At 46.9% G+C, this 57671-nt stretch carries 48 protein-coding genes, 5 tRNA genes and 4 pseudogenes (2 of these 57 cut by a window edge); 24 read left to right on the top strand and 33 right to left on the bottom strand.

Translation table 11 applies throughout. From position 1 onward, the window contains the following. From F905_RS10755 to F905_RS10715, 9 genes and pseudogenes are all read right to left on the bottom strand, one after another. Positions 1-918 carry the 5' portion of an MFS transporter gene (locus F905_RS10755; RefSeq protein ID WP_004683789.1) on the bottom strand. It extends 318 nt beyond the left edge of the window, so 918 of the gene's 1236 nt are visible here — the first part of the coding sequence; its start codon is at positions 916-918; its stop codon lies beyond the left edge, outside the window. Further along, entirely contained in the window at positions 915-1286 is a 372-nt protein-coding gene (gene actB / locus F905_RS10750) for a protein ActB (protein WP_004281762.1), read from the bottom strand. The genes F905_RS10755 and actB overlap by 4 nt, the downstream gene beginning before the upstream one ends. Further along, positions 1283-1921: an acinetoferrin biosynthesis acetyltransferase AcbD gene (gene acbD, locus F905_RS10745; RefSeq protein WP_004639035.1), complete on the bottom strand. Its 639-nt coding sequence runs from the start codon at positions 1919-1921 to the stop codon at positions 1283-1285. The genes actB and acbD overlap by 4 nt, the downstream gene beginning before the upstream one ends. 27 nt (positions 1922-1948) lie before the next feature. Then, positions 1949-3766, bottom strand: coding sequence for an acinetoferrin biosynthesis protein AcbC (gene acbC, locus F905_RS10740; RefSeq protein WP_004781127.1), 1818 nt, complete (start codon positions 3764-3766; stop codon positions 1949-1951). Then, positions 3763-5244, bottom strand: a complete 1482-nt coding sequence (gene acbB, locus F905_RS10735) for an acinetoferrin biosynthesis monooxygenase AcbB (protein ID WP_004781126.1) — start codon at positions 5242-5244, stop codon at positions 3763-3765. Before acbB ends, acbC begins: the two co-directional genes overlap by 4 nt. Further along, positions 5237-7021, bottom strand: a complete 1785-nt coding sequence (acbA, locus tag F905_RS10730; RefSeq protein ID WP_004781124.1) for an acinetoferrin biosynthesis protein AcbA — start codon at positions 7019-7021, stop codon at positions 5237-5239. The genes acbB and acbA overlap by 8 nt, the downstream gene beginning before the upstream one ends. A 404-nt stretch (positions 7022-7425) precedes the next feature. Further along, positions 7426-8716: pseudogene (locus tag F905_RS10725) on the bottom strand (ISL3-like element ISPpu12 family transposase). 21 nt (positions 8717-8737) lie between these two features. Further along, positions 8738-9250 carry a signal peptidase II gene (lspA, locus tag F905_RS10720; RefSeq protein WP_000905420.1) on the bottom strand — a complete coding sequence of 171 codons (513 nt, stop codon included), beginning with the start codon at positions 9248-9250 and terminating at the stop codon, positions 8738-8740. Positions 9251-9253: 3 nt separating this feature from the next. Then, positions 9254-10150 carry a cation efflux transmembrane domain-containing protein gene (locus tag F905_RS10715; RefSeq protein WP_004964805.1) on the bottom strand — a complete coding sequence of 299 codons (897 nt, stop codon included), beginning with the start codon at positions 10148-10150 and terminating at the stop codon, positions 9254-9256. 95 nt (positions 10151-10245) lie between these two features. Here F905_RS10715 and cadR point away from each other — a divergent pair, with 95 nt between their 5' ends. After that, a complete protein-coding gene (gene cadR / locus F905_RS10710; RefSeq protein WP_001219642.1) occupies positions 10246-10653 on the top strand; it encodes a Cd(II)/Pb(II)-responsive transcriptional regulator in 408 nt (135 codons plus the stop codon). A 181-nt stretch (positions 10654-10834) separates the two neighbouring features. Here the strand turns inward: cadR and F905_RS10705 are convergent, their stop codons facing one another. Both F905_RS10705 and F905_RS10700 read right to left on the bottom strand, forming a co-directional pair. Next, positions 10835-12031, bottom strand: coding sequence for a tyrosine-type recombinase/integrase (locus tag F905_RS10705; protein WP_004964802.1), 1197 nt, complete (start codon positions 12029-12031; stop codon positions 10835-10837). Positions 12032-12213: 182 nt separating this feature from the next. Continuing rightward, a tRNA-Ser gene (locus F905_RS10700) sits at positions 12214-12303 on the bottom strand. A 121-nt stretch (positions 12304-12424) separates the two neighbouring features. On the opposite strand from F905_RS10700, the gene F905_RS10695 reads away from it, so the two are divergent. Then, the gene (locus F905_RS10695; RefSeq protein ID WP_005180617.1) at positions 12425-14305 is read left to right on the top strand and encodes a potassium transporter Kup; all 1881 of its coding nucleotides are present in this window, start codon (positions 12425-12427) and stop codon (positions 14303-14305) included. Between the two features lie 88 nt (positions 14306-14393). Here the strand turns inward: F905_RS10695 and F905_RS10690 are convergent, their stop codons facing one another. Then, positions 14394-15041, bottom strand: a complete 648-nt coding sequence (locus F905_RS10690; RefSeq protein ID WP_005180615.1) for a hypothetical protein — start codon at positions 15039-15041, stop codon at positions 14394-14396. A 264-nt stretch (positions 15042-15305) separates the two neighbouring features. Between F905_RS10690 and F905_RS10685 the strand changes: the two genes are divergently transcribed. Together F905_RS10685 and F905_RS10680 are read left to right on the top strand one after the other, a co-directional pair. Further along, positions 15306-16388, top strand: coding sequence for a DNA/RNA non-specific endonuclease (locus F905_RS10685; protein WP_005180613.1), 1083 nt, complete (start codon positions 15306-15308; stop codon positions 16386-16388). A 70-nt stretch (positions 16389-16458) separates the two neighbouring features. Further along, positions 16459-16704 carry a hypothetical protein gene (locus F905_RS10680; protein ID WP_005180612.1) on the top strand — a complete coding sequence of 82 codons (246 nt, stop codon included), beginning with the start codon at positions 16459-16461 and terminating at the stop codon, positions 16702-16704. A 107-nt stretch (positions 16705-16811) separates the two neighbouring features. On the opposite strand, the pseudogene aqpZ reads toward F905_RS10680, so the two are convergent. Together aqpZ and F905_RS10670 are read right to left on the bottom strand one after the other, a co-directional pair. After that, positions 16812-17499: pseudogene (aqpZ, locus tag F905_RS10675) on the bottom strand (aquaporin Z). A gap of 103 nt (positions 17500-17602) precedes the next feature. Beyond that, a complete protein-coding gene (locus tag F905_RS10670) occupies positions 17603-18619 on the bottom strand; it encodes an AraC family transcriptional regulator (protein WP_005180609.1) in 1017 nt (338 codons plus the stop codon). Between the two features lie 110 nt (positions 18620-18729). Between F905_RS10670 and F905_RS10665 the strand changes: the two genes are divergently transcribed. Continuing rightward, positions 18730-19362 (top strand): sterol desaturase family protein, encoded by a 633-nt coding sequence (locus F905_RS10665; RefSeq protein ID WP_005180607.1) that lies wholly within the window; start codon positions 18730-18732, stop codon positions 19360-19362. Between the two features lie 424 nt (positions 19363-19786). Here the strand turns inward: F905_RS10665 and hisF are convergent, their stop codons facing one another. Then, a complete protein-coding gene (gene hisF / locus F905_RS10660) occupies positions 19787-20548 on the bottom strand; it encodes an imidazole glycerol phosphate synthase subunit HisF (RefSeq protein WP_303113667.1) in 762 nt (253 codons plus the stop codon). A 110-nt stretch (positions 20549-20658) separates the two neighbouring features. Here hisF and F905_RS10655 point away from each other — a divergent pair, with 110 nt between their 5' ends. From F905_RS10655 to F905_RS10645, 3 genes are read left to right on the top strand one after another with little or no spacing between them, the layout of a single operon-like run. Beyond that, positions 20659-21609, top strand: a complete 951-nt coding sequence (locus F905_RS10655; RefSeq protein ID WP_005180603.1) for a homoserine kinase — start codon at positions 20659-20661, stop codon at positions 21607-21609. Positions 21610-21626: 17 nt separating this feature from the next. Next, positions 21627-22253 (top strand): DUF1294 domain-containing protein, encoded by a 627-nt coding sequence (locus F905_RS10650; protein WP_005180601.1) that lies wholly within the window; start codon positions 21627-21629, stop codon positions 22251-22253. A 32-nt stretch (positions 22254-22285) separates the two neighbouring features. Then, positions 22286-22678 (top strand): DUF4870 family protein, encoded by a 393-nt coding sequence (locus F905_RS10645; protein ID WP_005180599.1) that lies wholly within the window; start codon positions 22286-22288, stop codon positions 22676-22678. Positions 22679-22711: 33 nt separating this feature from the next. On the opposite strand, the gene F905_RS10640 is transcribed toward F905_RS10645, so the two are convergent. From F905_RS10640 to hisB, 6 genes are all read right to left on the bottom strand, one after another. Continuing rightward, a complete protein-coding gene (locus F905_RS10640; RefSeq protein WP_005180595.1) occupies positions 22712-23647 on the bottom strand; it encodes a DMT family transporter in 936 nt (311 codons plus the stop codon). 87 nt (positions 23648-23734) lie between these two features. Next, on the bottom strand, positions 23735-24466 hold the full coding sequence (gene hisA / locus F905_RS10635; RefSeq protein ID WP_005180591.1) for a 1-(5-phosphoribosyl)-5-[(5-phosphoribosylamino)methylideneamino]imidazole-4-carboxamide isomerase: 732 nt from the start codon (positions 24464-24466) through the stop codon (positions 23735-23737). A 175-nt stretch (positions 24467-24641) separates the two neighbouring features. Then, positions 24642-25310 carry a 3'-5' exonuclease gene (locus F905_RS10630; protein ID WP_005180588.1) on the bottom strand — a complete coding sequence of 223 codons (669 nt, stop codon included), beginning with the start codon at positions 25308-25310 and terminating at the stop codon, positions 24642-24644. A 74-nt stretch (positions 25311-25384) separates the two neighbouring features. Further along, positions 25385-25873 carry a DUF805 domain-containing protein gene (locus F905_RS10625; protein WP_005180586.1) on the bottom strand — a complete coding sequence of 163 codons (489 nt, stop codon included), beginning with the start codon at positions 25871-25873 and terminating at the stop codon, positions 25385-25387. Between the two features lie 151 nt (positions 25874-26024). Beyond that, positions 26025-26642: an imidazole glycerol phosphate synthase subunit HisH gene (gene hisH, locus F905_RS10620; RefSeq protein ID WP_005180583.1), complete on the bottom strand. Its 618-nt coding sequence runs from the start codon at positions 26640-26642 to the stop codon at positions 26025-26027. After that, positions 26642-27235: an imidazoleglycerol-phosphate dehydratase HisB gene (hisB, locus tag F905_RS10615; protein ID WP_005180581.1), complete on the bottom strand. Its 594-nt coding sequence runs from the start codon at positions 27233-27235 to the stop codon at positions 26642-26644. The genes hisH and hisB overlap by 1 nt, the downstream gene beginning before the upstream one ends. Positions 27236-27331: 96 nt before the next feature. Between hisB and F905_RS10610 the strand changes: the two genes are divergently transcribed. The 5 genes from F905_RS10610 (at position 27332) to F905_RS10590 (ending at position 30250) form a co-directional block, all read left to right on the top strand. Beyond that, on the top strand, positions 27332-27709 hold the full coding sequence (locus F905_RS10610; protein ID WP_005180578.1) for a GNAT family N-acetyltransferase: 378 nt from the start codon (positions 27332-27334) through the stop codon (positions 27707-27709). A 133-nt stretch (positions 27710-27842) separates the two neighbouring features. Further along, entirely contained in the window at positions 27843-28994 is a 1152-nt protein-coding gene (locus tag F905_RS10605) for an IS4-like element ISAbe18 family transposase (protein WP_005180575.1), read from the top strand. 192 nt (positions 28995-29186) lie between these two features. Further along, positions 29187-29262 (top strand) — tRNA-Phe (locus F905_RS10600). A gap of 133 nt (positions 29263-29395) precedes the next feature. Next, positions 29396-29471 (top strand) — tRNA-Phe (locus F905_RS10595). Between the two features lie 269 nt (positions 29472-29740). Next, the gene (locus F905_RS10590; protein WP_005180572.1) at positions 29741-30250 is read left to right on the top strand and encodes a hypothetical protein; all 510 of its coding nucleotides are present in this window, start codon (positions 29741-29743) and stop codon (positions 30248-30250) included. Positions 30251-30332: 82 nt separating this feature from the next. Here the strand turns inward: F905_RS10590 and F905_RS10585 are convergent, their stop codons facing one another. The 3 genes from F905_RS10585 to ompR all read right to left on the bottom strand — a co-directional run bounded on the left by F905_RS10585 (position 30333) and on the right by ompR (position 34543). Continuing rightward, complete coding sequence (locus F905_RS10585; RefSeq protein ID WP_005180567.1) at positions 30333-31850, bottom strand: acetyl-CoA hydrolase/transferase family protein; 1518 nt, start codon at positions 31848-31850, stop codon at positions 30333-30335. A gap of 207 nt (positions 31851-32057) precedes the next feature. Continuing rightward, positions 32058-33518 (bottom strand): ATP-binding protein, encoded by a 1461-nt coding sequence (locus F905_RS10580; RefSeq protein ID WP_005180564.1) that lies wholly within the window; start codon positions 33516-33518, stop codon positions 32058-32060. A 260-nt stretch (positions 33519-33778) separates the two neighbouring features. Continuing rightward, a complete protein-coding gene (ompR, locus tag F905_RS10575) occupies positions 33779-34543 on the bottom strand; it encodes an osmolarity response regulator transcription factor OmpR (protein ID WP_005180561.1) in 765 nt (254 codons plus the stop codon). A 335-nt stretch (positions 34544-34878) separates the two neighbouring features. Between ompR and F905_RS10570 the strand changes: the two genes are divergently transcribed. Beyond that, positions 34879-37230 carry a Tex family protein gene (locus F905_RS10570; protein ID WP_005180559.1) on the top strand — a complete coding sequence of 784 codons (2352 nt, stop codon included), beginning with the start codon at positions 34879-34881 and terminating at the stop codon, positions 37228-37230. Positions 37231-37282: 52 nt separating this feature from the next. Here the strand turns inward: F905_RS10570 and F905_RS10565 are convergent, their stop codons facing one another. The 3 genes from F905_RS10565 to F905_RS10555 all read right to left on the bottom strand — a co-directional run bounded on the left by F905_RS10565 (position 37283) and on the right by F905_RS10555 (position 40151). After that, the gene (locus F905_RS10565; RefSeq protein WP_005180556.1) at positions 37283-37597 is read right to left on the bottom strand and encodes a hypothetical protein; all 315 of its coding nucleotides are present in this window, start codon (positions 37595-37597) and stop codon (positions 37283-37285) included. Positions 37598-37678: 81 nt separating this feature from the next. Then, the gene (locus tag F905_RS10560; protein WP_005180554.1) at positions 37679-38566 is read right to left on the bottom strand and encodes an SDR family NAD(P)-dependent oxidoreductase; all 888 of its coding nucleotides are present in this window, start codon (positions 38564-38566) and stop codon (positions 37679-37681) included. 307 nt (positions 38567-38873) lie between these two features. Beyond that, the gene (locus tag F905_RS10555) at positions 38874-40151 is read right to left on the bottom strand and encodes an O-acetylhomoserine aminocarboxypropyltransferase/cysteine synthase family protein (RefSeq protein ID WP_005180552.1); all 1278 of its coding nucleotides are present in this window, start codon (positions 40149-40151) and stop codon (positions 38874-38876) included. Positions 40152-40467: 316 nt separating this feature from the next. Between F905_RS10555 and ettA the strand changes: the two genes are divergently transcribed. Next, on the top strand, positions 40468-42129 hold the full coding sequence (gene ettA / locus F905_RS10550) for an energy-dependent translational throttle protein EttA (RefSeq protein ID WP_005180550.1): 1662 nt from the start codon (positions 40468-40470) through the stop codon (positions 42127-42129). Positions 42130-42381: 252 nt separating this feature from the next. On the opposite strand, the gene F905_RS10545 is transcribed toward ettA, so the two are convergent. From F905_RS10545 to F905_RS10525, 5 genes are all read right to left on the bottom strand, one after another. Beyond that, a complete protein-coding gene (locus tag F905_RS10545; RefSeq protein ID WP_005180548.1) occupies positions 42382-42723 on the bottom strand; it encodes a hypothetical protein in 342 nt (113 codons plus the stop codon). Positions 42724-42873: 150 nt separating this feature from the next. Then, positions 42874-42949: transfer RNA gene (locus tag F905_RS10540), tRNA-Glu, on the bottom strand. A 28-nt stretch (positions 42950-42977) separates the two neighbouring features. Continuing rightward, a tRNA-Ala gene (locus F905_RS10535) sits at positions 42978-43053 on the bottom strand. A 57-nt stretch (positions 43054-43110) separates the two neighbouring features. Next, positions 43111-44619: a glutamate--tRNA ligase gene (gene gltX / locus F905_RS10530; RefSeq protein WP_005180546.1), complete on the bottom strand. Its 1509-nt coding sequence runs from the start codon at positions 44617-44619 to the stop codon at positions 43111-43113. Between the two features lie 151 nt (positions 44620-44770). Continuing rightward, a complete protein-coding gene (locus F905_RS10525; RefSeq protein ID WP_005180544.1) occupies positions 44771-45082 on the bottom strand; it encodes a hypothetical protein in 312 nt (103 codons plus the stop codon). 570 nt (positions 45083-45652) lie between these two features. Here F905_RS10525 and F905_RS10520 point away from each other — a divergent pair. From F905_RS10520 to F905_RS10485, 8 genes and pseudogenes are all read left to right on the top strand, one after another. Then, on the top strand, positions 45653-46672 hold the full coding sequence (locus F905_RS10520) for a sulfate ABC transporter substrate-binding protein (protein ID WP_005180543.1): 1020 nt from the start codon (positions 45653-45655) through the stop codon (positions 46670-46672). 186 nt (positions 46673-46858) lie between these two features. Next, positions 46859-47770: a 16S rRNA (cytosine(1402)-N(4))-methyltransferase RsmH gene (gene rsmH, locus F905_RS10515; protein WP_005180541.1), complete on the top strand. Its 912-nt coding sequence runs from the start codon at positions 46859-46861 to the stop codon at positions 47768-47770. An 11-nt stretch (positions 47771-47781) separates the two neighbouring features. Continuing rightward, the gene (ftsL, locus tag F905_RS10510) at positions 47782-48114 is read left to right on the top strand and encodes a cell division protein FtsL (protein WP_005180539.1); all 333 of its coding nucleotides are present in this window, start codon (positions 47782-47784) and stop codon (positions 48112-48114) included. A 12-nt stretch (positions 48115-48126) separates the two neighbouring features. After that, a pseudogene (gene ftsI / locus F905_RS10505) lies at positions 48127-49958 on the top strand (penicillin-binding protein PBP3). Between the two features lie 3 nt (positions 49959-49961). Continuing rightward, positions 49962-51455 carry a UDP-N-acetylmuramoyl-L-alanyl-D-glutamate--2,6-diaminopimelate ligase gene (locus tag F905_RS10500; protein WP_005180534.1) on the top strand — a complete coding sequence of 498 codons (1494 nt, stop codon included), beginning with the start codon at positions 49962-49964 and terminating at the stop codon, positions 51453-51455. Between the two features lie 12 nt (positions 51456-51467). After that, complete coding sequence (locus tag F905_RS10495; RefSeq protein ID WP_005180532.1) at positions 51468-52877, top strand: UDP-N-acetylmuramoyl-tripeptide--D-alanyl-D-alanine ligase; 1410 nt, start codon at positions 51468-51470, stop codon at positions 52875-52877. Continuing rightward, on the top strand, positions 52878-53996 hold the full coding sequence (gene mraY / locus F905_RS10490) for a phospho-N-acetylmuramoyl-pentapeptide-transferase (RefSeq protein ID WP_005180530.1): 1119 nt from the start codon (positions 52878-52880) through the stop codon (positions 53994-53996). Positions 53997-54061: 65 nt separating this feature from the next. Further along, entirely contained in the window at positions 54062-54865 is an 804-nt protein-coding gene (locus tag F905_RS10485; protein WP_005180527.1) for a putative RNA methyltransferase, read from the top strand. Positions 54866-55227: 362 nt separating this feature from the next. On the opposite strand, the pseudogene ponA reads toward F905_RS10485, so the two are convergent. Beyond that, positions 55228-57492, bottom strand: a pseudogene (gene ponA, locus F905_RS10480) (penicillin-binding protein PBP1a); the annotation flags it as partial. Between the two features lie 171 nt (positions 57493-57663). On the opposite strand from ponA, the gene F905_RS10475 reads away from it, so the two are divergent. Further along, positions 57664-57671: the beginning of a pilus assembly protein PilM gene (locus F905_RS10475; protein WP_005180518.1), read on the top strand. It continues 1051 nt past the right edge of the window; only the first 8 of its 1059 coding nucleotides appear in the window; its start codon is at positions 57664-57666; the stop codon falls past the right edge of the window.

Below are 57671 nucleotides of genomic sequence, written 5' to 3'. Positions count from 1 at the left end.
TAAAACTGCAACACCCAACAAGGCGTAAACCAAACTGCGTGCCCAACCAGCCCAGATCAGCAATTGTGTTGCGGCTATTTTTTTTAATAAAAATGCAGCTGAAACAGCGGCTAATAATCCAATCCCTGCACCTATTACAGACATCAGCACGCCGATTTGTGACAACGACCATTTCTGATCAATCAGCATCGGATTCAGCATCGCCATAGCCGGTGCTTCGACAATTCGATAACATACGATCAAGGCTAATGCCCATAACATTTCTGGACGTTTAAATGCACGGATCAGACTTGGCGGCTGTTTTGAGATTTTCTCTACATTTGATTTTTCTTTAATCTGGAAAATAGCCAACATCGTCAATGCTGTCATAGCGGCTAAGGAAATCAGTGCAGTTTGCCAACCATAAAGCTCATACAGCCATAAAGTTGCTGCTCCACCAACCATACTGCCAAGCGCAACACCTATACTTTGCGCCATACTGCCTAGTCGATACTCAGATTCTGAAAAGGTTTCGACCGTATAGCCATCAATTGCGATATCTTGAGTTGCAGCAAAAGTTGAAATCCATAAACCGACAATAACAAATACACCAAGACCGTAATCGAATTGGGTAAGTGCCAAAGCAACGACCCCCAACACCAAAGCTATTTGCGTAAACAAAAGCCAAGTTTTACGTTTACCGAGTTTTTTGAAATAAAAACGATCAATTAGTGGTGCCCAAAAAAACTTGAATGCCCAAGGAATATAGAGCAGCGACAACATGCCAATCCAACGTAAATCTACGCCTTGATGACGCAGAATCGCAGGTAAGGCCACATTATAAAAATACAGTGGTAAGGCATGCGCGAGATATAAAACCACCACGACACTCAGGCTCAAGGCTGAGACTTTCTGAATATTTAATGAATTTTGATTCATAAATACCTCTGCAAAGCCCATTGTGTGGCTTCAGCTTTATCTACGCTCACAAAATATGGAACATGCCAAGCTTTGTGCAGAGCTGGTGTATCCAATCGAATACGATCTTCTTCATCTTGAGCAATACGAGCAAAACCCAAACAATATTGGTAAAAATCTTGTTTATATTGCTTATACCATTTGCCTTGGATTGCTCTATATTCCTCCGGAAATTCTGTATTTGCATCGGTTTGCATGATCAACACAAAATTTCGCTGATGTTCGAAATAGTGCTGAATCCGTGCTAACCATTGTTCAAATTCTGCAACAGAGACATTCGCCGCAAAGCGCATGTCTAAGATATGCATTTCATTGATATATAAGCTCATGTAACACTCAGGAATTTGGCTGGCTGATCTGCTAGCTGTTGTTGTGATGTTTGGTAATATTCCCCAAACTTGTGATAAAAAGTTTCTCGGAAGCAGTAGTACAACATCGCTGTTTTTTCAGGCATCGGTATTAACCGTTGGCTTTCATAACAAAGTTCTGCCACCACTGCTGCATAAGGTTTAACGGTATGATCTGGCTCACCCACAATTTTTTTAGCTTTCGAATGTTCAAAAATGTAAAAACTGAGTAACCGAATGGTTGGTCGCAAGAAGCCTTTGCCAAACACAGATTTGTCACCAAACAGGAGATGCCAACCGAGATCATTGTCATCACCATCGTAATAACGGCCTAAACGATCTCGTTTACCTTCATAAATTTCGGTATAGCCCACATCTTTGCCATCAATTCCGACGATTAATAAGCGGTGATGGTCATCTGCTAACATTTTGTCGAAGTAAACTTGTAACTCTAGTTCCGATTTATTTAACTGCCACTGAGGAATTACATGTGGCTCATGCATCCATTGATGTAATAAAGGAATATCCTGAGGATATTGCACTTGGCGTAAGTAGTACTGTGTACCATCTTCAAAGTATTCAAAATAATCTGGTAATTGCTGAGAGATTGTTTTCATATCGAACCTATAAAATGACGAATAAAATTAGCCCGCTTTTGCTTGGCGAGGTTGTTCTGCCCATGTTTTCAATGTTTCTGGGCTAACTGGATTTGCAATAGGATCAAGGAAGACAGGAACAGGACGTTCTGCTTCATCGTTATAACTTGTGGTAAATAGACGTACACGGTTTAAACAAATTTTGGTGTAACTTGGACGCAGCATGGCGAATTTATCAGCACGTTCAGCCAGTTCTGGGTGTTTTTGGTTAAATTCAACAATCGTGTTGGAAATGGTCTGCCAGAAATCAAGCTCAGAATATTCAGGATAGTCTTGCAAGAACACATTACAGATATAGCGGTAATGCACCATGAACAGACCTGTGAAAATAAAATGGCTTAGATCAGTCGCTTCATGACGGAGTAATAAATCTGCTTCAGATGGTAACTGAGCTAACTCAGGAAAATCCTCATCCACTAAATTGATGTCATCAATGAAATCTTTTAATACCATGGCTTTCGGCACACCATTTTCATGTACCAACATTGTGTTCTCACCGTGTGGTGAAAATGCTAAACCATAACGATATAAGCAAAGTAATAATGGACTCATGCTTACTTGAGCAAATTGTGCTAACCAATCCAAAGGACTTAAACCTGATGCTTGGATCAACACGCTCAGGATCGATTGACCTGAAATATCACGGTGTAACAATGCTGCTTGAGATAACACTTGATGAGATGGATCAACATAACGATCAACACTTTCACGCCATAAACAACCGAACAGCTCTTTAAATTGATACGGTGCACCGTCAATGCGGTCAAAACACGGCTGATGGATAGTTAAAGTCGCAACTTCACCTAAGAAAATCACACCTGTATTTTGTAAGTCTTGATCTTGTTGATGAATTCTTTTTAACCATGCGGTCACTGCTGGAGCTGCTAGATTACGCTTTGAGGGTAATCCACGATAAACAGCGGTATTAAAAATACTGACAGGCAACTTAATGTAATGGCGTTGTAGGTTTGACGTATTGCATAATGTGCGGATTGATTGCATCGGCACATAGCTATCTTGGCTGATATTTAACTCAATAATTTTCTGATCCACAATCTCATTGGCATAAGTCGGAACAAGCCATTGATGCCATTGCCAAGCATGTACGGGAATCAAAAAGTAATTTTGTGGATCTAGGTTTTTTTCTTGGAGAATATTGATGAACTGCTGTAGTTCATTGGCATCAAATTCATGTTGATATAAACCGCAGGCACTCCAATCTTCAGTACTTCGATACTCTGCTAAATCACGATGTACGGCTAACCACAACACTTTAACTTCAGGTGAAAGCTCTGGTGCAGCGCTTAAATAATCATCATAACCAAAACCCATACGCCCTTTACTCATGATGAGCCAAGGATGACCACGTAGCATGCCTTCAACTTTGTAATGTGGCTCTGTCAAAACCGCTATACTTGGCAAACGTGTTTCATTGAACAAATGTGCTTCTGCCAGCCAAGTATTATTCATTTCTTTGATCAAATACGCTTTGGTAAATGGCTTAACATTAGAACTGTCAGACATTGCGACAATAAACTCATGTAAGTTCCAAGCAGGTTGATCATTTTCCTGACTATGAGTCACATCACGTACCGAAGCTTCCTGAATATTCCAGTGTCCGAGTAGATATTGATTTCCTTGAAACTCATACTGACGATTGCCTAAATCTAAACGATAACGCCCTGCTGACAATGCTTTAACTTCAATAATTTCTTCGTATAGAAACTCTGCAATCGCCATTTCAATAAGACGTTGTCCTGCGGCACGCCATTGCTGCTGATTAATTTTTAAAGTTGCAAAGTTCATATCAGTTTCTCATATGTTGAATGTACAGAAGCAGTTTGTGTATGTGTGTTTGCACCACGACGATTAGGATGCGCCGTCATCACGTTCTGTTCTGTTTTCTTGAAAATTGAATGGTTTTTATTGGGAGAATTTTCGCAAAGGCACTCGTTTGATTGTGCTTTGTCATCTGCCATACAAATTTTTGGATTTTGAGAGAGATTAAAGTGTTGGAATGTCTGCGCTTGATTGCCTAATTCATAAAGAGGCTCAGCAAGCAATTGATTAATGATCTTTGCTGCACGATAAGCACCAAGACCTAAATCAGGTGTGCCGACACCATGACTATGCATTTCCTGATTTTGAACAAAAATATGACCATTCAGCCGATGTACAACACGATAGTCGTCTGTAATCTGCCAACGCTGTTTATGATCAAACTCGATGTATGGCTTGAGCAACTGCATAAAACCAAAATCAGGTGTGAAATAACCCGTCGCGGCTACAAGAAAATCACAGTCGAGATGAAAAGACTGAGCTGTAGCACGATGCTGGAAATGCAGTCGGATTTTTTGTGTATCCAATGCTTCTGCATCTTTCAAATCACATTGACTATGTAAATGTGTCTGTAAGCTTTGACCTGCAATACTGCGGTGATAAAGTCTTTGATAAATTTCCCGAATGGTTTTTGCACTAATTCCCTTGTATAACAAGGCTTGTTGCTTTAACTGCTGTTCCTTTTGCTGCGCAGTCAAATCATAAAAATGCTGTGCATAATCTGGACTAAAATGTTCCAAACCTAATGGCGCATACTCCATCGGGAAGAAACCTTGAGAACGAGTAAACCAATGCAAATCAAACTGATGATTAACAGTATCTTGCTGTTCATCAAATAAGTCGATAAACACTTCAGCTGCAGATTGTCCAGAACCAAGTACGACCACATCGCCATGTAAATCTGTATCGGCATGCGTCATATACTGTGCTGAATGCAGACATTGTTGTGGACGGACTTTCTGAATCTTTGCCAAACATTCAGGCAAATATGGCACATTACCACTTCCAATCACTAAATGACGGCATAAATAACTTTGCTGAACACCGTTTGATTCAACGACTACTTTAAAACCTATCGTTTGAGGTTCAATCTTTAGAACCTGCGACTGGTATTCGATACAATCAAGTTGTTCTGCAACCCATTGGCAATAGTGGTTGTATTCACAACGTGGAATATGTGGCTGCTCTAAAAAGTAAAACTTATACAAACGTTGCTGATGACGCAGATAATTCAAAAAACTAAATGGACTGGTTGGATCAACCATCGAGACTAAATCTGCCATAAATGGCACTTGTAATACCGTATTAGGTAGTTGCATACCTGCATGCCAATCAAATTGCGCCTTTTGCTCAAAAAATACGTAATCGAGTGAGCTTTTGTTTTGTAGCAAACTAGCAAGACTTAAATTAAAAGGTCCTAGACCAATTCCAATAAAATCAAGCATAACTGACATCCTTCTGTGAAATACGCAGTGGATTTGGCAGTTGCACGTAAACAGATTGATTTTCTACAGGTGCGATCAACTCGTCTAATTCATGCAAACGTGTCAGCAAGTTGCCTTTATAAGGCAGCGTTGAATTGAACAGTAGTCCTTGTATTAAGGTACTCTCAGGATATTGCTGTAATTGCTCTTCTAAAAATCCAGTTAGATGCGCTAACAATTCATCTTCAGTGATATAGCCTGTTGCACCGATGGCATTAATAATCCCGAACAAAGTATTGCCAAAGAAATAATAACTAAAACGTTCATCAACAAAAGCTTTCGGACCTACCGCAAAGGCTTTTTCTTTCAGTTCAGGAAGTGCTTGCAGAATTTCAGTGGCAAATTCTTCAATATAATAAAAACCTTGGTTATCACGTAACCATAAAGTTTTAGGAAAATGGTTTTCGAGTTCTAATAATACATTTTGTTGATGTGACTCAAATGCCATACCATAACGATGGTATAGATACATCAAAGGCTGCAAACTGACTTCGAGGAACCGATTAAACCAATCTGAAGCAATCTCTGAAACTTCAGCATCAGGATGGGCTTTCGCAATTTTTGCAAATAAGGCATTAAAACGATTTAAAGGCTTGATCGGATGATCTTGGCACAAAGATGCGATACAAGTGACTTGTTGTTGTGGATGGAATGGTTGATCTCGGAAAATACAAATACTTTCATTGATCACTTCATCATCGATTTTTAAAGCGATCCAAGCTGGATCATTGACTGCTTTTAGACTTGGACACTGTTTAAGAATATTTTGCCCAAACTCACTATGCCACAGACGATGTGTCAATTCACCACGATGACATTCTTTGGCCAAATTCACTCGAATAGAATTGGTAATCATCACTGAAAGTGACGGCTTCATCATCCAAGGTGCATTGAAGCTCGCTAATGTGCGTATGGAAGTGGTTGGAGAGAATTGCCAACCACGCAAGCCCAAATCAATCAGTTGCCCTGTTTGCTTTAATCGTTCAAACCAAGCTTTGCCCTGTAAATAACGCGCTTGCCATGGATGTAAAGGAAGTAACTTATATTCCGCATGTGTCTTTAATAAATTGAGATCACTTTCAGATAAATACCACTGTAACGCAGTTTTTAATTGCGCTGAAATAGGTTCATCAGTCGCACTACCTTCTGCAATATAATCTTGGTGCACTAGCCAATAATGAAGTTGAGTCTTACCTTTATTTTCAGGAGAAAAGTTTAACCAATCTTCATGAACAAAGCCTGTCCTACTTTTTGGCGCGGGATGCATACTATGCCCTAAAATCAAAGCTTGCTCTGTTTCAATAAAGCTTTGCCCTGCTTTTACTAAATCATCAAATTCATATTCACGATTTTGTAAAAACTGTTGTAGCGCATCTCGACTTTGAATCCATTTTTCAACTAATGAAGCAGCATCTAGATGAACAGCGGCTTCTTGAACAAGTTCTTCTAGCAACAACCCAACAATTGCTACAGGACTAAATACCTTAATTTTTTCATCGATGATAATTTGCGGAAGATCTGCTAAGCGATGTCGCCCCACACAGCTCACATAAGATAAAGGGAAAAAGCAACGTGCTTGAATAGAGGTAATCGGTATTGATAACAGCGTCAAACCTTGGCTAAACGTCTGTAGTTGAAGAGATTGCTGACTTTTATGAAGCAAGTGACCTTTGCCAGTTTCTTGCGTATATGCATTGACGAAATGTTGTAACGCCAACCGATTAGCAAGTGAATGCATCTGTCAATATCCTCTTTCAAAAGAGTTAATTTGTTTTTCGAAATGTTTTAGGCCTGAAACACATCTTAAGTACAAGGGAGTTTGTAGTTAAGATAGAACTAATGATAATTATTATCATTTACTATTTCAATTCCATAAAGAACCTAGAAAAACAACACTAAATCATTGAATTTATTTTGTTTAACAAGGAATATTGCTCAGTAAAGATACAAAAAGATAATAATAATTCTCATTAAATAAAATGATCAGCTTGTAGCCATCAATAGTTTTTATAGATGTATAAAATTTTTAAATAGTCTCAAATGTAATATTTCCCCACATCAAAAATCTAATATGTCAAAAAATAGGGTATACGGATTTAATGGTTGATGGGGCACCTTCACCCCATCAATCTGATACCACCCTCAGATGGTTGATAGATCGACTCCGTAGTTGAGTTCCTCTGCGAAGTCCGGCAGTCCGTAACCGATGGTTTTCTTGTAGAAAGGAGAGACCTTCGCAGTCGGTGCCTTCTTCTTGTGCTTCGTGGTGTAGAGCATTCGTGCCCGCATCACCTCGAAGGAGTAACCGCGCCCTTCACGGTTCTTGTCCTTGGCCAGTCGGTTGATGGACTCCGTGTAAGCGTTGGTGACGGGCATGTCCGTCTCGAAGTAGGTCATGGTCTCTTCGCGCCAGTTTCCCACTGCCCTGACCAGATCGCTCCAGACTTCCTTTTGGCCCTTCGGGATGGTAGCTATCCACTCGTCCAGGGCGGCTTCTGCCTGGAGCCGTGTGGTGGCGTCCCAGATGCCGTAGAAGCGCTCCTTGTGCTCGTAGGCGGCCAGCAGTTGCGGGAACGCGCCTGTCCAGGTCTCCATGATGAGGCGCTCCCGGTCTGAGACTTCGTGAGCGCGTTTCAGCAGGATTTTCCGGTCTCCCTTGAGAGTCCGGCTCTGGGACGGTTTCAGCTCCTTTCTGAGGTCCTTGCGCACTCTCTCTAGGGCATCGTTGGCCATGCGCACCACATGGAACTTATCGACCACGATACGGGCCTGGGGCAGCACAGCCTTGACCGCTGCCCGGTAGGGGTTCCACATGTCCATGCTGACGATCTCGACCTTCTGCCGGTCTTTCAGCTTCATCAGGTAGTTGGTCACCACGTCCTGGCGGCGGGTGGCCAGCAGGTCGAGCAGGGTTCGCTCCTCAATGTTGGGTCAGAATGCAGCGGTAGCGCTTGTTCAGGTATAGCTCGTCAATGCCCAGGATGCGGGGCGTCTCGAAGCGGTGCCAGCGCCCCAGCAACTCGGCGCGGGCGTTGAAGATGTCGCGCACCGTCTTCTCGTCCAGGCCGGTCTGTGCCGCCACAAAGGTGTAGGGGTGGTTGAAGGATTCCTTCTCCACGTACTCATGCAGCCGCAGTGTCATACGGAATCCGTCCACCATCTCCGGTAGCTGGGGCCTGAATGTTGTCTTGCAGGCCCGGCAGGTGTATCGGCGGCGGACCACCCAGAGAGTGACCCGCTTGCCGTGGATGGGCAGATCACGATAGGGAACGTCACGCTTGCCGAACCGTACGAACTCACCCTGCACGCCGCATTCCTCGCAGGCGATGGGATCGGGCACGTCCACCTGGAAGTGCATTTCGTCGTCGGTTGATTTGCAGCCCAGTACTTGGTATTGCGGCAGGTGAAGGATGTTGTCGGGAAGTTCGGTCATGGTGTTGTATAGGCGTAGGTGTCAGTCAGATCCATCCGACTCGGCATTGGTGTTTGCTTTTTTACCCAACAAGCTGCTGGAAACTAAAAGTAAGGCACCGAGGACAATTGCAATATCAGCCAGGTTGAAGGCCGGCCAATGCCAGTCTCGCCAATAGAAATCAAAGGAATCCACAACATAGCCGCGAAAGACCCGGTCAATCAGGTTGCCCATGGCGCCACCGAGGATAAGACTGTAAGCGATGGCTTCTCCTTTATGACGATTTTCAAGGATCAGCTTGATCAGAAAAATCGAGACCACTACCGCGATTCCGATAAAAAAGTAGCGCTGCCAGCCTCCACCATTCGCAAAAAGACTGAATGCGGCACCGGTATTCCATACGTGTACCCAGTTAAAGAATGAGGTCACTGAAATAGACTCGCCATATGCCATTGATTGTTGCACCAGCCATTTTACGGCCTGATCAGACGCTGCCAGCAGGCCCGATATGGACAATAGGGCATACGGCGAGAGCTTTTTGCCAATAATGAGCATTATTTAACCCTTCAACGCCAAAATGCGTCTAGCACCGTTAAGTACAATTACCCCCACGATGGTGCCGATAATCAGATCCGGATAATTGGACCCGGTCCACGCGACCAGAGCGCCGGCGGTGATGACCCCCAGGTTGATCACCACGTCGTTGGCCGAGAATATCCAGCTTGCCTTCATGTGCGCTCCGCCCTCCCGATGTTTGGATATGAGCAGCAGACAACTGGTATTGGCAATCAATGCGACGAAGGCGATCGCCATCATCATCAGCGATTCAGGCTCACTACCGAAAACAAAGCGTCGCACCACCTCGACGAGTACGCCGATAGCCAAAATCAGTTGCAGTACCCCTGCCAGATGCGCGGCACGTACCTGCATTTTCGCACTGCGCCCTACGGCATAGAGAGCCAGACCATAGACGGCTGCATCGGCAAACATATCCAGGGAATCAGCGATCAGGCCGGTAGACTGGGCGATCAGGCCAGCAGTCATTTCCACCACGAACATGATCGCATTGATACCGAGCAACACGCGCAGAGTGCCTGACTCCTGCGTAGCAGAGACTGCCGAGCTCTCAGCGGCCTTGATCGTCTCTGGGTCGGCAATGACGGTTTCCTGAAGCGAGGCGCCTAGCCCCAAGGTCGCCAGTTTCGCGGTAATGGGCTCAGCCTCGCCGTCATGCACGACCTTCAACCGGCGGTTCGACAAGTCGAAGGACAGTGCCCGAATCCCCTCAACGCCGTTCAGGGCCAGGCGAATCATGCGCTCTTCTGATGGACAGTCCATCTTCGGCACGGCATAAACACTGACCCATCTCCCTGGCGCCTCGGAGGAGGCCTGCATATCGATATCCGCCGCAGGCCTTGCATGGTCGCCACAGGGGCCTCCGCAGTTTTTACTCATGATATGACTCCACTTGAATGTGATCGGGTTTTCATTTAAAACTATATAGTAGCTATAATGTCAATAGCGTAGAGAATCCGTTGCGGAGGAACCCGATGCGTATTGGTCAGTTGGCACAGTCAGTAGGGGTAGATACACAGACGATCCGCTTCTACGAACGGCAGGGCTTGTTGCCGCCGCCTGGTCGGCAGGAGAACGGTTACCGTGTCTATACCGAGAAACACGTTGAGCGGCTGGCCTTTATTCGTCGCTGCCGCATCCTGGATCTGTCACTGGCAGAAATTCACGAACTAAAGCGCTATCAGGACGACCCTCATCAGTCCTGTACCGCTGTCAATGCCTTGCTCGATGATCACATCTCTCATGTGCGCTCGCAGATAACCGCTCTACAGGCGCTTGAGAAACAACTCGTTTCACTAAGAGCGCGTTGCAACGATGACCGGGAAGTTAAGGCGTGTGGGGTTCTTGCTGGAATTAGCGAGGGAAGCATGCATCAGCAGTAGGTTGGAGTGCCAACCAGATAATCCGATGAGATGCCGGTTTGCCTCACTCTCATGCAAAGGTAAGATCAACCATTTAATCCGCTTACCCTAAAAAGCCTACCATAGAAACTTTTAGAAGTTTTGAAGAGAAAAATATCATCGTTGCAAAATAGCCCAAAATTTAGCCTATTGCATAGACTATTTACCCTATCTTTTGCTTCGGAAAAGGCACAATTTTATTTCTCAAACTATCAATAAAATCAGACCATTCTTGCATCATCTTGATTCGATATTCTAAGTGTTGAGCATGGTTATAAGCTTGAGATACGGCATTACCAACTCGATGTGCTAACTGAATTTCAATTGCATCATGCATATAGCCCTGCTCATGAAGTGTCGTTGATGCAAGTCCACGGAATCCATGACCAGTCATTTTACCGTTATAGCCCATCGTACGGATCACACAGAGGAGTGCATTGCTACTCATGGGCTTTGCCGTGCTATGGTTATAGAAAACGTACTGCTTATTGCCGGTGAGAGGCCGTAATCCTTCAATGAGTTCAATTGCCTGTTTGGATAATGGAACAATGTGAGGCTGAGCCATTTTCATTTTCTCAGCAGGTATTCGCCATAAATGATTATCAAAATCAATCTCATTCCACTCCATCATTCTGAGTTCAGCTGTGCGTACAAAAGTCAGCGTCATTAGTTGAATGGCTGTTTTAATCATTGGATTGCCATGATAGCGGTCCATTCGCTCAAGGAAGGGTGGGAACTCAGAAATATCCAAACGTGCCATATGCTTCACTTTACGAGGTTTTAAAGCCTCATGAAGATGAGGTGTCGGATCATTCTCGATGAGACCCTTACGAATCGCAAAACGGAAAATACGACCTGCTAAAGGTATGGAGCGTTTAGCCATTTCCTGTGCGCCACGTTCTTCGATTTTTTTGGCACAGGCAAGCACATCTTTACCTTTGATTTGATCAATAGGCATATTGCCTAAATCTGGGAAAAGGTCTTTTTCAAATACGGATAAATCACGTAAATAGGTATTTTCTTTAATAACAGCTTTACGGTCTTCCATCCATTCCATAGCAAGTGCTTTGAAAAGCGTATTTTCAGCAGCTTGTTGTTTCTTTTGCTTCTTCGCTTCGTTGGGATTAATCCCATCTTTTAACTTTAACCGAGCTTCGTCTCGAATTCTTCTTGCTTGAGCCAGTGAGGTTTCAGGATAGGTACCGATGCTGAAAATATTTTCTTTACCGTTAAAGCGGAACTTCATTCGCCAATACATACCGCCCGATGGTGTGACTTCTAAGTACATACCTTTCTCATCGGAATAACGAGCTTTTTTTTCTAGGGGTTTAAGCTTTCGTACTTTTGCATCTGTAAGCATTTTGAAGTTCCGCAGAAATTGGGGGTATAAAAATTGGGGGTATAAATATGTACCCCCAGTTATACCCCCAACTGGAACAGGATTTCAATAGATGTTGTGAGATAGCATAAGACAAAAAAAAGACCTAAACCCTTGTGGTTTAAGTCTTTTAAGATCCCATAAGACATCGTGGGAATGATATTTGGCGGTGAGAGAGGGATTCGAACCCTCGATACGCGTCAACGTATACACACTTTCCAGGCGTGCTCCTTCAGCCACTCGGACACCTCACCATAGGCCGTGGATAATACCCAAAAAAAGTCACTCTGCCAAGCTGAAACAATTGATTTGCGGAAAAACTTTTGGGCTGGTGCTATTATGCGCAAAAATACGGTCTATCCATGAAGACATTCTATGCAAAGTACTGCAAAAAAAGCCGCCCTGCCTGTGATTACCCTCGCGGCACTGGGCGTAGTTTTTGGTGACATTGGAACGAGTCCACTCTATGCCTTGCGTCAATGTTTCCTGACCGCACATCTGGCCATTTCTGAAGGCAGTGTTCTGGGGATTTTATCGCTGATCTTCTGGTGCATGATGCTGACCATCAGCTTTAAATACGTCACCATCATCATGCGCGCAGACAACAACGGTGAAGGCGGAATCATGTCGCTGCTGGCCTTAAACCTGCGTACCACCCGTATTTCTGAACAGAAGAAAATCTACCTGATTGCACTGGGCTTTATTGGTGCATCGCTGTTTTTTGGTGATGGGATTATTACCCCGGCCATTTCGGTGCTGTCGGCGATTGAAGGGCTGAGTATTGCCACCCCGATGTTTAACCAGTGGCTGATTCCCTTATCTATCGGGATTCTGGCCGGACTGTTTCTGGTGCAGCGTCATGGTACCGGCATCATGGGCACCTTCTTTGGGCCGTTGACCCTGCTCTGGTTCCTGTCGATTGGTGGGGTGGGGCTGTGGAGTATTATCCAGACGCCATATGTGCTGGCGATGGTTAGTCCGCACTGGGCCATTAACTTTGTGCTGGAACAGCCTTATGTGGCCTTTTTAACCATGGGCGCAGTCATTTTGACCATGACCGGTGGTGAAGCGATTTATGCCGATATGGGGCATTTTGGCCGCTTGCCGATCCGGATGGCCTGGTTTGTGATTGTGCTGCCATGTCTGTTATTGAATTACGCCGGACAGGGCGCCTTGTTGCTGCGTGATCCGGACGCGATTACCAATCCTTTCTATCTGCTGGTGCCGGACTGGGGTCTGTATCCGATGATTGCGCTGGCCACGGCTGCGGCGGTGATTGCCTCACAGGCGGTGATTACTGGCGTATTTTCGATGGTCAATCAGGCTATTCAGCTGCGTTATTTGCCGCGTTTATCGGTCAAACATACCTCAGAAGTGGAACAGGGCCAGATTTATCTGCCGTTCATTAACTGGGTACTGTTTGTATCGGTGGTGATTCTGATTCTGCTGTTTGAAAACAGTGCCAATCTGGCCAGTGCCTATGGCGTAGCGGTGACCATGACCATGCTCTGCGGCACCATTTTAATTTCCATTCTGGCCTATGGTTTCTGGCGTTGGCCGGTGTGGAAAGTGCTGCTGTTTGCACTGCCTTTTTCAATTCTGGATCTGATTTTTGTCGGTTCAACCTCACTGAAAATTGTCGCCGGTGGCTGGGTACCAATTTTAATTGGTGCCATTGTATTTACCCTCCTGATGACCTGGAAAGATGGCCGTGCCTTGCTGATTCATCATCTGGAAAAAGATGCCTTGCCGATTGAGCTGTTTATTAAAAGTATCAGCATGGGCAATGACACCAAATTTGTGCCGGGCGAAGCGGTATTCTTGACTGGTACGCCGAATATCGTGCCACATGCGATGCTGCATAACATCAAGCACAATAAGGTGTTGCATGAGCGCAATATTATGGTGACGGTGGTGACGCGCGATATTCCGTATGTGCCGCAAGAAGAGCGGGTGAAGATTGAACGGCTAGATGAACGTTTTTACCGGATTTTTATCTATTACGGTTTTAAAGATCAGCCGAATATTCCGCGCGCGTTAAAGCAGGCCTATGATGAATTGGGCTTTGAATTCGACATGATGCAAATGAGCTTCTTTATTTCACGTGAACGCATTATCAGCACAGTCGGCGAAGGCATGGCACCGTGGCGGGAAAAGCTGTTTATTTCGATGCAGCGCAATACCAGTCCGGTCAGTGACTTCTACCAGATTCCGACCAACCGGGTTGTGGAGCTGGGCAGTCAAATCCAGATCTGATGCAACGGCGTGGTCTCAACGCAACTGCAATAAAAAAACCAGAGCATAGCTCTGGTTTTTTTGGAGGATAAAAGCCTAAAACAGGTCTTTAATTGGCTTCATTCAGGCTTGGGGCTTCAGGTAAGGCTTGAACAGGCGCTTGCATTTGCTCGGCGCCAGCTTCAGGTGCGGCCTGAATAGCAGGGTCTGCCATTGGTGCTGCTTCTGGTGCAGCGGCTAAGGCTTCCTGGGTAACATCGGTTTCGGCTTCTATACCATTCACCGGCGCTTCAGCTGAGGAGTCCATCATGGGTGCTGCATTCTGGGCGGCTTCCGCGGTAGGTGCAGTTAACTCTGCTACGGGTGGTTCAGTAATAGGCTGCGCGCCCTGTGCCAGCGGATCGGTTGACTGGCCGGCCGGTACCGGTTGTGAGGTCAGCGCTGATGCATCGGGTGCAACCGCTTGTGCCGGGGCATCATGGCCTGGCGCCTGGGCGGGTGCATCTGCCGGAATCACATCCAGCTGCGGATTGGTCGGCATCGGCTGAACCACTTGCGGATTGGCTTCAGAGACAATGCGCACCTGACCGCTGGCCACGATATCCTGCAATGAACCCGGCTGACCATTGACCGTGGTTACCACTTTGGCTTTCGACAAGCTTTCCAGGGTATCATCCGGTTGAATGGGAGGTTCGGCAAAGGCAGTTGCACTCATTAAACCGGTAATCAGGCCGGCACCCAGTAATTTGGAATACATAGATTCCTCCATCAAATTTTTATCACACGATTTTTTCGTGAACTACCTTGGCATATAACACTGGCCTGACGCAACGCAGCACACTGAAAGCCATCCAGACTTATCATAAACTGTGTTAAAACTCTGACAGACTGTTACACAGTCACCGCCTGTACAGCGGTTTATTGTCTAATTGTTAAGCGAACAACAGCCAGAACATATACAAGCTGCAGACCCCTTGTTAAGCTCGGCCAATATGTGATTCTTATAGTTTTTAGCAGTGTAATGGCCAGAAAAAAGCGCAGTACAAATCCGCCTCTCTTTCCCTTTTTTCATCAAGGAAGTTTAAAAGTTGTTTTAGGTGTGGTGGCCGCTGGCAGTTTCGCGATTGCCTTTGGACAGGAAAAAATCAGCCAGTGGATGTCCTTGACACCAAGCACTTCGAATAGTGCCTGTCTGGAACAATTTTACCGTGATGTGCCGCCGTATTTAATTAAAGACAGCCTGCGCAAAGACAGTTATCCGCTGTGCTTTAATGGTTTTAACGTGATGTATTCCGGTGTGTCCAAAACTCCGCTGTGGGTGGCAGAAAGTCTGACCCCGGCGCGTTTAAGCCAGAAAATTCCACGTGAAGACAGTTTTCATGAAGAAGAGCGGGTGAGAGAGCAGCACCGCGCGACCTTAGCGGATTATCGCGGTTCAGGCTATGACCGCGGACATATGGCCCCAAATGCGGATATGTCCAATAAAGCGGCACAATACGACAGCTTCTCGCTGGCCAATATGGTGCCACAAGCGCCGAAGAATAATCAGCAGGTCTGGCGTGAACTGGAAGAAGCCACCCGTGCGCTGGTGACCAAGCATAAACAGGATGTGTATGTCATCACCGGGCCGACTTTTAGTGGCAAAAAACTGAAAGCGATTGGTAATGGGGTGATTGTTCCGACCTCGGTGTATAAAGCCATTTACTTACCTAAAACCGGCGCAATTGGCGCCTACTACGCACCGAATGACAATTCCCTGCAGGTCAAGGTGGTCAGCGTCTGTTATTTAGAAGAACAGTTGGGCATTAACCTGTTTCCGCAGCTGACCGAAGAGCAAAAACGCAATACCTATAAATTGCCGCTGACCGCCAACGCGGTAAAAGCCAATAAACCACTGGAATATTCGCATTGGGATGCAGAAAGTCAGTGTGCTGAAGATGTTGCCCCGGAGCAGCTACAGGCCTTACAGCGTCAGTTTAAATCTGGCGGTAGCACGGCCACTGCCAGTGGTACAACCTTGGATGCCGAAACCCAGGATGCCATCATTAAGCAGTTGATTGAGGCCTTGTTGCACTATATCTTACAGTTAATGAATAAAAGCTGATCAGCACATATAAACGGCAGGATGAGCAATTGATCCTGCCACAACAACCAGCATTACGGCCGAGGTGGGTATGTTTAAACCGTTTCAACATGGGACAGAATCTCATGCCATTCATGATCTGACTGTCGAGAATGATCTGGACTGCGTGAATGTCTATGGCAATTTACAGCTCACCAAGGACCAGGCGGGTCTGGCTGCGGCTAAAGCCTTGCAGGCACTGCTGAATGAGGTGGTTGCGGCTCTGGAAAAAGAGCCAAATCTGCCTGAAAAAGTCCAGCGTACCGAAGTACGGGAAATCGAAAATCCTTTTCTTTGACATTCTTCCTGTCTTAGAGGACAGGGTTTTTACGCTCTAACTAATAAACTGTTCATTTAAAATATAAAAAAGCCCACCGAAGTGAGCTTGTAGGACGTGCAGCAAGATTAGTCCTTCTTGCCAACCACTTTATAAATCACCGCGCCAATTACCGCACCAATCATTGGTGCAACCCAGAATAACCAGAGCTGGCTTAAGGCTGCAGTTTCTGCAAAGAACGCTACACCGGTACTACGGGCCGGGTTGACTGAGGTGTTGGTGACCGGAATACTGATTAAGTGAATCAGGGTTAAGGCCAGACCAATTGCAATTGGCGCAAAACCGGCCGGCGCACGCTGATCGGTAGCGCCTAAAATAATAATCAGGAAAAAGGCGGTTAAGACAATTTCAATGATCAGTGCTGAAACGAGTGAATATTGCCCCGGGGATAATTCACCAAAACCATTGCTGGCAAAACCACCGGTGCCGCTAAAACCGGCCTGACCCTGGACAATCAGGTATAAAATCCAGGCCGCGACGACAGCACCCAATACCTGGGCAACGATATACGGGAGCAGTTCTTTGGCTTCAAAACGGCCGCCGGCCCATAAGCCCAGACTCACCGCCGGGTTAAAGTGACCGCCTGAAATATGCCCCAGGGCATAGGCCGCGGTTAAAACGGTTAAACCAAAGGCAATCGATACGCCAACAAAGCCAATGCCCAGTTCAGGGGAAGGCTGCAGCCAGCACGGCACTACCACAGCCGCCGAATACCAACCAGAAGGTCCCCAGAAATTCTGCACAATATTTATTCATTTTCATGTCTCCAGAATTTTATTTATGTGATGAAAATTATAAAGTGTGAAATATATCACACTATTTTTGTAAAATACTCTTTTTTTATACGCTTCAAATTAAACTAAAAAGATGAAAGATTGATTAAGTTGTTCTGACGCCATTGCTGTGGCGTGTGCTGGGTCCATTGTTTAAAGGCACGCTGAAAGGCACTCTGTTCCGAATAGCCGAGCAGCAGGGCAATTTCCTGTAGGCTTAAATGTGGATCTTTTAAATATTGTTCGGCCAGTAAGCAGCGCACTTCCTGAATCCGTTGCTGATAGGTGGTGCCTTGCTGCTGTAAATGCCGTTGTAGCTGCCGTACTGACAAATTCAGCTGTTGGGCAATATGCTCAATCTGGTACATATTGCGTTGTAAACCGGTCAGAATCGCTTGCTGTAAACGGTGATCAATCTGGGTGGAGTTTGGCAGTTTTTCCAGCAGTGCCTTGGCCTGTTGAAGCAATAAATGCTGTAAGGTCTGATCTCCCTGATAAAAGGGTTTCGACAGTTCCTGCAACGGCATTAGCACCTGGGTTTTTTCCTGGGAAAAACGTACCTTGCAATGAAAATACTGCTCATACAGCGCCACATGCCGTGGCGCCGGATTCTGGAAATGTACTTCATGCAGGCAAATATCCTGAAATTCCATAAAATGTTTCAGGAATTCCACCATCAGCGCAATGGCAATTTCATTGGTCAGTTGCGTGGTCATGGTCGGCGGCAGGTCAGCCCAGCGAATGGAGAGATAATTGCCTTGCACTTCCACCTGTAACGGACTGCCGTCGTAGACCAGCCGGTGAAAGTCATGATAGCGTTGCAGCGCTTCGCCCAGATTGTCACAGGACAGGGCAATATAGGCAATAATGCCCAGATGTTTGGGCTGCACCAGCGCGGCAATTTCCAGTCCCAACGCCGGACGCTGTAGCTGCTGTTCCAGTTCGGTCAGCAAGTCGCGCCAGAGAATATAATCAAAACGTTCCTGATGTTGGACCTGCTGTAATTTTTCTGGAACCGGCAGCTGTTGTGCTTGATAAAAGTCGTACAGCAACTGGGCCAAGCCGCCATAAATCGAGCCGGTATAATCCTTTATCCGTTGCATAGCTTGTCATTTTATTCTTGTCGTGATTTGTCAATCATATTCAATTTTTCCGTCAATATCTAGCCTGTGCCGACGCTTATAGTGAAGGAAAAGCACAGGAGGACTGGAGCATGTTAAAAGGATTTATTGCAGGTTTATTGGTGGCCAATGCCTTTGAATGGGTGGCACATAAATATGTATTACATGGTACCCATCGGCCGGGGCAGCCGCGTCACAGTCCGGTGCCACGCAGTATGCGTTCGCATTGGGAGCATCATCGTGAGGTGCGGAAAAATCAGTTTAATGATGAAAGCTATGTGATTGGCTGGTCGCACTGGCGCAATAAAAACGAGATTATCTCGCTGGCTGCTGCCGCGGGTGTGTTTGGGCTGGTGTTCTTCCCGATTTCCAAAGGCATGATGGCCGGCAGCATGTATAGTGCCCTGAATTATTACTATATTCACCGCCGTGCCCATTTGGAGCCAGAGTGGGCCAGAACAAAAATTCCCTGGCACTATGACCACCATATGAACAGCAATCAGGACGCCAACTGGTGTGTGACCAAGCCCTGGTTTGACTATATTCTGGGCACCCGGGTTATATCTTCACCGGATTTGCAGGAGCAGAATCCGCTCGGGATTGCCTTGCCACGGCCGCTGTCGACGCTATTAAACCGCGGCGCGGAAAAATTCTTCCCGGCCAAATGGGTCGACCGGAATGAAAAGCCATCCCCAGATCTTGAGCCACTACCTAAAGCCAGTTAATGAGAGGGTTGTTTATCTGCTGAGCAAATTCATCGTTGATTGGCCCAAAGTCAGTATATTCGCGGAACAATAATACTGGATCAATTATGTGATAGAGATCAAATAAAACTGATTGAAAACAACTGCTTTGTAAGCTGTTGTCGTGAATTGTCAATAAAATTGGCGTTGATGGTCAATATCTGTTCAGGGAAGTTTTCTATAGTAAAGAAGCTGAAGATAGCGGCAGAACTTCTGCCTACATCGAAGGTGATTCTGTTGAAATATGTACGTTTTAATGCCAAGCGCTGTAGCAATTCTTGGTTTATAGGGAGTCTTCAGGACTCCTTTTTTTTATCTTCATTTTTTATTTGTTTTGCTTTGCCGCATAAAAAAAGAGTGTATGACTACACTCTTTTTCAGTTCTGAAATTTTTGAGCCAGCGGGCTTAAAGGCGCATTTCAATACCTTGTGCCGCCAAGTATTGCTTGGCTTCCGGAATGGTGTGCTGACCAAAGTGGAAAATTGAGGCCGCCAGAACTGCATCGGCGCCGCCTTGTAAAATTCCGTCTGCCAGATGCTGTAAATTGCCAACACCGCCAGAAGCAATGGTTGGAATATTGACGTGGTCATTAATGGTTCGCATTAGTGCCAGGTCATAACCGGCTTTGGTACCATCGGCATCCATAGAGGTAATTAGCAGTTCACCCGCGCCGTAATCAGCCATTTTCACGGCCCATTCAATTGCATCAATCCCGGTCGGTTTGCGGCCACCGTGGGTGAAAATTTCCCATTTGTTGTCGCCGGTTTTTTTGGCATCAATCGCCACCACAATACATTGTGCGCCAAAACGTTGTGAGGCTTCCTGCACAAATTCCGGATTAAACACCGCAGCCGAGTTAATGCTGACCTTGTCGGCACCGGCATTCAGTAATAAACGGATATCTTCGACCTTACGCACGCCGCCGCCCACAGTCAGTGGAACAAACACGGTTTCTGCCATACGCTCAACGGTACGGTAGGTGGTGTCACGGCCATGATGGGTAGCGGTAATATCTAAAAAGGTGATTTCATCAGCGCCCTGTTCGTTATAACGACGCGCCACTTCAACCGGATCACCTGCATCACGAATATCCAGAAATTGCACACCTTTCACCACGCGGCCGTTATCTACGTCTAGGCAAGGAATAATACGTTTAGCAAGCATAATTTTTTCCAGTCATTTCAGCTGATTATGAAACTCACCCACACAAGCGCTACACCTTGGCAGATGGACACGCTATTCTATCAAACTTATGTAAGATTTTTCGCAGGTTTTCTATGTCGGTTTATACGCCTTTGACTTTAAAGGAAGTTCAGGATTTTGCAGCCCCTTATGGACTTGAGGTGGTCGATCTGATTCCGATTCAAGGCGGTATTCAAAATACCAATTACTTTTTGGTGGCTCAGGACGGTACACACTATGTGTTGACCGTGTTTGAAGACATGGATGAACAGGCAGCCGGTGAACTGGTGCCGGTACTGGAACATTTGGGTCAGGCAGGTCTGGCTGTGGCGGTGCCGCTCAGTTATGCTGGCAAGGCCATCCACTCGATTAAACAGAAACCGGCCCAGATTGCGCCGCGTTTAATCGGCGAGCATCCAATGCCGGCCAGCATCGCTCAGGTGGAAGCCATTGCCGTGGCACAGGCCAAAATGCATGTGGCCTTAAAAGATTTTCCTTTAAAACGCGCTTTTGTCCGCGATCATGCGTACTGGCTGGCGGTATCCCAGGAAATTAAACCCAGCTTGAGCGAGGCCGATAAAGTCCTGCTCAGCAAATTGCTGGGACTGTATGAAGCGCTTACCGCGATTTATCCGGACCGTCCAAAAGGGTTTATCCATTCTGATTTATTCCGCGATAATACCCTGTTTGAAGGCGATCAGCTGCAGGGCATTCTGGATTTTTACGAGCTGAATCAGGATGAATGGCTGTTTGATATTGCCATTACCTTAAATGACTTCTGTACTGAGTATCCGCAGGTCAGCCTGAATGAAGACAAAGCCATGGCCTTTTTAAAAGCCTATGACCGCATTCGTCCTTTAACCGAAGATGAAAAAGCCTGTCTGGAGCTGTATCTGGCAATGGCTGCTGGCCGTTTCTGGATGATGCGTTTACAGGTGGCACAAAAAAATGCTTTGCAAGGACGCAGCGGTGACGCAATTTTGCAGAAAAATCCGCTCGAGATGCGTAATATGTTGATTGAACGCTTAAAGTTCGTCACAGCTTAAACATAAAGGGTAGGGAAATGCGCGATCAGGGCCGGTTAATTGAATGGTTTGATGACAAGGGCTATGGCTTTATTCAGCCCAATGATCCGGACAAAGACCGCGTATTTTTGCATATCAAGGATTTTGCCCGTCCGGGGCCGCGCCCGATTGTCGGTTGTGCACTGGATTATCAGGTCATTCTAGATGAACGCGGCCGCTATCGGGCCCAGCAGGTGGTGTATTTAAAAGCCTCGCAGGTCAAGCCGCGTGCTGATGTGGTGAGCAAGCCGCGGCAGCGTCCTGCGGCCAAACGTCCGGCTATGCAAATCCTGTGTGTGGCCTATATTCTCGTGCTGGCGGTACTGACCTTGACCGGTTTATTGCACGGCCTGCTGCTGTTATTGATCAGCCTGATGAATGCACTCAGCTATTGGCTGTATGCACAAGACAAGGAAGCGGCCCAACTCGGTCACCGCCGGATTCCGGAACAGAGCCTGCATCTGGTTTCGGCTCTGGGGGGCTGGCCGGCGGCCTGGCTGGCACAGGAAAAAATGCGACATAAAACACAAAAACAACCTTTTCGTAAAATTTATTTTTGTACAATTGGCTTAAATATTCTTTTGATTTTATGGTTTATTTCTCCTTTTAATCTGTTGACGCTCTGAGCATAGCGGGGCGGGGAGTGCAGGACAACAATATGAATACTTCCATTGACCGTGACCCGAATCGTAGTCTGACTTTTATTCTGTATCTTCTGTATATCGTGGCGATTTTTAGTGCCGGCTTGCTAGCAATCGTCGCGCTAATCATCAATTATGTAAAACGCGGCGCGGTACGCGGTTCGATTTTTGAAAGCCACTTTACTTGGCAAATTCGCAGCTTCTGGTGGTATCTGTTCTGGAATATTGTGGCCTTTGTGCCGTTCTTTTTTATTTTCTTTATTGATGAAGACCCGAACCGCTTTGCCCAGGTCATTTTTGGTGCTTCGGCCTTCTGTCTGGCGGTGATTGGCCTGTCTTGGCTGTGGATTGTCTATCGGGCTATTCGCGGTATTATGCGCCTGAATGATAATGAGCCGATGTATTCTTAAATATCTGAATCATCAGACCGATCTTCCCAAAATTTAGTCCGGAAGATCGCTCGCTGATGGCGTGTGCTGCTGTTTCTGACGCAGAAATTTTGGTTTCCATTCACTGATAATCACGCCCAGCACCACCAGAAAACCACCGACTAAAGCCATAAACGGTAAACGCTCGCCGGCCAGACGGCCAAATAGCGAAGCCCATACCGGTTCTCCGGCATAAATAATTGCCGCCTGTGCCGGGCTGACTGCGCGCTGCGCCCAGTTCATCACCAGCTGAACCAGTGCACTGGCCAGACCTAAACCGCCAGCCAAGAGCAGCAGCATCCAGGAAAATTGTGGCAGTTGCTGCTCACCGACCAGTGGCATGGCAAGAAAGGCAAACAGGGAGGCGAACAGCAGTTGAATCACCGTGACCCGTTGCAGATTGACCCGTCCGGCAAAATGGCTGATCAGGATAATTTCCAGTGCAATCGCAATGGCGCCGAGCAGGGTAATCAGCTGACCAAAACTCAGCTGTAGCTGCCCCAAACCATTGCCGGTCAGTAAAACCAGCCCGATAAAGGCACAGCTAGCGCCCAGCCAGATCATGATATGCAGCCGTTTCCGGAACAGCAGCCACAGTAAGATCGGCACCAGCGGCACATATAACGCGGTTAAAAATGCCGATTCGCTACTGCTGATGGTCTGCAGCCCTACGGTTTGCGTACCATAACCGACGGTCAGGCTGGCCCCAATCAATGCGCCGGCCCAGAGTTCTTTGGCTTGCACAGCGCGTAAATGCGGCAGCGAAATCAGTGCGACTGCCAGTGCAGCGGCGGCAAAACGGCAGCCGACAAAAAACATCGGGCTGGCATAATTCAGCGCCAGCTTGACTGCCACAAAGGTACCGCCCCAGAGCATGGTAATCATGATCAGGGCCAGTTGTGGCGCTTTGCTGTTAAGTGTGGTTTTAAGGTTCACAGGGGCATCAGACATGGCAGATCAGCGAGTATTCGAAAAAAGACATCAACCCGGTGAGGGCATAAAAAAAGAGGCCCGAAGACCTCTTTCTGACAGCAGCACTTAGAGGGCTTGCTCATCCAGCAGCAATTGCGCTTCACGCAAATTCAGGCTGCCTTCATAAATGGCACGACCGGTAATCGCACCTAAAATGCCCGGTTGGCCTTTTAAGTTACGGACATCATCCAGATTGGTCACGCCGCCTGAAGCAATCACTGGTAAACCTGAATATTGCGCCAGATTGACAGTCTGCTCGACGTTTACGCCTTGCATCATGCCGTCACGGGCAATGTCGGTATACACAATGCTGGAGACACCGGCATCGGCAAAACGTTTGGCCAGATCGGTGGCTTTCACTTCAGTCACGTTGGCCCAGCCATCGGTCGCGACCATGCCATTCATGGCATCAATGCCGACAATGATATGCCCGGCGAATTTTTTGCAGGCTTGTTCGACAAATTCTGGCTCTTGAACGGCTTTGGTGCCAATAATCACAAAAGATACGCCTGCATCGAGGTAGTGTTCAATGGTTTCAAATGAGCGAATACCGCCACCAATCTGAATTGGCAGGTCTGGCTGTGCCTTGGCAATGGCCTCGACCACCGGTTTATGGATTGGGGTACCTGCAAAAGCGCCATTTAAGTCGACCAGATGCAAGCGACGCGCACCTTCATTGACCCAATGCTGTGCAGTGGCCACCGGATCATCAGAAAATACGGTATCGTCTTCCATACGACCTTGTTTTAAACGGACACATTTTCCATCTTTCAGGTCAATTGCAGGGATGATCAGCATGCTTTCGCTCCTTGCTTCATCGGTTAAATTTCTTGCCGCCCATCTTAGCAATAAACGAAAATTTTCTAAATGCCATATTTGCATGCAAAAACAAAAACAGCCTGTGCTGTGTCAGGCGGTAAATAGGGAGATCAGGAAAATCGGGCGGCCTGTGTAGCTTGATCTTCAAAGCGGTTTAGGGCGGGGTTTTAGATGGCCGGATTCTGAGTTTGAGCGAGGTATTGGGAATCTGTTTCGGCAACAGGCCCAAACGCAACAATTCTTCAAAAACCAGGACCGGGGCATAAGCATCGGCGGCGGCATATTCCATTTGTGCTGTGCTTAATACCGGATTGGCCCAATTCGAGGTGCTGAGCCGTTTGCTTTTGGGAAAATAGACCTGAAACAGCAGCGCCATGGCATGTTTTAATCCGACCGGGTTTTTAAAGCCAAAGCTGTGAAAGCATTTGGACAGTTCCAGCACACTGTTCAGTTCCACGCCTTTTTTACGAAACAGATGGGCATCATTTTTCAGGCCAAAGCCGACTTTAATTTGGTCACGATTGGCGAAGATTGGCTTAAGAAAGCTCCAGATTTCCTCATTCATCTGAAACAGATAGGCCCGATCTAGCGTCGCCAGCTGAATCAGGTGCGGGCCATCCGACACTTCGCCGCTTTTAAAAATTGGTTTGGATTCAGAATCAAAGCCGAGTACCGCCGCAATACTCAGCTCATGCGCATAGTGCTGACATTCGGCCAGCGTTTGAATCAGATGAATTTTAGAGGGTGACAGACTTTGAAAGCGCGGCAGCTTTTCCAGCTGACTGGAAGAGGGCATATGGGGTGATGTTGAAGATAAGCTCATGCCATCTTTTCCTTGGGCTGGCGATAAAAATAAGGCCTGAATTGTCAGGCCTTATTTTAAGCAAGCGGGACCTTTTAGGCCAGTACTGCACCAAAAATGGCAAAAGCAAATAGCAGTACCAACAGAATAATATAAATCCAGGCCAGCGCCGCTTCCCAGCCAGCCGTAGCACGTGGTGGACCATAGCTGTTAACACGTTGATCACCCGGGGCGAAAAACAGATACAGCATCAGCAACAGGTTGGCCACTGGAACCAGCATCAGTAACGATAGCCAGCCGGTATGGTTACGGTCATGCAGACGGCGGATGGTGAAAATAAACATCAGATATAACACCCCCAGATAAATCAGTGCGCCCAGCACCAGCGGGGTGAGCGAAATGCCGCCAGCAGGATCAATATTCATCAGCCCGGGAAAGAGCAGGGTCAAAACCAGAAAAACCGGAATCATTAACAGTGCAATCAGGCAGTTCCAGGCCAGATAGGAGAAACGTCCAAAACGCCCCGCCGCGCTGAGTGCCGAATCTTGTGTCGTGATGTGTTGGGTATGAGTGGTGCTATGCATTTTTGAATTACCTGTTTTATTTTTATTGAGTTGTATAAAAAGAAGTCAAATATTACTAAAAATTGCTTAAAAAAGAAAGAAATAAAAAATAGGTGAAAACAAAGCCGGGACGAACCCGGCTTTATACATCTTGCGCAACAGAGGAAGGGTGTTAAATCTTCCAGTCGACAAAGTTCTTTAACAGTTGCAGACCAGCAGTATGGCTTTTTTCCGGGTGGAACTGGGTCGCGAACAGGTTGTCTTTGTGCAGGGCGGTACAGAATTGCAGCCCATAGTCACAGGTCGCTGCCACAATTGTGCTGTCTTTCGGCTCGACATAGAAGCTGTGCACGAAATAGAAACGTGCATCCTGTTCAATGTTGTTCCACATTGGATGGCTCGGGTCAACCTGATGCACCTGGTTCCAGCCCATGTGTGGCACTTTTAGACCTTCAACCTCCGGGAAGCGTTTTACCACCCCTTCAAAAATACCCAGTGCATCGGCACCGCCATTTTCTTCGGAATGTTGCATCAGCGCCTGCATACCCACACAAATGGCCAGTACCGGTTTATTAAACACCGCCTGACGCACGACCTCATCGATCCCGGCTTCATGCATGCCTTGCATACAGTCGCGCATGGCGCCGACACCCGGAAACACGATTTTATCGGCCTGGGCAATCAGTTTCGGGTCATTGGTGACATCCACCGTAGCACCGACGTGTTCCAAAGCTTTGGCGGCAGAGTGCAAATTCCCCATGCCATAATCAAGAAGGGCAATACGGGTCATTACAGGGTACCTTTGGTCGATGCCACAGTATTTGCAGCACGTGGATCAATTTCACAGGCCATACGCAGTGCGCGCGCAAAGGCTTTAAACACGCTTTCAATCTGGTGGTGGCTGTTTTTGCCTTTCAGGTTGTCGATGTGTACGGTCATTAGCGAGTGGTTCACAAAGCCCTGGAAGAATTCAGAGAATAAATCGACATCAAAACGGCCAATGGTGGCGCGAGTAAATGGCACATCCATAAACAGGCCCGGACGACCAGATAAATCCACCACGGCACGGCTTAAAGATTCATCGAGTGGGGCATAGAAGTGACCATAACGCTTTAAGCCTTTTTTATCGCCCAGTGCCTGTGCAAAGGCCTGACCCAGGGTAATACCACAGTCTTCTACGGTATGGTGGTCATCAATTTCCAGATCGCCATCACAATGAATATCAATATCAAACAAACCGTGTCGCTTGATTTGATCAATCATATGGTCTAAAAATGGAATACCAGTGTTGAGTGTGCCTTGACCGGTACCGTCGAGGTTTAAACGAACTCGAATTTTGGTTTCGTTAGTGTTTCTTACCACTTCACTGATACGCTCTGTCATGGACACGTTCCTCAAAAAACGTTAAAAATGATGGATGTAAAAATGTTTCGCTGCGACGAAGTCCCAGCATATTAGATTGCTCAGGAGGGTTAATCAATGCCTATTACCGTACATGCTTATACTTCACTGGAAAATAATGAAGTGCGCAGCCAGCTTGAGCGACTGTATGACACCAGTCCAGAGTTTGGTGATGGCCAGGATGCGGTAGAGCAACTCGAGCAACATCTGAACCAGTATACCCTACTTTATACCGCAGAATTTAATACAAAATTAATTGGTGCAATTTGGTGTACCGGGCAGGGCGAAAGCAGGACCCTGGAATATATTGTGGTGCATCCGGCCAATCGTGGTCGCGGTGTGGCCGAGCGTCTGGTCAGTGAAGTCTGCCGCATGGAAGAAGCCAAAGGCGTGAATCAGTTTGAACCGGGCTGTGGCGCAATTCACCGCTGTCTGGCGCATCTGGACAAGCTCTAAGCGAGTTAAAATGAAATTCAAGAGAGGCTAATCGCCCACTGCTGTCCCATAGTTTGCTTTAAATAAAAAAACCTGAGTCCTAACAGTTAAAATATGAGTGCAAACAAACACTTTAACGACCAGGATTCAGGTTTTGTCACATCAGAATACCGTATTTCATGAGCTAATTAAACCTGTTGTGCGACAGGATTTTGAACAACTTGCTAAAGTACACCATGTTGGACAGAAATTTAGAGCGGCTTCCCGGTGGGATCAGTTTATTGCCATATTGATGTCTCAATTCTCTTGTAGGCAAAGTCTGAGAGATATTCAATCCAATTTGGAGTGCCAACAGGAAAAGCTGAGTCATCTCGGAGCAAAGTCTATTCCCCGAAGCACGCTGGCACGAATCAATGAGCAGCAGCCTGCTGCCTTGTATCAACAGCTATTTTACAAGTTGCTTAAATACTATGAACACTCAAAAGTAGCTCATAAATTTCGCTTTAAGAATCCCTTGTATTCCTTGGATGCCAGTCATATTGACCTGTCGCTTTCCTTATGTGAATGGGCCAAAGTTCACGACTCAAAAGCCAGCATGAAACTCAGTATAGGATTGAATCACAGCAATGATATTCCTGAGTTTGTTGCAGTTGAAAATGGCAAAGAAAATGACATGGTACAAGGCCGCAAATTCCAGTTTCCTGCTGGCAGCATTGTAGTTTTTGATAAAGGCTATGTCGATTACCAATGGTATGCAAATCTGACTGCTCAAAACATTGGATTTGTCACACGTTTTAGGCCTAAATCTGTGTATCAGGTGATCCAGCAACATCCAGTGCTTGAATCCAAAGGTATTCTAAAAGATGAAACCATTCAGCTGAATAGCGCACATGCCCTAAAAAGAAAAGCCCCAGTGTTAAGAAGAATTGAATATAGAGATCAGCAAAGTGGCAAGCACTTTAGCTTTCTCAGCAATAACTTTCATTTAGCCGCCTCCACCATTGCGGCGATTTATAAAGATCGTTGGAAAGTTGAGCTGTTCTTTAAGGCGATTAAGCAGAATCTCAAATTAAAAGCGTTTCTAGGCCGCAGCAGGAACGCAATTCAGACACAAATCTGGATTGCGATGATCGCCTATTTATTGGTGAGTTTCGCTCGACATTTAGGAAAAACAGGTTGGACAGTTCAACGTTTACTCAGAATAATTCAAGTGAATTTGTTTGAAAGCAGAACTTTAAAAGCTTTATTTTCACCCGATAAAATACCCATAAAACAAGAGGAAGCTCAAATGAGCTTCCTCTTGTGAAAAATTGTGGGACAGCAATGGCTAATCGCCTCTCTTTTTTTATCTGCTGGCCTGCAAATGACTGGAATCATGGGCGTTTCACTTAAAAAATAAGCAGACAGCGTACAAAATGCTGTAAAAGTAAACAAATACTTGAATTTATGCAAAAGCTGCTTGACGGCACCGGGCGGAGATTGTTTAATACGCGTCATCGGCGTGATAGCTCAGTTGGTAGAGCAACGGATTGAAAATCCGTGTGTCCCCAGTTCGATCCTGGGTCTCGCCACCATATTCAAACGTTTAAACGTTTTCAATCCCTGATCCCATCAGGGATTTTTTTTGGGTAAAAAATACTCGATTAAATAAAAATGTCATGATTTATATTGACTAATTTCCCCAGATGCGGCTTAATACACGGCATCGGCGTGATAGCTCAGTTGGTAGAGCAACGGATTGAAAATCCGTGTGTCCCCAGTTCGATCCTGGGTCTCGCCACCATATTCAAAAAGCCCCTGCATTGCAGGGGCTTTTTTTTATGGCATTTAAAAATGGCAGCATGATCTTTCATCTTTCATCTTTCATCTTTCATCTTTCATCTTTCATCTTTCATCTTTCATCTTTCATCTTTCATCTTCAGGATTGATTGGCTATCAAATCAGGAGCAGTGTTACGCTAATAACAGCTCAATAACACGAATCCTGCTGAATAAGATTGCATTCTGGCGCTTAATAGAGAGACATGTTTCATTACTGTTCAGGAGGCCGTGTATGACGCGCTTTCAGATGTTCTCCTCGACTGTAATGATTATGCTGGGAATCGGCTCAACGTCGGTCTGGGCGCAACCCGAGCGTCTAGCAACGCTTCAGGTCATGGCAGAACCTGAACTACGTCAGGAAGTGGGCTTTATTCCGTATCAGGAAGATCGTGCAAAGCGTAAGGCATTACAGCACCGGATCATGCAAATTCAGCAGGACACTCAAAACCGGGTCATTGACCCGGACCCGCCTGTTCTCATTACCATGCCGGCCAAAGAACCGGTCAATATGGATCACCTTTCTCCCGCGTTGCAGCAGCATATTCTGGCGATTGCCGCCGGTCTGCAGTCGGATAACCCGCTACGTGGCCTGGAAACCCTGCTGGCGCCATTTCGTGGCCCGGATGGACAGATCCAGCTTGATTTACCCAATGTTTCGTTGGGCGTGGTCGATTATGAGATGAATCTGGGCAATAGCTTGTTCCCCGATATTAGCTCACAGTTACGCAACCCGACCCGATAATAGATGACGTGACAGGGGAAACTGTCCAGCCATAAAAAAACGCTCCAGAGGAGCGTTTTTTTAGATCTGATTCAGGCCGAGATTAAGCCGTTTTTACCGCTGCTTCTTGGGCCAGCATGTGACCATTTTCTTCGAAGTTGCTGTGCCAAGCCAACGCTTCACGTAACAGGTGAGGAGTGTGGCCGCCTTTTGCACATGCGCGGTCGAAGTAGTCGTTTAATGCATCACGGTACATTGGGTGTGCACAGTTGTCGATAATCGCACGAGCGCGCTCACGCGGTGCCAGACCACGAAGATCGGCAAGACCCTGTTCAGTCACCAGAATGTCAACGTCGTGTTCTGCATGGTCAATGTGTGATGCAAATGGAACAACAGATGAAATGTCGCCACCTTTGGCAATAGACTTGGTCACGAAGATGGCCAGGTGTGCGTTACGCGCGAAGTCACCTGAACCACCAATACCGTTCATCATTTTGGTGCCGCATACGTGAGTGGAGTTCACGTTACCGTAGATATCGAATTCAAGCGCAGTGTTGATGCCGATAATACCTAAACGACGTACCAGTTCAGGGTGGTTTGAAATTTCCTGTGGACGCAGAACTAATTTGTCTTTGTACTGTTCCAGGTTGTTAAATACTTTCTCGCCGTATTTCGCAGACAGGGTAATAGATGAACCTGAAGCGAACTTCATTTTACCGGCATCAATCAGTTCGAAAGTACAGTCTTGCAGTACTTCTGAGTACATGATCAGGTCTTCGAAGTTTGATTCTTTCAAGCCGGTCAATACTGCGTTAGCGATTGAACCAATACCTGCTTGTAAAGGACCGAGGTTTTTCGGTAAACGGTCTTCAGCTACTTCTTTTTCAAAGAATGCGATCAAGTGGTTGGCAATTGATTGAGTCTCGTCATCTGGTGCAGTGACAGTTGATGGAGAGTCATGTAATTCGCTGTTAAATACGATACCAACGATTTTTGCAGGATCGATGTTAATTGCTTGAGTACCGATACGCTCGTCAACTTTGGTCAACGGAATTGGTTGACGGGTAGGACGATAGGTCGGGATATAAATGTCGTGTAAGCCTTCAAACGCCGGGCTTAAGTTGGTGTTGATTTCAACAATGACTTTTTCAGCAAAAATTGCAAAGCTTGCAGAGTTACCTACAGAAGTGGTTGGCACGATGCCGCCATCTTCAGTAATTGCAACGGCTTCAATTACCGCTACATCTGGCTTTTTCAGCTGCTGGTTACGCATTTGCTCAACTGTTTCAGACAAGTGCTGATCGATGAACATGACTTCGCCTTTGTTGATGGCTTTACGTAAAGTGTTATCCACTTGGAAAGGCAGACGACGTGCTAGTACACCGGCTTCAGTCAGTTGTTTGTCGAGATCGTTCCCTAAGCTCGCACCAGTAATTAATGTAATTTTTAGAGGATTCGCTTGTGCTTGTTTCACTAAAGCCAAAGGAACAGCTTTCGCTTCACCGGCACGTGTAAAGCCACTCATACCAACAGTCATACCGTCTTGGATGAATTGAGCAGCTTGCTCCGCACTCATAACCTTGTCATGTAGGGAAGCTAAACGGATGCGATCTAGGGACATGGTTTACTCTCGTTTGAAAAATCAGAACTGATGGCGATTGTACCCATCAAAAAAGCCATTTTGCATACCTGTTAGGCTAAGGTCTAATTTTTTCAAAAAATGCAGGTATAAATATATTTGATGCTTTTTATCTTATTGAAAATTCAATAATAAAAATTAAAAGCCAAATCTTCACCAAGAACTGATTGATCAATGTTTAAGCATGATTTAGAAATGTTCTGTAATACTTTGCTTAATTTTTTCTAGGGTGCTGCTGTTGTTTTTTTCATCATCTGGCTGTTCGGGCAGCGGTAAAGAGATGATGACTTCCAGTCCACCGTGCTCGCGATTGCGAATAATCAGCTCGCCTTGGTGAATATCGACAATCCGTTTCACAATGGCCAGACCTAAACCGCTACCTTGGACGGTACGTGCGGCATTCCCACGCACAAAAGGCTGCATTAAAGATTCAATCTGATCTTCAGGAATACCTTCACCATGATCGGCCACACTAATGCAGATAAACTGTTCCTGCACCTTGGCAGACAGCTCAATCGGTTCGGTGCCATAACGTTTGGCATTGTTAATCAGGTTGCCAATTAAACGTTTCAGCGACAGGCTGCGTGCCTGCAAAATCGGTAATTCTTCCGGGCTAAAGCGAATGTCCAGCGGTTTAAACTGGATCACCAGTTCCTGTAACAAGGCATTTAAATCGGTATCTTGCAGTTCTTCATCCGAGCCATCACGCATATAGGAAATGAACTGGTCCAAAATGGCGTCCATATCTTCGACATCGTAAATCAGGCCTTCTTTTAAAAAGTCTTCATCCGGCATCATTTCTGCACTCAGGCGAATCCGGGTCAGAGGCGTGCGCAGGTCATGCGAAATTCCGGCCAGCATAATCCGGCGGTCACGCTCGGTCTGTTCCAGGGTAAAAATCATCTGGTTAAAAGCCTGATTCACCTGACGGATTTCCAGTGGGCCGTGGTTGGTTTCTAAATAAGGCGCTTTGCCGGTTTGACTATAGGTGTTGGCCGCTTCCTGCAAACGGCGTAATGGCCGGTTCAGCTGACGCACCAAGGTCAGAATAATAATCGCAGACAGCAGTGGAATGCCGAGCAGCCAGCCAAACACCAGTTCCGGGCTGTAGTTGGCATAGGTTTTTAATGGTTCACGAACCCAGTGGCCGTTCATTTCCGGCGTTTGAATCCAGATACGTGGGCTGGGCTTGAACTGGAAATACACGGTTACATCATCGGCTTTGAGTTCATTGGCCAGTTTTTTCTCGATTTGTCGGGTAAAGAATTCGGCAATAACCTTGTCACGGACATTCGGATATTCCTTGGGATCGGTAATGTATTCAATCCCGACCCGGTTTTTTAGCCAGGCATCCACATCGACTTCGGCATCATTATGGAAAATCCGTAATTCCGGATTGTTTAGAATTTCCAGTTCAACTGCCAGATAACGGGCATGTTGCTGGATTTCCGGCAGATACAGGGTACGCCAAAAGAACCATAGTGACATAAACAGACTGAAAATCACCACAAACAACACCAGCACGGTGGTCCGCATGGCAGCCGAGCGCGGTTTGATTTTATCAAGAAAGCGTTCCCACGGCGTGCGTTTGCGTTCTGAATAGGTTTCAAAGTCGGTAAAGTCTTGTGGATCGATGGGGTCGAGTTTCACAATGAGTCCTTTTTAAAAAGGGAAAGTTCTCCCCCAAAATTGGATACGCGTTAGGTCATCCGCAACTGTTTGAGGCAGGACTCAAGTAAATTACTTATGTTTCTGCGAAATATTGGTTGAAATGACGGAATTTGCCGAGTTTTGCGGATGACAATGGTTTTGCTTACTTTTGCCGAAACAAAAGTAAGGCGAACCGCAGGTTGTATCCCATCAGTGGGGAATAGACCGTAAGACTCCGTCATAGATTCGATGAGTGAGCTTTATTCCGCACCATCTGGAACAAAGACATAACCCACACCCCATACCGTTTGAATATAACGCGCACGTGCCGGGTTTTCTTCAATCAGGCGGCGTAAGCGAGACACTTGCACATCAATCGAACGTTCCATTGCACCCCATTCACGGCCACGCGCCAGATTCATCAGCTTGTCGCGGGTGAGCGGTTCACGAGGATGTTGTACCAGCGCTTTTAACACTGCGAACTCACCTGTAGTTAAAGTCACGACTTGACCTTCACGGGTCAGGGTGCGGGTCGAAAGATCCAGCGCCCACGGTCCAAAGCTGACCACTTCCATCTGCTGGCTTGGTGCGCCTGGGACTTCACGTACCTGACGGCGTAATACGGCACGAATACGCGCTAACAGTTCATTCGGGTTAAACGGTTTTGGCAGATAGTCATCGGCACCTGCTTCAAGGCCGGCAATACGGTCTGAGTCGCTGCCGCGTGCGGTCAGCATGATAATTGGCGTATCAATACTGGACTGGCGTAAACGGCGGCAAATGCTCAGGCCATCTTCAACCGGCAGCATGAAATCGAGCACGATCAGGGAAAACAGCTCGCGTTGTAACAGGCGATCCATTTGCGTAGCATCATGGGCAGTTTTGACCACGAAACCTTTATCTTCCAGAAAACGCTGTAACAGCGTACGCAAACGCACATCATCATCGACAACGAGAATGCGTTCAACGCGGTCAGTTTCGGTATGTACGGCATCTGTATTTTCAGCAGGTACAACTAAACTCATGATGTGCTCCTTTATTCTTTATTGTGGTCGTATGCAAAGCTTTCACTGACTTTGAGTATACGATTCATCTGTATGCCTTGACTATGCTCTAAAGCAACAAATATTGCAGTTAAAATCAAGACATAGATACCAAATATATACATCTATGATAGAAGATAAATCCCACAATTTGGGGAAGAAAAGGCCCTGAAATGATGAATTTACCACAAAAATGTGAAATATCTGCGAATTGGCAAGAATCGCCATCTGTAAATTTCATAAAACAATTGTGGATTTTATGGGCCTGGTCTTTATAATCATGCCATTTAGTACTTATCCTTGTGGGATCAAACACGATGACTGACTTAGTTCAGCAGTTGGCAAAAGAACTTGCCGTACGTCCAAATCAGGTAGAAGCTGCCATCAAACTCATTGATGAAGGTGCCAGTGTTCCTTTTATTGCACGTTACCGTAAAGAAGTAACGCAGGGCTTAGACGATACGCAACTTCGCCAGCTCGATACACGTTTAGCGTATTTGCGTGATTTGTTTGAACGCCGTGAAAAAGTGATTGAATCACTAAAAGAACAAAATAAATTATCTGATGATTTATTGGCACGTGTGAATGCGGCTGAAACTAAAAATGCCTTAGAAGAAATTTACGCGCCGTACCGTCCAAAACGTACCAGCAAATCTTTTAAAGCCAAAGAAGCCGGCTTGGGTCCAATCGCAGAGAAAATCTTTGCAGAAGCGATTGATCCAGTAGAAGCGCTTGCCGGCTTTAGCCATGAAGATTATCCAGACCTGGAAAGCCAGCTCGATGCCATTCAGCACATTTTAATTGATGACTGGGCGCAAAATATTGCACTCACCACAGAACTGAAAGCAACCTTCGCCAAAACCGCCGTGCTGAAAAGTCTGGTGGCCAGTGATGAGAAAAAAGAAGTTGGTAAAAAATTCCGTGATTACTTCGATTTCTCTGAAAGCCTGAACAAAGTACCATCGCACCGTTTGCTGGCCATGCTGCGCGGCCGTCAGGAAAACGTGCTGGGCTTAAAAGTTGATGGTGAAGATGAAGCACCACTGGCACGTATTGAAACCGAATACAATTTAGATGCCGTGCAGCCACAAGCGCGTCAGGACTATTTAAAGCAGACCGCAAAACTGTTCTGGCTGGGTAAAGTTCGCCCGACCATTGAGCATTCCTTACTGACTGAAAAACGTCTGGCGGCTGAAGCAGAAGCAATGCAGGTGTTTGCTGAAAATCTCCGTCATCTGCTGCTGTCTGCACCTGCTGGCGCACGTACGACGCTGGGCGTTGACCCGGGCATCCGTACTGGTGTGAAACTGGCGGTAGTGAATGAATCAGGCGATGTATTGGCGCACAGCACTATTTATCCATTTGCACCAAAAGATGATAAAGCCGGTTCATTAACGGAACTGGCGCGTCTTTGCCGTGAATTTAACGTCGATTTAATCGCGATTGGTAACGGTACCGCAAGCCGTGAAACTGAAGCGTTAGTGGCTGAAATGATGGCCGCGAACAGCGACCTGAAACTGACCCGTGTATCAGTGTCTGAAGCCGGTGCTTCGGTTTATTCAGCTTCTGAACTGGCTTCACAAGAACTTCCAGAACTGGATGTGTCGATTCGCGGTGCAGTATCCATTGCCCGTCGTTTACAAGATCCATTGGCAGAGCTGGTGAAAATTGATCCGAAATCAATTGGTGTGGGTCAGTATCAACACGATGTGAACCAGACTGGTTTGGCCAAAACCCTGGAAGCGGTGGTGGAAGACTGTGTGAACTCGGTGGGTGTGGATGTGAATACGGCATCTGCAGCAATTCTGGGTTATATCGCTGGTCTGAACAAATCAATTGCCCAGCAAATCGTGGACTTCCGTAAGGAAAATGGCCGTTTTGATAATCGTCAGGCCCTGAAAAAAGTGCCACGTTTAGGTGAGCGTACTTTTGAACAGGCGGCAGGTTTCTTGCGTATTCAAAATGGTTCTGAGCCTTTAGATGCCTCTGCGGTGCACCCGGAGTCGTATGCGCTGGTGTCTAAAATTGTCGAAGCCAAAGCGACCACAGTCAAAGATATTATTGGCAATACTGAAATTATCCGTCAGGTCAATGCAGAAGAGTTTGTGGATGACCAGTTTGGTTTACCAACCATTCAGGACGTGCTGAGCGAACTTGAAAAGCCGGGCCGTGACCCGCGTCCGGAATTCCGTACCGCTAAATTCCGTGATGATATTACTGAAGTATCACAATTGTCTGAAGGCATGCAGCTAGAAGGTGTGGTCACCAATGTCACCAACTTCGGTGCCTTTGTGGATGTCGGTGTGCATCAGGACGGTTTAGTCCATATTTCTGAACTGGCCAATGAATTCGTGTCTGATCCGCATAAAGTGGTGAAACCGGGTCAAATTGTCCAAGTACGTGTTTTAACGGTAGATGTTGAGCGTAACCGTGTGAACCTGTCGATGCGTCCGGAAGGTGCTGCAGCAGCGAAAGCACCACGTCAGCCACGCCGTGACCAAAACGAACAGCGTACTGAACGTAAGCCGCAGGGTAAACGTCCGCAACAGGCGCGTCCGCAGGGTGATCGTCCGCAGGGCAAAAAGCCACAAGCGGCAAAACCACAAGACAATAAGATTGGTGGTTTGGGTGCATTGTTATTGCAAGCCGGGATTAAAGGTTCGAAGTAATCTTTAGCTCTTAAAAAAACCTCCCAATTGGGAGGTTTTTTTATTGCCCTATTTAATTGACCATCGGCACAATCCAGCTACATAAAATCAGCATAATGCCCAAATGCCCCAGCTTGCGGGTAAAACTCACCAGTGGCGTAGGCGGCTGTTCCAGCTGTTTGGCATATTCCTGCAAACTCAGCTTATTGGCAGCTTTACTGGAAAATAAAAACACACCTAAATCAATACAGATCAGAATCGTGCCCACATCGGCAATCAATTCCATCAGCTCATAATCCTGATGATATAGCGCCATCGCCACCTGATAGCCCAGAAACAGGGCAAAGGCAAAACACCCATATTGCAGAATAAGGGAAAAGGTCCGCATAGTCTTACTTTAACTGTTCAAAATGAGGGGTTTTATAACATAAAAAGACCTGTCATTAGACAGGTCTTTAAAAGGATTGTTTTACCAGTGTTCACCCGGGAACAAACGGGCATACGCTTTTTGTACCCAGTTCAGCTTTTGTGGCTGACCCACCGAAGCCGATGAACTTGGGAACAGGTTATAACCAATCGACATCAGCTTGTTATTAATATCCGGTGCAATCGCATAAGTAATTGAAGCCAAACGGCCTAAATGCGTGGCAATTTTTTTCGGACGTTTAACAATGGCATAGCAGATTAAATCGGCAGCCTGTTCTGGTGAAAGGGTAGGGACATATTTATACATCTTGGTCGGTGCGATCATTGGAGTGCGCACCAGCGGCATATAAATGGAGGTAATTGCAATATTGTGTGAATGTACTTCGGCCGATAGACAGCGGCTAAAAGCATCCAATGCGGCTTTAGAGGCAACATAAGCCGAGAAACGGGTCGCATTGGCCAATACGCCAATCGAGCTGATGTTAATAATCTGGCCGCTACGACGTACCATCATTTGTGGCAGAATATTCATCACCAGACGCACTGCACCAAAATAATTCAGCTGCATGGTGCGTTCAAAATCGTGGAAACGGTCTAAAGATTCATGCACGGCACGACGGATTGAACGTCCGGCATTGTTAACTAAAATATCAATATGATCGACAGACGCTAAAATATCTTTTGAAGTCTGGTCAATGGCTTCCCAATCATTTAAATCACACGGGAAAATAGATGCTTTGCCGCCTTTGGCTTCAATCTCTGCTTTGACCTGCTCCAGGGTTTCCTGGGTACGTGCCACCAGCAGCACATGCGCTCCCGCTTCTGCCAGACGATAAGCGGTGGTCAGTCCGATACCACTGGATGCACCGGTAATCAGTACGGTTTTTCCATTTACTTTTTTCTTGAAAAGTTTCTCTAGTTTTGCCTTCACACTCGTATCCCTGCTTGATTAAAAGATCAGACTCAATGGTCTTTGTTATTTGAATTTTTGCGCCCAATCTCATTGGTTCGGGCTGTTATGATGGGCATTATAATAACCGAAGTTTAAAAAAAAGCTATAAAATAAGTGCTTGAAATTGAAAGTTATTTTAGAGTAATTGCTCTAATGGGGTGTTTTGGTTGCTTGGTAAATTCTGCTTAAAATTTTTCGACAAAGCAAGTCCTTGTTTCTATGTTTAAAAAGCAAAAGTCTGCCATTGCAGCGCAAAAGCAGACCGTTTGTCGTGAAATTGCAATAATTAAACGCTAGCCAGCGCCTGCTCCAGATCAGCAATCAAATCATCAATATGTTCAATGCCAATTGACAGGCGTACCATATCTTCACTTACACCCGCTGCTTTCAGTTCTTCATCATTTAATTGTCGATGGGTGGTGGTAGCCGGGTGGCAGGCCAGACTCTTGGCATCGCCAATATTGACTAAACGGGTAAACAGTTGCAGCGCATCAATAAAACGGGTACCGCCTTCACGGCCATCTTGCACACCAAAAGACAGAATCGCAGAGGGTTTGCCTTTAACATATTTTTGCGCCAGCGCATGTTGTGGATGATCTTTTAAGCCGGCGTAATTGACCCATTTCACTTTAGGGTGCTGCTGCAAATATTCCGCCACTTTTTGGGCATTTTCGGTATGACGTTCCATGCGCAGGCTTAAGGTTTCCAGTCCTTGTAGAATCAGGAAAACATTATGTGGGCTAATCGCTGCACCAGTATTGCGTAGCGGCACCACGCGGGCGCGGGCAATAAAGGCCGCTTCGCCCAAGGCTTCGACATAATTCACCCCGTGATAGCTTGGGTCAGGGGTATTTAGAGATTTAAAACGTTCAGGATATTTACCCCACGGGAATTTACCGCTATCGACAATAATTCCACCAATCGAAGTGCCATGGCCGCCAATATATTTGGTCAGTGAATGCACCACAATATCGGCACCAAAATCAAAGGATTTTTGCAGCACCGGTGTGGCCACCGTGTTATCCACCACCACCGGAATGCCATATTCATGCGCAATTTGGGAGATGGCTTCTAAATCAATAATATTGCCGAGCGGATTACCAATGGATTCCACAAAAACCAGTTTGGTTTTGTCATCAATTAGTTCGCGTAAGGCTTCCGGGTTCTGATAATCAAAGAAACGGACTTCGACGCCCTGTTTGGGCAACGTATGTGCGAACAGGTTGTAGGTACCGCCATACAGGGTTGAAACTGATGCAATATTATCGCCGGCTTCGGCCAGGGTCTGAATGGTATAGGTAATTGCAGCCATCCCCGAGGCCAGTGCCAGCGCACCAATCCCGCCTTCGAGCGCTGCCACACGTTGCTCCAGCACTGCCGTGGTCGGGTTCATGATACGGGTATAAATATTGCCTTGTACTTTTAAATCGAACAGATCGGCACCGTGCTGGGTATTGTCAAAGGCATAAGAGGTGGTCTGGTAAATCGGTACTGCCACGGCTTTGGTGGTCGGTTCAGGGGTGTAGCCAGCATGAATGGCCAAAGTTTCAGCTTTATACGTCATTTTTCGTTCATCTTGCGTGAGTTATATTTTGATCAAGTGTAGCAGGTCTATTTATGAAATAAAGAGGGAAATATCTGCAATAATTATCTTTAAATTTCATAAAGACGCCCTCATTTTAAAATTTCAACGGCGGATAAGGCTGCAATGTATGCCTGAATTTTGGGCACTTTAAAGAGTTGTAACAAAGCGTGGAAGATGAGGCCGATCCCTTATCTTTTTCTGGCTTTCAGGTATAATAGCCGATTATTTTTTCGCTCATTTGAGTAGGGGTGGCGGTTTTGCCCCCGAAATTGGTTTTTCTATTGAGGAGTCCTACGTGGCCCAATATATTTATACGATGAACCGAGTGTCGAAGATGGTTCCGCCGAAGCGCGAAATCTTAAAAGACATCTCTTTATCATTTTTCCCAGGCGCAAAAATTGGTGTGCTTGGTCTAAACGGTGCAGGTAAATCGACCTTGCTTCGTATTATGGCGGGCGTAGATAAAGATTTCTCTGGTGAAGCACGTGCACAGCCAGGAATTAAAATCGGCTACCTTGAGCAAGAACCACCGCTCGATCCAACCAAAGACGTTCGTGGTAACGTGGAAGATGGCGTACGTGAAGCGCTTGATGCATTGGCGCGTCTGGACGAAGTATTCGCTGAATATGCAGCTGAAGATGCAGACTTTGATGCGCTTGCAAAAGAGCAGGAAAAGCTGGAAGCCATTATTCAGACTTGGGATGCGCACAACCTGAATAACCAGCTGGAGCAAGCCGCAGCGGCATTAAACCTGCCAGCATGGGATGCCGATGTCACCAAACTGTCTGGTGGTGAGCGCCGTCGTGTGGCACTGTGCCGTTTGCTATTGTCTAAACCAGACATGCTGCTACTGGACGAACCGACGAACCATTTAGATGCTTCATCTGTAGCCTGGTTAGAACGTTTCTTAAAAGACTTCCCGGGCACCATCGTGGCGATTACGCACGACCGTTACTTCCTTGATAACGTTGCCGAGTGGATTCTGGAGCTTGACCGCGGACATGGTATTCCATATCAAGGCAACTATTCGTCTTGGTTAGAGCAAAAGAACGCGCGTTTAGAGCAAGAGCAGAAGCAGGAAGAATCTTTTGCGAAGGCATTGAAAAAAGAACTTGAATGGGTTCGTTCAAATGCTAAAGGTCAGCAAAAGAAAAACAAAGCGCGTATGGAGCGTTTTGAAGAGCTGAACTCACGCGAATTCCAGCAGCGTAACGAAACTTCTGAAATCTACATTCCACCTGGTCCACGTTTGGGTAACAAGGTGGTTGAGGTTGAAGGCATCAGCAAGTCATTTGGTGATCGTACCCTGTATAAAGATTTAACCTTCACTGTACCACCTGCAGCAATTGTCGGTATTGTGGGTGAGAACGGTGCAGGTAAAACCACACTGTTCCGTATGATGACCGGTGAAGAGCAACCAGATACCGGTACGGTAACACTGGGTGAATCGGTTAAAGTCGCTTACGTGGGTCAGATTCGTGACACGCTAGATGACAACAAAACCGTGTGGGAAGAAGTGTCTGGCGGTTTAGACATCTTACGTATTGGTGAATACGAAATTGCGTCACGTGCTTATATTGGTCGCTTTAACTTTAAAGGCCAAGATCAGCAAAAACGTGTTGGTCAATTGTCAGGTGGTGAGCGTAACCGTTTACAACTGGCAAAAATCCTGCAAATGGGCGCTAACGTCATCCTGCTCGATGAACCGTCAAACGACCTGGACATCGAAACTTTACGTGCGCTTGAAGATGCAATTCTGGTGTTCCCGGGTACCGTGATGGTGATCTCGCATGACCGTTGGTTCCTCGACCGTATTGCAACGCACATCTTGTCATTCGAAGGTGAAACCCCTGAATTCTTCACTGGTAACTATGCGGAGTTCGAAGAATACCGTCGTAAACGTGATGGTGATGACCTGATTACCAAGCGTCAGAAATATCGCAAAATTGGTGGTTAATCCCATCTAAATAAAAAACCAGCCTTCGGGCTGGTTTTTTTATGTAGTTTGAATAGAGAGCTATAAAGAGATGGGTATTATCCGGGTCGCGCTATATAGATATAGAAGGAAGGCGTGTAGCGATCGAAGTGTGCAATACTTTTAGCACTTCATTGAAGGAGATGATTTTTTACCTTTTTATAATCATGGGCTGGCGTTGGGAGCTATCCTGATCAACGCCAGATGCAGCTTTGTTTGAATCAATGAGAAAAATCAGATTTCCCACTCATGGTTGCATTCGCGGCATTTCCATTTCTTCTGGTTTTGCATAAAAGCCTGCATTGAAATTTTAAAATCTGGCAAATCACGATAGAACATGAAGCCGGCAATTAAACAGATCACAAAGACAATTACGGTTGCTGTTTGCAGGGTCGTGCCCGCACCATCACCAAAAATCCACATGGCAATACTAATCAGCACCAGCAGCAATAAAATAAAAATAGCTGGAATCAGAAATACCAGGCTTTTTGGCACCACCGGACGTGGAGCTGCTTGGCCTGCTTGCGCAACAGGCATGATTTTCGGGCTTTGACACTTCGGGCAACGGTATTGCATTACAACTCCAAAATTCTAATCTGTGGTTTATTTTAATCGGAATACATCAGAAAGCAAAAAAGCACAGCAAAATAAAACAACAGGCAATAAAAAACCCAAGTCATAATGCTTGGGTTTTTTATCAGATCACTTTAAAAGTGAGCTTAAATATGGCGTCCCTACGGGGATTCGAACCCCGGTTACCGCCGTGAAAGGGCGATGTCCTAGGCCTCTAGACGATAGGGACTTATTGAGGCAACACAATTATGAAACCATGGTGGAGCCAAGCGGGATCGAACCGCTGACCTCTACAATGCCATTGTAGCGCTCTACCAACTGAGCTATGGCCCCAGTCTGTGTGAGCGCTATATTATGAAGATAATGCTCACACGTCAACAAAAAACTGCATTAACTTGCATCAACTGCATCATTTTTCGGCAATTTTAAGCTTTCATTGAGTTTTTCCCAAGCTTTTAGCTCTTTTTTGCTTGGTCCGCCCACAATTTCCAGCGCATGGCGCAGACGGGCAAAAGTTAAATCCGGACCAATAGTGACCATGGTCTGCATCACTGGCGTAGAGGCAGTTGAACCGGCAATGGCAATAAAGAATGCCGGCATAAAGTCGCGCAGTTTAATTTCCATTTGTGCGGCCAGGTCCATTAAGGTCTGGCTCACGGTGTCATTGTTCCAGGTGAACAGACTTTCCAGACGCCAGATGGCAAACTGCAAGCTTTGACGAACCTGTTCTTCAGACAGTTTTTTATTTTCAAACTGTTCTTTTGAAAGTGTCGGGAAATGGTTGAAGTAGTGCGCAGACCAGTTCACGGCTTCAGATAATAAGTTGATACGTGGCTGAATCGCGGCAGCAATTTCTTCCAGTTTGGCACGATCAGCTTTCCAGGCTAACAAGGTATCCAGCAGTTCAGCCGGAGAAAGGGCTTTAATCCACTGACCGTTGAGCCAGTTCAGTTTTTCCACATCAAAGATTGGACCGCCCAAAGACACACGGTTGATGTCAAAGTGTTCAATCATTTCCGCCAGGGTGAATTTTTCACGCTCGTCTGGCATTGACCAGCCCATGCGGCCCAAATAGTTCAGCAAGGCTTCTGGCAGTACACCGATGTCTTTATAGTAGTCGATTGAAGTCGGGTTCTTGCGTTTTGACAGTTTGGATTTGTCCGGGTTACGCAGCAGCGGCATGTGGCACAGTACCGGCATGTCCCAGCCAAAGTATTGATACAGCAACTGATGTTTCGGTGCTGATGGGATCCATTCTTCACCACGAATGACATGGGTGATTTGCATTAAATGGTCATCGACCACGTTGGCTAAATGATAGGTTGGCAGGCCATCGGTTTTTAGCAGAATCTGCATGTCGACTTGCGCCCAAGGAATTTCCACTTCACCGCGTAGCATGTCGTTAAATTTACAGATGCCTTCGGTTGGAATTTTCATGCGGATTACGTGTGGTTCGCCTGCCTCCAGACGACGCTGAACTTCTTCGGCAGAAAGCTGTAAACCGCGACCGTCATAACGTGGAGATTCGCCACGTGCTTGCTGTTCAGCACGCATCTGGTCCAGTTCTTCTGCAGTCGCGAAGCAGTAGAAGGCATGACCTTTTTCAACCAGTTCCAGGGCATACTGTTTATAGATGTCCATACGCTCCGATTGACGGTATGGCGCATGTGGGCCACCCACATCTGGACCTTCTGACCAGTTCAGGCCTAACCAGCGCAAAGAATCGAGAATCATTTTTTCAGATTCAGGGGTCGAGCGCAGCTGGTCGGTATCTTCAATACGCAAAATAAATTCGCCGCCATGCTGTTTGGCAAAGCACAGGTTAAACAAGGCAATATATGCAGTGCCTACATGCGGAAAACCGGTAGGAGAAGGAGCAATACGGGTACGAACAGTCATAATCAGTAATGAGTCAGAATGTAAATTGGAATCTATTATAACGAAAAAGCCTGATCACTTAATGCTTTATTCTGCATTCGATGATCAGGCTGCAACAGCACGCGGCTTGAGGGGGAGTCAGTCGCGCGCAGGTTCAGTTCAATCCGGTCAATTAAGACTGGTTCGAGCTGAAGAAGGATTGTACAAAACGGCTAAAACGCTGGTTTTGTGAAGCAAAGAAATTCTGGGTTGGCGCTGCTTTAATTGACGTCATCATTTTCAGGTCATTATCGGCTTGCAGCTTGTCTGTTTTGGTGGTGCCTAACTGTTCTTTTTGCTGCAACAGGGCTTTTTCAATGAGGGAAGGTTTTGCTGGCGTCATTTTCACCGCAGTATGGGTATTTTTAACTACTGCCGTATGGCTGGTTTGCGCCATCAGGCCCAATCCTAAACTTAAACACAGTACATAGACTGACTGTTTCATCCTGATACTCCCCCAAACTGGTTTTGGATTTAATTTTTTTACGTTGTGGCTACTATATAACCACAGATAAAATGTAAAAAGTAAGAACTGCATCACACTTTTTACAAAAATATAAAAAATGTCAGGCTGCTGGTTACTTCTATTCACATTTCGCTGTTGAGTACATGTTTTAGCAAATAACTGTGAAGAGAAAGTGAAGATCAGCAACAAAACTTATCTTATATCATATTTTTTTATATATAATTATGCAAGTTTCGCATTTTATTGATATGTAACTGGGTATTTAGGTGAATGGATCAAGCGCGGGCTATCTCATCTTAATCTTGCTTTAAATCAGGACATCTCGTTAAGCGTTTGAAAGCCGGGTTTATTCATATTTTTGAATATCTATTCCATAAAAAGCTATAACCTGATTTTGGCCCATCGGTTATGCTGCTTTTTAAAAGAAAAACAAATGATTAAAAGAAAAAATTGCCCATCTTAAAACGAAAGTAAAAATTTTTCTGAATTGCGATTTATGATTTTATTTCATATAGTTAGCATTAATGTAGATAACCTATTTGTGCTGTCATGAAATCTCAAATTAAAGCTTTATTTTCAGCGGCTTTGCTGGCAACCGGCCTTGCGGCAACGGTCAATTCTGCCCAGGCAGCGGATCGTCAATTTCTGAACGTGTCTTATGATGCGACACGCGAATTCTATGATGAATTTAATGCCTCATTTGGTGATTACTGGAAAAAACGCACCGGTTTAAGCGTGAATTTCAAGCAGTCCCATGGCGGTTCAGGCAAACAGGCGCGTTCAGTGGTCGATGGCCTGAAAGGTGATGTGGTAACTCTGGCACTGGCCAACGATATTGAAGAAATCGTCAGATCGGGCCAGATCCAGCCGGGCTGGCAAAAAGAGTTCCCGCATAACTCGGCACCATATACCTCAACCATCGTATTTATGGTGCGTAAGGGCAATCCAAAGCACATCAAAGACTGGACCGATTTAACCAAACCGGGCGTACAGATTATTACCCCAAACCCGAAAACCGGTGGTCTGCCACGTTGGGTATACCTGTCTGCATGGGGCTATGCATTGAAACAGCCGGGCGGCAATGAAGCCAAAGCCAAAGATTTTGTCAGCAAGATGTATCACAACGTTAAAGTGATGGACTCTGCAGCACGTGCCTCAATGACCACTTTCGCAGAACGCGGCATTGGCGATGTACTGCTGACCTGGGAAAACGAAGCGCTGGTGACCCTGAAAACACTGGGTAAAGACAAGTTTGATATTGTTTATCCATCGATGTCGATTTTAACCGAGCCTTCAGTGGCAATTGTTGACCGTACCGTAGAGCGCAATGGCAACAAGTGGCTGGCAACCGGTTATATCAACTATTTATATTCACCGCTGGGACAGGAAATGGCAGCCAAACATTTCTATCGTCCACGCAATGAAAAGGTACTGGCCAAGTATGCGCATCAGTTCCCGAAACTGAAAACCTTCACCATTGATGAAGTATTTGGTGGCTGGGCCAAAGCGCAGCAAACCCACTTTGCGAACGGCGCCATCTTCGACCAGATTTATAGCAGCAAGCGTTAATCATCTGCGGACTGGTTAAAAAATAAATTCAAACAGCCTCCTTGTGAGGCTTTTTGAATATTTGGCAAAATCACAAAACGGTTTTCTCTATGAAAAGTAATATTTCTGTACAAAAAGTCGTTTGGAGCTTTGTCAAAACAAGGTAATAATGTGCAGTTAAATTTTGGCTGTATTGATTGAATCCTTATGTCGCATATTTCTGTATTACTCCACGAAACTGTTGATGCCTTGCTGGCAGAACGCAATACAGGAATTTATGTCGATGGCACCTTTGGCCGCGGCGGGCATACCCGTTTATTGCTGTCCAAATTAGATGAACATGCGCGTGTATATGCCTTTGATAAAGACCCACAGGCCTTAGCGGTTGCAGCAGAACTGGAACAGCAAGATCCGCGGTTTAAAATTATTCATGCCAGCTTTGCCGATTTAAAGCAGGAACTGGCCGCACGTGGTATTGAACAGGTTGATGGGGTGATGGCCGACCTGGGCGTATCGTCTCCGCAGCTGGATCAGGCTGAACGCGGTTTTAGCTTTATGCAGGATGGCCCGCTGGATATGCGTATGGACAACTCGCAAGGGGAAACCGCGGCCGAGTGGCTGCTACAGATTGAAGAAGAAGCTCTGGCCAATATTATTTTTAAATATGGCGAAGAACGTTATAGTCGCCGTATTGCCAAAGCCATTAAAAATGCCGGTTTGATTGAAACCACCGGCCAGCTGGCCGAAATTGTAAAAACCGCCCATCCAAAATGGGAAAAGCATAAACATCCGGCAACGCGAACATTTCAGGCCATTCGTATTGCTATTAATAAAGAATTAGAAGATATTGATATTTTCTTGCCTCAGGCCGTGGAAGTGCTGAAGCCTGAAGGCCGTCTGGCGGTCATTAGCTTCCACTCTTTAGAGGACCGTTTGATTAAACAGTTTATTCAAAAAGAATCAAGCTTGGCAGAAGATACCGGTTGGGGGCTGCCGCAAGTACAACAAGATACCCGCCGTTTAAAAAAGATTGCTCGTATCCGTGCGAGTGAAGAGGAAGTCAAAGCCAATCCGCGTTCACGCAGTGCGTGGCTGCGTGTGGCTGAAAAGTTAGCTTGAACAGGCGAAGAATGAAAACCAAAGCAGTTGAAAACAATACAGAACAGTCACGACTGAAAAAAATGGTCGTCTATTTGATTTTGTTGGCCCTGGTGTTTATCAGTGCGCTCATGGTGGTCTTTCAGGTGTTTGAATATCGACATGATTATCGTCAGCTCAGTTCTTTTATGCGTGAGCGCGATGATCTCAATGCCGAGTGGGGCCGTCTGCTGATTGAACAGCAGACCTTTGGTGCCACCGCCCAGATTGGGACACGTGCCGTAACCCAGTTACGCATGTATTCACCACCCACCGCACAAACTGTGGTGATTTCATTGCCGACGACTTCAGAACAGAAACAATAGGGCTGGCTGTACATGGTAAATTCGCGTAAGAAGCAAACAGGTAAAAAACAGCAGTCTGTTACCCAAAAAAGCAGTTTAAATGTCGATATGTGGCGCTTCTACCTGATGTGGGGAACGGTGCTGCTGGTCTTTGTGGCGCTGGTCTGCCGGGCCTTTTATGTGCAGATTATCAATCATGATTTTCTGCAGAATAAGGCCAATGCCAATATTCTAAGAACTGAAAAACTCAAAGCCATGCGCGGCGTGATTTACGACCGGCATGGCGTGCCTTTGGCGATTAGTACCCCCATCATGAAAGTGGTGATTGATCCGCGTGATTATTTTGAGGCCAAAGAGCTGTATGACGACACCATGGCCGAGCTGGCCAAAGACCCGAATAACCGCAAACTCAAGCGTCAACTGCCCAATAAAAACCTGAATCTGGATGAACTGGCCGATGCGGTGGGCATGGACCGTCAGGAATTGCATCAGAAAATGCATGAGCGTCCGCGTTCGCGTTATCTGGTGCTGCAAAAAGAAGTACCGCCACAGCAGGCGGAGCTGATCCTGAAGCGCAACTTCCAGGGTGTCTATACCGAGAAAAACTATAAGCGTTATTATCCGCAGCCACAGCCGAATGCCCAGATTATTGGCCTGACCAATAGTGAAGGCACCGGGATTGAAGGTCTGGAAATGCAGCTGAACAGCCGTCTGGCTGGGGTCGATGGCGAACAGCAAATTATCCGTGATAAACGTGGTAACCGAGTTAAAGATCCGGAAGTGATTAAAGAAGTCGAGCACGGTGAAAATATCACTTTAAGTATCGACTCGCGCCTGCAATACATCATGTATCGTGAGCTGACCGCTGCCGGCGTGGCCAATAATGCCCGTTCTGCCACAGCCATTGCAGTCGATGTGAAAACCGGTGAAATTCTAGCCATGACCAGCTGGCCATCGTATAACCCGAATGACAAAAAGGGCCTGGAGAACAAAGATGCCATGCGTAACCGCGGGGCAGTCGATTCCTTTGAGCCGGGCTCGACCATGAAGCCATTTACCGTGGCCATGGCGCTGGAAAGTGGTAAATATTCGGCCAATACTGTGGTCAATTTAGGGGGTGGTTCGATGCGTGTTGGTAACCATACCATCCGTGATACCCGCAATTATGGCAATTTGACCCTGGCTGGCATTATCCAGAAATCGTCTAACGTCGGCGTGGCGAAAATTGCCCTGTCTTTACCCTATCCAACCTTGCCCACCTTCTATAAACGCTTGGGCTTTGGCCAGCGTTCGGCTGTGAAATTCCCGGGTGAAAGTGCCGGCCTGATTTTACCGCCAAGCAAGTGGAATGTCTCTGAAGTGGCAACCATGTCCTATGGTTATGGTCTGAATGCGACCGTGCTGCAACTGGTCGATGCCTATGCCATGATTGCCAATCAGGGCAAAAAACTGCCGCTGAGTCTGTATAAGTTGGAAGGCGAAGTGCAGGGCGAGCAGATTCTTGACCCGAAAATTGCCGAGCAGGTTCTGCTGATGATGGAAGCGGTGACTTTACCGGGCGGTACGGCGCGTCAGGCCAATATTCCGGGTTATCGTGTTGCCGGTAAAACCGGTACCGCACATAAATTGCGTGCCGACCGCAAAGGCTATTCGCAAAATGAATACCGCGCCCTGTTTGCCGGAATTGCACCGGTCAGTGACCCGCGTCTGGCCATGTTTGTGGTGGTAGAAAACCCGACCGGTCAATACTATGGCGGTCTGGTCGCTGCGCCAGTGTTTGCACGGGTGATGCAGGAATCCTTACGTTTAATGAATGTACCTTTAGATAAACCTTTAGATACAGCACAAATCCAGTAAATAGGTGATGAATGTCCATTACATTTCAAGATCTTTACACCGTTGAGCATGTTGCTGGATGGATGTCACAACCCTTTGCCGGCTTCAGCTTAGACAGCCGCAAAGTTACAGCAGGGCAAATTTTTATTGCCCTGACCAGTTTTTCGCAGCCTGAAAAAACCGTCCAGTTTGCCGAAGCGGCGTTGGCGCGTGGCGCGTTGGCCATTATTGCAGAAAGCGATTTGGGCCTGCCGAATCAGCTGATCGTACCGGAGGTACGTCACTTAATGGGGCAGTGGCAAAAACAGTATCTGCACGCGACCCAACCGCTGCAGGCTGCACGTATTCTGGCGGTTACCGGCACCAATGGTAAAACCACCATCGCCCGTCTGATAGCAGAGCTGCTGATGTTACAGCGCAAACCGTGTGCGGTGATGGGCACCACCGGTAATGGCATTTTACCGAATCTGGAAGCCTCTTCGCATACCACGCTGGATGCCTTACAGCTCCAGCAGGCCCTGCACAGCTATGCCCAGCAAGGCGCTGAATTTGCGGCAATTGAAGCCAGCTCACATGGACTGGAACAGGGTCGTTTAAATGGCTGTAGCATTGAAATTGCCGTGTACAGCAACTTAAGCCGTGACCATCTGGATTATCATGGTACGCTGGAGGCCTATGCTGAAGCCAAAGCCGCGCTGTTCCGTTTTGCCAGCTTAAAAGTGGCGGTCATTAACCTGGATGATGCCTTTGCTGAAGTTATGCTGACCGCCGCGCGTCAGAATCCGGCACAACCAAAAATCCTGACTTATTCCACCACGCAAGCGGCGGATTATCAGGTGCAGAATATCGAATACAGTCTGGCTGGTGCGCAGTTTGAACTGATCAGCGCCCAGCAGCGTTATCGTGTACACAGTCCGTTACTGGGCCATTTTAATGTGGAAAATCTGGTGGCCAGTCTGATTGCCGTTGAGCAGGCCGGATTTGACTTGTCGGATTTAATTGCCAGCGCGCCACAGCTGCAAGGTGCACCGGGACGGATGCAGGTGATTCGTGATGGCGAACGTCTGTTTGTGGTCGATTATGCGCATACACCAGATGCCTTGAAACAGGTGTTAATTACCCTGAAACGGCATGTATCGCAGCAGCTCTGGGCTGTCTTTGGCTGTGGCGGCGATCGTGACCGCGGCAAACGTCCGTTAATGACCCAAGCCGCGCTAGAGCAGGCCGATATCGCCTTGCTCACTTCGGACAATCCACGGACTGAATCGCCTGACCAGATTTTTGCTGACATGCAGCAGGGCATTGATTTTAGCGGCCACAGCTATCATGAAATCCGTGATCGTCGTGAAGCGATCAAGTTTGCGGTGAAGCAGGCCCAGCCGGGCGATATCGTGGTGATTGCCGGTAAAGGTCACGAAAATTATCAGGAAATTGATGGGGTGCGACACTGGTTTGATGATGTCGTTGAAGTACAGGCTGCAATTGATGCCCAGCATCATGCTACCAGCTCTGCTTATCCCGCCTAATCAGGAATTTTTATGCATACTTCAACCACCAGTACTGCGGTCCTAACGCCGTGGAGCGCAGCGCAGTTACAACAGGCTACCCAGGGTTATTGGCTGAATGGTCGTGCGCCAAACACTGAAATTAAGCGGATTTTAACCGACTCCCGTCATGCCGAAGCCGGCGATGCTTTTCTAGCACTGAAAGGTGAGCGTTTTGATGCCCACGATTTTGTGGCACAGGTGGCAGCCAGCGGCTGTCAGGTAGCGATTGTCAGCCAGCCGGTCGATGCCGATATTTTCCAGTTGGTGGTGCCGGATACCCGCTTGGCGCTGGGTCATTTGGGCGCTTATCGTCGTGCTCAATATCCCGACCTGAAAGTGATTGCCTTGACCGGCAGCAGCGGCAAGACCACCACCAAGGAAATGCTGGGCAGTATTTTATCGCGCTTGGCGCCGACCTTAATTACCCGCGGTAACCTCAATAATGATTTAGGTGTACCGATGATGTTACTGGAGCTGCGTCCGGAACATCAATATGCGGTGATGGAACTTGGGGCCAGCCATCAGGGTGAAATTGATTACACTTCGCAGCTGGTACAGCCGCAGGTAGCGGGAATTATTAATATCGGGACCGCACATTTGGGCGAGTTCGGCGGCCGTGAAGGCATCTGCCGGGCCAAATCTGAAATTTATGCGCATATTGTGGCAGATGGATGTTCGATTGTACCGGCCGCAGATGATTTTGCTGACACAATCCGTCAGGCGGTTCGCACTGAACAGTGCCTCAGCTTTGGTAATGGCGGGGATGTGTTTGCCACCGACATCGAACTCCAGCCACAATCGGCCCGTTTCCAGTTGCATACCCCGCAAGGCGGGCGTGCAGTCGATTTACCGTTTGCTGGTGAACACAATATCCAGAATGCCACAGCCGCAGCGGCATTTGCGCTGGCGATTGGCATCGGTCTGGATGATATTGTAGCCGGACTGGAACAGGCCCAAGGTGCCAAAGGTCGTCTGAATTTTATTCAGCACGGTGCGCATCTGTTGATTGATGATACCTATAATGCCAACCCGACCTCAATGCGGGCGGCCGGTGAAGTGCTGGCGCAGCAGGAGGGGATTCGGGTCATGGTCATCGGTGATATTGGCGAGCTGGGTGCATCGGCGGCAATTGAGCATTATAAGCTCGGCCGCGATCTGGTGTCGCTCAAAGGCCTGAACTTTGTGGTGGCGGTGGGCGAGTTTGCTCCGGCCAGCCAGGAAGGGGCACGCAGTACCCAATACGGCAAAAAACTCCAGGCCTTTTTGAATCAGGAACAGGCCTTGCCATTTTTAATTAGTCTAGTCGAAACACATCAACCTCAGTCCATGAGTTTCCTGTTCAAAGGTTCTCGTTATACCCATATGGAAACGTTGATGACTGCATTGATGGAGAAACTTTAAATGCTGTTATGGTTGTTTGAACAGCTTGCGGGCTATCACAGCTCGTTTCAGGTGGTTCGTTATTTAACATTACGTTCATTGCTGAGTGTCCTGACAGCGCTCGGGATTGGTCTTTTGCTTGGACCAGTGATGATTCGTAAGTTACAGGCATTAAAATACGGTCAGGCAGTCAGCTCGTTTGCGCCAGAAGGACATGCGAAAAAGATGGGTACTCCGACCATGGGCGGTGTGCTGATTTTACTGTCGATTGGGATTTCGACCCTGCTCTGGGCTGATCTTTCCAACCCCTATGTCTGGATTGTGCTGGCGGTTATGGTGATCTTCGGTGCGGTTGGCTGGGCCGATGACTGGATTAAAATCCGCTATAAAGACAATGCCGGACTACCGGCACGCAAGAAGTTCTTCTGGACTTCGGTGGCCTCTTTGGGCGCAGGTATTGCGCTGTACTATATTGCCACACAGCAGCCGAACCCGGCGCAAACCGCCGATATGCTGGATGTCTTAATTCCGTTCTTTAAAGATTTCAGCATTCCGTTATCCATGATTCCACTGGGTATTGGCTTTATTATTTTCACCTATCTGGTGATTAATGGTGCTTCCAATGCGGTGAACCTGACTGATGGTCTGGATGGTCTGGCGATCATGCCAATTGTACTGGTTGCGGCCGGTTTAGGTGTATTTGCCTATCTGGCCGGTGATGTGCGCTTTGCCGATTATCTGCATATTCCTTATGTCAAATACGCCTCTGAACTGGTGGTGATCTGTGCCGCCATGATTGGTGCCGGTCTGGCCTTCCTCTGGTACAACGCGCATCCGGCGCAAGTCTTTATGGGTGATGTCGGCGCTTTATCGTTAGGCGCGATGCTCGGCACAATTGCGGTGATGGTGCGTCAGGAAATCGTCTTTGCGATTATGGGTGGCGTGTTTGTGGTTGAGGCGATATCGGTCTTCCTGCAAATCGGCTCACTGCGGATGCGTAATAAACGCGTGTTCTTAATGGCGCCGCTGCATCATCACTATGAAAAGAAAGGCTGGCGTGAAACCCAGGTGGTGATTCGTTTCTGGATTATTACAATTATGCTGGTGGTTTTAGGCTTAATGACCTTAAAATTGCGCTAAGCAAATTGAACTGAAAAGTCGGCGCTTGCCGGCTTTTTTTATGGCAGCAAGCTTGGGAGAAAAACATGAACCTGCTGATGTGTCCTGTCTGTCGTCAGCCCTTAAGCCTGACCGACCGAACATGGCGCTGTGACAACAAGCACAGTTATGATGTGGCCAAACAGGGCTATGTCAATTTGCATGTGGTGCAACATAAGCACAGTAAAAATCCGGGCGATACCCCGGAGTCTGTACAGGCGCGCCGGACATTTTTAAGTGCAGGACACTATGCGCCGCTGCAGCAGGCGGTGGTAGAGAAAATTCGCAGCCTGCGTATTGAAAACCTGCTCGATATTGGCTGTGGGGAAGGCTATTACACCAACGCCATGCAGGCTGAAGTGCTGCAATGTGTGGGCGTCGATATTGCCAAAAATGCAGTGCAAGTGGCCGCCAAACTGAATAAAGACGTGACCTGGGTGGTTGGAACCGGTGCAACTTTACCGGTTTTGGATAAATCAATTGATCTGTGTACCAGTCTGTTTAGCCCGATTCCGAAAGCGGAAATTCTGCGGGTGCTGAAACCGGAAGCTTATCTGATGGTGGTAACCCCGGGACCGCAGCATCTGTTTGCGATGCGCGAAGCCTTGTTTGAAGAAGTTAAAGTGCATGAACCACAGAAGTTTGTGGAACAGCTAAAAGATGTGTTTGAGTTGGTCAGTGAAGATGTTATTGATGCAGCAATGTGCTTAAATCAGAGCGATTTAAAACATCTGATTGCGATGACGCCGTATGCCTATAAGGCCAAACCGGAACGCCGTCAGGTGCTGGAGCAGCAGGATCAGTTCCTGCTGAATGCGCAATACCAGATATATCTGTTTCAGAAAAAGTAAGTGTTTAGTCCTAAAAAAGCCCTCAGTTGAGGGCTTTTTGTTGTGCGTTTATAAGACTTCATCAATCAGGTTTTCAATCGCATCAGGGCGAGAATTCTGCCGCTGATTTGGCTGTGGTGGTTGTTGCGGCTGTGCCGGTTGCTGTGGCTGAGGCTGCATTGGTGGTGGAGTCGCCTCATCCGGAATCAGGATTTCCTCACCCGGCAAATCATCAAAATCATGCTGCGGTGCAGGCGCGACCGGTGCCGGTGCAGGACGATACAGCGGACGGGCCAATGGCGGTGATGAACGATAGCGCTGCTGTAATTCTTGATCCATGCTGTCATTGCTGGCACTATCGCGGCTTAGCTGGTTGCCTTTACGGTCCAGACTGACCCAGGCTTCCGGTGTACCTTGCAGGGCTTTGCCCATAAACTCGGTCCAGATCGGCAGAGCCGCGACACCGCCATATTCACGACGACCCAAAGTCGTTGGCTGGTCAAAACCGACCCAGGAAATGGTCACCAATTTGCCATTAAAGCCGGCGAACCAGGCATCTTTAGCATCGTTGGTGGTTCCGGTTTTCCCGCCAATATCATTACGGCCAATGCGCAGGGCAGCGCGTCCGGTACCGTACTGAATCACATCACGTAGAATATTGGCCATATCATAGGCCGAGCTGGATTTTAAAATACGCTGTGCCTGACGATACTGACTGCGTTCAATCTTGTTGGCTGGCGCTGCATCTGCGGTCTGAATCGACTGATTGGTGACTTCAATCACTTCATCATCTGGTGTTTTTACTTCCGCTGTTTCAGGATTTTTTTCATCTTCACTGATACAGGCAATGCAGGCATATTCAGGATTGGCCTGATAGATGGTTTTGCCATACGCATCTTCAATACGCTGAATAAAATGCGGTTGTACCCGATAACCGCCATTGGCAAAGGTGGCATAGCCGGTGGCCATTTGCACCGGCAGCACCTGTGGCGTACCTAAGGCGATGGTGTAGTTACGCGGAATCTGGTCTTCCTGCAAGCCAAAATCCATAAATAGTTGGCGGGTACGGTCCAGACCGACGGTTTGAAGTAAGCGGACTGAAACGGTATTTCGAGATAAATACAGCGCACGGCGTAAAGGAATCATGCCCAGATAACGGCCATCCGAGTTACGTGGTGACCATTTGCCAATGGTAATTGGGCTGTCATTCAGCATGGTATGCGGGGTCATGCCGCGTTCCAGCGCCATCGCATAAACAAAGGGTTTGATAATTGAGCCTGGCTGGCGCCAGCCTTGCAAGGCACGGTTAAAGGTCGATTGATAAAAGTTATAACCGCCGACAATGGCTTCAATCGCGCCATTGTTTGGGTTAATTGCAATCAGCTGCCCCTGAACTTTGGGAACTTGCACCAGTGACCAGGAACTTTTGTTCTGGTTGGGGCGTAAACGGACAATATCGTTAACTTTGACAATTTGAGCTGCCCGGTTTGGTGCTGCGCCAACACTATTGGCATTGCGATAGGGACGCGCCCAGGACATGCCAGACCACGGGACAGTGACGGTAGAACCATCCTGCATCAGAGCTTCAAAAGAATTGTTCAGGACTTTGGTGACTTGTGCGGGATAGGTGTTGGCAAAGGCACGAAAGTCACTCAGTGGCTGGTCATGCGCTTCGGCACCGCGCCAGCCATGACGGCGGTCATATGCTTCTAGACCATTTTGCACCGCCTGTTCGGCATAAGCCTGACGTTTACTGTCAATGGTGGTGTAAACCTTATAACCAGAATCAACCGCCTGCTTGCCGAATTTTTTGACCAGTTCAGCTCGGACCATTTCCCCAACATAGGGGTGAATATTACTGATACTGCGATCCGGCATATCCAGGTTAATTGGCTCGGCAATCCCACCCTGATATTCATTCTGGTTGATATAACCGAGTTGCAGCATCCGGCCCAGAATCCAGTTGCGACGTTCTAAGGCACGTTCCGGATTGACCACTGGATTGTAACGTGATGGCGCTTTTGGCAGACCAGCAATCATCGCCATTTGCGCAATACTCAGTTCTTCCAAGCTTTTGTTATAGTAAATTTTGGCTGCTGCCGCGATCCCGTAAGCATTTTTACCGAGAAAGATTTTATTGACATACAGGGTCAGAATTTCTTCTTTGGACAGGTTCTGTTCAATTTTTCGGGCTAGAAAAATTTCAGTCAGTTTGCGTCTTAAAGTGCGTTCCGGGCTTAAATAATAGTTCTTGGCCACCTGCATGGTAATGGTCGAGCCACCGGTTTGCACATTAGAACCGGTCACCGCTTCACTCACCGCACGGCCTAGGCCTTTAAAGCTGATGCCGCTATGTTCGAAAAAGGCCGAATCTTCAGCCGCTAAAAAGGCATAGATAAACTTTTCGGGAATCTGGTTGTACTCGACAGGTACAGAAAGTTTGCCACCATACTCTGCAATTAACTGATTATCCGTGCTATAAACTTGTAAAGGCTTCAAAAGAGGCGCTTTTTTTAGAGTGGTCATTTCCGGCAAAGATGGGGCAATATAGAGATACATGCCATAAAAACCCATCGGAATGGAAACTAACACAATAATTATGAGCAAAAAAATGGATGAACACGGCCCGAACAAGATAGCTTTTTCATAACAAGTAAGTTTTAATAAGAGCTAATGGCAAACTAATTGCTGGTCAGTATAGCCTTTACCCATACGGATTGTTAGATGAGTTATTGTATCCGTACAAAAATATAGACCACAAAGCAACTTAGTGAATGGCATTTTTTTTGGGGATAAAAAAATAATAGGAAAAACTTATTGTGCGCAG

The sequence above is a fragment of the Acinetobacter sp. CIP 53.82 genome, assembly GCF_000369465.1.
Taxonomy (GTDB): Bacteria; Pseudomonadota; Gammaproteobacteria; order Pseudomonadales; family Moraxellaceae; genus Acinetobacter; species Acinetobacter indicus.
This window is presented reverse-complemented; position numbering and strand designations above follow the sequence as displayed.

Excerpts from the sequence above, each read along its gene's own strand:
- actB (WP_004281762.1), bottom strand. The coding sequence starts at position 1,286 with ATGAGCTTATATATCAATGAAATGCATATCTTAGACATGCGCTTTGCG.
- acbD (WP_004639035.1), bottom strand. The coding sequence starts at position 1,921 with ATGAAAACAATCTCTCAGCAATTACCAGATTATTTTGAATACTTTGAA.
- acbC (WP_004781127.1), bottom strand. The coding sequence starts at position 3,766 with ATGAACTTTGCAACTTTAAAAATTAATCAGCAGCAATGGCGTGCCGCA.
- acbB (WP_004781126.1), bottom strand. The coding sequence starts at position 5,244 with ATGCTTGATTTTATTGGAATTGGTCTAGGACCTTTTAATTTAAGTCTT.
- acbA (WP_004781124.1), bottom strand. The coding sequence starts at position 7,021 with ATGCATTCACTTGCTAATCGGTTGGCGTTACAACATTTCGTCAATGCA.
- lspA (WP_000905420.1), bottom strand. The coding sequence starts at position 9,250 with ATGCTCATTATTGGCAAAAAGCTCTCGCCGTATGCCCTATTGTCCATA.
- F905_RS10715 (WP_004964805.1), bottom strand. The coding sequence starts at position 10,150 with ATGAGTAAAAACTGCGGAGGCCCCTGTGGCGACCATGCAAGGCCTGCG.
- cadR (WP_001219642.1), top strand. The coding sequence starts at position 10,246 with ATGCGTATTGGTCAGTTGGCACAGTCAGTAGGGGTAGATACACAGACG.
- F905_RS10705 (WP_004964802.1), bottom strand. The coding sequence starts at position 12,031 with ATGCTTACAGATGCAAAAGTACGAAAGCTTAAACCCCTAGAAAAAAAA.
- F905_RS10695 (WP_005180617.1), top strand. The coding sequence starts at position 12,425 with ATGCAAAGTACTGCAAAAAAAGCCGCCCTGCCTGTGATTACCCTCGCG.
- F905_RS10690 (WP_005180615.1), bottom strand. The coding sequence starts at position 15,041 with ATGTATTCCAAATTACTGGGTGCCGGCCTGATTACCGGTTTAATGAGT.
- F905_RS10685 (WP_005180613.1), top strand. The coding sequence starts at position 15,306 with ATGGCCAGAAAAAAGCGCAGTACAAATCCGCCTCTCTTTCCCTTTTTT.
- F905_RS10680 (WP_005180612.1), top strand. The coding sequence starts at position 16,459 with ATGTTTAAACCGTTTCAACATGGGACAGAATCTCATGCCATTCATGAT.
- F905_RS10670 (WP_005180609.1), bottom strand. The coding sequence starts at position 18,619 with ATGCAACGGATAAAGGATTATACCGGCTCGATTTATGGCGGCTTGGCC.
- F905_RS10665 (WP_005180607.1), top strand. The coding sequence starts at position 18,730 with ATGTTAAAAGGATTTATTGCAGGTTTATTGGTGGCCAATGCCTTTGAA.
- F905_RS10655 (WP_005180603.1), top strand. The coding sequence starts at position 20,659 with ATGTCGGTTTATACGCCTTTGACTTTAAAGGAAGTTCAGGATTTTGCA.
- F905_RS10650 (WP_005180601.1), top strand. The coding sequence starts at position 21,627 with ATGCGCGATCAGGGCCGGTTAATTGAATGGTTTGATGACAAGGGCTAT.
- F905_RS10645 (WP_005180599.1), top strand. The coding sequence starts at position 22,286 with ATGAATACTTCCATTGACCGTGACCCGAATCGTAGTCTGACTTTTATT.
- F905_RS10640 (WP_005180595.1), bottom strand. The coding sequence starts at position 23,647 with ATGTCTGATGCCCCTGTGAACCTTAAAACCACACTTAACAGCAAAGCG.
- hisA (WP_005180591.1), bottom strand. The coding sequence starts at position 24,466 with ATGCTGATCATCCCTGCAATTGACCTGAAAGATGGAAAATGTGTCCGT.
- F905_RS10630 (WP_005180588.1), bottom strand. The coding sequence starts at position 25,310 with ATGAGCTTATCTTCAACATCACCCCATATGCCCTCTTCCAGTCAGCTG.
- F905_RS10625 (WP_005180586.1), bottom strand. The coding sequence starts at position 25,873 with ATGCATAGCACCACTCATACCCAACACATCACGACACAAGATTCGGCA.
- hisH (WP_005180583.1), bottom strand. The coding sequence starts at position 26,642 with ATGACCCGTATTGCCCTTCTTGATTATGGCATGGGGAATTTGCACTCT.
- hisB (WP_005180581.1), bottom strand. The coding sequence starts at position 27,235 with ATGACAGAGCGTATCAGTGAAGTGGTAAGAAACACTAACGAAACCAAA.
- F905_RS10610 (WP_005180578.1), top strand. The coding sequence starts at position 27,332 with ATGCCTATTACCGTACATGCTTATACTTCACTGGAAAATAATGAAGTG.
- F905_RS10590 (WP_005180572.1), top strand. The coding sequence starts at position 29,741 with ATGACGCGCTTTCAGATGTTCTCCTCGACTGTAATGATTATGCTGGGA.
- F905_RS10585 (WP_005180567.1), bottom strand. The coding sequence starts at position 31,850 with ATGTCCCTAGATCGCATCCGTTTAGCTTCCCTACATGACAAGGTTATG.
- ompR (WP_005180561.1), bottom strand. The coding sequence starts at position 34,543 with ATGAGTTTAGTTGTACCTGCTGAAAATACAGATGCCGTACATACCGAA.
- F905_RS10570 (WP_005180559.1), top strand. The coding sequence starts at position 34,879 with ATGACTGACTTAGTTCAGCAGTTGGCAAAAGAACTTGCCGTACGTCCA.
- F905_RS10565 (WP_005180556.1), bottom strand. The coding sequence starts at position 37,597 with ATGCGGACCTTTTCCCTTATTCTGCAATATGGGTGTTTTGCCTTTGCC.
- F905_RS10555 (WP_005180552.1), bottom strand. The coding sequence starts at position 40,151 with ATGACGTATAAAGCTGAAACTTTGGCCATTCATGCTGGCTACACCCCT.
- F905_RS10545 (WP_005180548.1), bottom strand. The coding sequence starts at position 42,723 with ATGCAATACCGTTGCCCGAAGTGTCAAAGCCCGAAAATCATGCCTGTT.
- gltX (WP_005180546.1), bottom strand. The coding sequence starts at position 44,619 with ATGACTGTTCGTACCCGTATTGCTCCTTCTCCTACCGGTTTTCCGCAT.
- F905_RS10525 (WP_005180544.1), bottom strand. The coding sequence starts at position 45,082 with ATGAAACAGTCAGTCTATGTACTGTGTTTAAGTTTAGGATTGGGCCTG.
- F905_RS10520 (WP_005180543.1), top strand. The coding sequence starts at position 45,653 with ATGAAATCTCAAATTAAAGCTTTATTTTCAGCGGCTTTGCTGGCAACC.
- rsmH (WP_005180541.1), top strand. The coding sequence starts at position 46,859 with ATGTCGCATATTTCTGTATTACTCCACGAAACTGTTGATGCCTTGCTG.
- ftsL (WP_005180539.1), top strand. The coding sequence starts at position 47,782 with ATGAAAACCAAAGCAGTTGAAAACAATACAGAACAGTCACGACTGAAA.
- F905_RS10500 (WP_005180534.1), top strand. The coding sequence starts at position 49,962 with ATGTCCATTACATTTCAAGATCTTTACACCGTTGAGCATGTTGCTGGA.
- F905_RS10495 (WP_005180532.1), top strand. The coding sequence starts at position 51,468 with ATGCATACTTCAACCACCAGTACTGCGGTCCTAACGCCGTGGAGCGCA.
- mraY (WP_005180530.1), top strand. The coding sequence starts at position 52,878 with ATGCTGTTATGGTTGTTTGAACAGCTTGCGGGCTATCACAGCTCGTTT.
- F905_RS10485 (WP_005180527.1), top strand. The coding sequence starts at position 54,062 with ATGAACCTGCTGATGTGTCCTGTCTGTCGTCAGCCCTTAAGCCTGACC.